This window comes from Arthrobacter antibioticus (genome assembly GCF_030063205.1).
Lineage (GTDB): Bacteria > Actinomycetota > Actinomycetes > Actinomycetales > Micrococcaceae > Specibacter.
Genome location: NZ_JASISQ010000010.1, coordinates 1 through 51,465, shown reverse-complemented (window position 1 = coordinate 51,465; position 51,465 = coordinate 1). Strand labels below are relative to the sequence as shown.

The following is a 51,465-nucleotide window of genomic DNA, read 5'->3' as shown; positions in this document are numbered from 1 at the left end:
GGGAGCGGCTGGGTGGGCCCACAGACGCGAGGGACCCGCTGCGAGCTTGCGAGTAGTGGGAGCGGCTGGGTGGGCCCACAGACGCGAGGGACCCGCTGCGAGCTTGCGAGTAGTGGGAGCGGCTGGGTGGGCCCACAGACGCGAGGGACCCGCTGCGAGCTTGCGAGTAGTGGGAGCGGCTGGGTGGGCCCACAGACGCGAGGGACCCGCTGCGAGCTTGCGAGTAGTGGGAGCGGCTGGGTGGGCCCACAGACGCGAGGGACCCGCTGCGAGCTTGCGAGTAGTGGGAGCGGCTGGGTGGGCCCACAGACGCGAGGGACCCGCTGCGAGCTTGCGAGTAGTGGGAGCGGCTGGGGACTACTGCCGGGAGAACTCGGAGGCTTCTCGAACCTGTTCCGCGCTTGGACGAACACCCGTGTACAGCACAAATTGTTCCTCAGCCTGGATAGCAATGACCTCGGCTCCCGTGATGACCTGCTTCCCGGCGGCCCGGGCAGCCGCAATTAGCGGGGTCTCGGCAGGAAGTGCGACGACGTCGAACACCACCTGCGCCTGCTGCACCAGTGCATCGGAGAACGACTGGACCGTCTCCTCTCCTCCAGCCATGCCCAAAGGGGTCACGTTGATGAGCATGCCTGCTCCAGGAACACGATTGGCATCCGCAACAGCACAGCCAGCGTCCCCATCCACCTCCGGAAGCCAGGAAAAATCGTAAAGCGCGGCAAGCGCTTGGCCACGTTCTTCGTTGCGGGCCACAATGCTCACGTGAATGAATCCGGCGTCGTGCAAGGCAGCAGCAACAGCCTTGGCCATGCCGCCGGAACCACGCAGAAAAACCGTCATGGCGGGATCAATAGCGTTCACTGTCAGCAGCCTGGCGATGGCAAGATAATCGGTGTTGTACGCGGTGAGCACGCCCGAGTCATTGACAATTGTGTTAACCGAATCAATGGCCAAGGCGGAGGCGTCCATCGCGTCAACAAGAGCAATGACATCCTCTTTGTACGGCATCGAGACTGCGGCGCCGCGAATACCCAGCCCCCGGATACCTGCAACAGCCTGGGCCAGATCACGTGGCGCAAACGCCTTGTACACGTAGTTCAGGCCCAAGGCCTCATAGAGGTAGTTATGGAAGCGGGTACCGATGTTGCTAGGTCTCGCGGCGAGCGAAATGCACAATGTCATGTCTTTGTTTAGGATAGGCACCTCTCCATTGTGCCTGAGATCCTGAACTACAATCAGAAGGCAGAACGCACATTTGTCGTATTGCACCCACCACTCCATCATGCCTAGGGGGCGTCGCAGTGAAGATTGATTTCGCGAAATCTAAGCAATCTACACTGGGTTTGGAGTGGGAGATTGCGCTGGTTGACAAGGATTCCGGAGAATTGGCTGCGCGAGCCGACGACGTCTTCGAGAATATCTTCGCAGCTCAGCCAGAGGTCATAAAGGACGAGGAGCACCCGCACATTAAGGGTGAAATGCTCCAAAACACAGTGGAGTTGGTCACAGGGGTTGCTCAAACCGTCTCTGATGGTATCGAGGATCTGCGTCGCAACTTAAACCTGCTGCGCCAAGCTTCCGAGCCCCTGGGCCTTGATCTCCTCAGCGCCGGCACGCACCCTTTCAGCAACCCGCGCACGCAGGCCGTTACCGATAAGGAACGCTACTCCAAACTCGTGGATCGGACTCAGTGGTGGGGCAGCCAAATGCTCATCTACGGCGTGCATGTCCATGTAGGCCTTGACCATGTGTCAAAGGCCATGCCAGTGCTTGATGGGCTGGTCAACCACTTCCCGCACTTCCAGGCCCTCTCTGCCTCTTCTCCTTACTGGAATGGCGAGGACACCGGCTACGCGTCCCAGCGGGCTTTGATGTTCCAGCAGCTGCCTACAGCCGGCTTGCCCTTCCAGTTTCCCGACTGGAACGCGTATGAGTCCTACGTGCAGGATATGTTCACCACCGGGGTCATTGACGCGCCAAATGAAATCCGCTGGGATATTCGTCCCGTGGCAAATCTTGGCACTATTGAAATGCGTATCTGCGACGGGATGTCCACGCTGGAAGAGATTGGCGCTGTCGCCGCGCTGACCCAGTGCTTGGTTGAGGATTTCTCAAATACCCTGGACGACGGCGGCACCATCCCCACGATGCCACCGTGGCACATTCAGGAAAACAAGTGGCGCGCAGCCAGGTATGGCTTGGACGCCATCATCATCTTGGATGCTGCCGGCAAGGAGCAACTTGTCACGGAGCACACAATGGAGCTGCTGAACAAACTTGAACCCGTGGCAGCCAGGTTGGGCTGCTCAGATGAGCTATCCAATGTGGAGAGAATCATCACGCGCGGGGCAAGTTACCAGCGCCAACGCCGCGTTGCTGCCGCCCACAATGGCGACCTGCGCGCCGTCGTGCGTGAACTTGTGCAGGAAATGGCCGGCAACTAGCTCAGCGGCGGGCACTTCTTAGAAAATTCTTAGCTATCGTGCGAGACAGTGAAGGAAAGTCTTATTGCACGCAGCGAATCAGAGAGTTGGCTAATGTCGTCACCGACCAAACAAGGGAAAACTCACGCCGCGCCTGAATCCGGCGCACACGCTTCGCAGATGCGCCGTCTCTTCACGCGGCCTGGCAACCTCTGGCGCACACGGTTAGCTGTCCTCCCCCAGCCCGCTTTCTGGGGCCTCTGGGTGATAGTCCTGTCCGGAATGGTTTTGGTTCTAGGATTCTTCGTGGTTGGCACTCCTGACTTCACCGCCAACGAGTTCACCGTGGATCAGGAAATGAGTAGGAGCCACGTTGGTGCACTGACTGTTGTGGCGCTGGCACTGGACAAAGTATTTTCACCGATCGGCGGGTGCGTCATGATCGCTTTGATGGTCATCTTTCTGCTCATCATTCGCCGATCGCCGCTCAACGCTGTTGCCTTTGGCGGTGTGACAATTGCTGGCTGGTTTGCAAGCCAGTTCTTCAAACTTGTGGTGGAGCGTCAACGCCCCAACCCCGCACTGCTTTTAAACCCGCTGGCTCCTGAAACTGGTTCGAACAGCTTTCCCAGCGGCCACGTGGCACTGGCTGTTGGGCTCGCGTGGGCGTTCTGGTTCTTGTTACGCAAGGGGACGTGGGCCAAACTGGCGGCGCTTCTTGCCATTGTGGTGCCGCTGGTAGTGGCTTGGTCCCGACTCTATATTGGTGTGCACTACCCCAGCGATGTTGCCGCGTCATTCCTGGCTGCGAGCGCGGCCGTGGTCTTGTTTGCAGGGGTGTGGAACCGCTATCAAGGCCATATAATTCCCCGAATTCCAGGTCTTGACCGCTTCGGCCCCACTAGTGCAACACCCGTTGGGGTAAGCCAATTCACGGGACAGCTCAGAGCCGACGGGTCTACTCTTAAAACTGGCCCGTCTGCTGCCCCCACCCCTTCGAACCCCTGATCGAGGCCCGTTTTGTTGCATCTCATCGTTCCTGTAGTCCACGGATTTCTCCTCCCTAGCGGATCCCAGACCGTTGGAATAACGTCACTTTTCGATCCTGCTGCGCTCTTAAACGGGCTAGGGCCAGCCGCTCTTGCCATTGTGGCTGTGATTGTTTTCATTGAGTCAGGGCTCCTGTTTCCTTTCCTGCCCGGTGACTCGCTCCTATTCACTGCCGGACTTCTGCATCAACAGCTTCAGCTCTCACTGCCCGTACTGATCGGCGTGGTGGTGCTGGCTGCCGTTGCAGGGGATCAGGTTGGGTACATGCTGGGTCGCAAGTTTGGCCGACGCTGGTTCAAAGATGACGCTCGAATCCTGAAAACCAAGTACCTCAAGGAAACCGAGGAGTTCTTCGCCAAGCGAGGAGGCGCCGCTATTGTCTTGGCGCGTTTTGTGCCGGTGGTGCGTACCTATGCCCCTTTGGTGGCGGGCACCGCCAACTACAATTACAGGAAGTTTACGCTGTGGAACATTGCCGGCGCAGTCGGCTGGGCTGGCTCCATCACCCTCCTTGGAACATGGCTGGGGCACTATGAAATCATTGCCAACAACATCGACATCATCGCAATAGTGCTGGTCTTTCTCTCGGTGGTGCCGGGCTTGATCAGCATCCTGCGTAAACGGCGGTCCGGTAAAGCGGAAACTACCGCTGAAGCCAGCATTTTGGAGGAGGATAAGGAGCGTGCACATCCCTGAACGCTCGCGGCTGCTCCTGGTTGAAGATGATCCCGTCCTAGGGCCACTCATTGCAGAGCTTCTGGCCAGCGAATACGAGGTGCATTTGGTCTCAGATGGGCAGAAAGGCCTCCATCTGGGCCTCACTGCTCAATGGGACGCCATGGTGATTGACCGCGGCCTCCCGGTCATGGACGGGCTGGCATTGGTGCGGGCACTGCGCCGCAAAGGCGTCACAACTCCTGCCATTATTCTCACGGCTTTGGGTACCACACCGGAGAAAATTGAGGGGCTCGACGCCGGAGCTAACGACTACATGACCAAACCTTTTGATGCCGGTGAGCTCCGGGCGCGGCTGCGTGCCATGACCCGCCGTTTCGCGCTCTCCCCAACAACGCTGAGCATAGGCGATTGGCTTTTTGATCCGGCCAACCGTTCACTGCGCTCAAACTACGGCGAACTTGTGCAGCTCACAGCCAAGGAACGAGATCTACTGGCACTTCTCGCTGGTGAACCTGACCGCGTGTTCACCAGGAATGAGTTGCTGCAGAGCCTGTTCCACCCCGGTGATTCCCCAAGTGTCATCGATACCTATGTGCATTATCTGCGCAAAAAGGTGTCCAAAACAGTGATCCGTACCGTGCATGGTTTGGGCTATCAGATGGGCGATGACGCATGAAGGTTTTGTTCAACAAAATCCCGTTGGGACTGGCTAAGCATTCCAGTACCGATTCGCCACAGTTACGCCGAGCAGCCATCACTGTGGGCCTGCGCATAGCCGTGGCCATCGCGGTGATGGTGGCGGCAGTCATCGTCACAGCCGCTCTGTACATGCTGTACCTTTCACACCACCCGGATCTGTTTTCCGCCGATACTTCTACCCGTGTTTATATCGAATCAAATGACATGCTCAAGGCAATGCTTTTGGCTGGATTCGCCGGGATTCTGGCGGCCGGTGCTATTGGGTGGCTCAGTGCCCGCAGTGCCATCCGTCCGCTGGGGCGGGCCCTTGAATTACAGCGCCGTTTTGTGCAAGACGCCAGCCACGAACTCCGAACTCCCCTGACAATTCTTGACGCACGGGTTCAGTTGGCCGAATTGAAGGTTAATGACAACCCCGATGCCGCCAAACTATTGGGACAGATTCGCCAGGATACTGCAGCCCTCTCCGCAACCGTTCAGGAGTTACTTCTGGCCGCCACGGGTGAACACGGCACGGCTACGGAGCTCCTGAACGTCCCTTCTGTTATCGATGAGGTCACCGCCAACCTTGTGGATCTGGCCGCATCTCGCGGCATCAGGCTGCTCACAACTCACGACGGCGTTGCCCATGTTCGTATTGCGCCCAACAGTTTTCGCCGGGCTGTCTTGGGTTTGATTGATAACGGCATCAACCACACCCTAGAAGGTGGAACCGTAGAGATCTGCACAGCTCACTCCCGAGGGAAAGCGATTATTACTGTCAGTGACAACGGTGGTGGGATTGTTGGTATTGACCCCGCTCGAGTGTTTGAACGGTTCGCTCATGGCAGCACTGCCGCGCGAGGCGGACCACGCAGCTACGGCCTGGGCCTTGCCTTGGTTCGTGAGATTGCCGTGGCTGCCGGTGGCAGCATCCAGGTCGCCGAGACAGGTCCCAGCGGCACCACCATGGAATTAGTTCTGCCGATCTCCCGCTAGTCCCACCCCGACAATCGCTCACTTAACGTCGGCTTTTTACCGACGCTCGCTCACTCCGCGTCCATCATTCCCAGACGCTCGCTCACTACCTGCAGGAGCGTCGCCAAAAACGCGACGCTAAGTGAGCGAGCGTCTGGCCGGAGTGGGGCACACCCAACCTTGTTCATCCACAGTTCACTTGCTTCGGCTACGCTCAGGCGGGTAGATCGGCCATACGAAAGGTAGCTTGCAGATGAGCATCGCCCCGGCGTTGACCCGGCGACTAGGCACGTTCGACGCCGTTGTCATTGGTCTTGGTTCCATGATCGGCGCCGGCGTTTTCGCAGCCTTCACCCCGGCCGCCCAAGCCGCTGGCTCCGGCCTGCTCATAGGACTGGCGATCGCTGCCTGTGTTGCCTACGCCAACGCCACCTCATCCGCCCAACTGGCCGCGGCATACCCCACCTCCGGAGGCACGTACATCTATGGCCGAGAGCGGCTGGGACCGTGGCCAGGATTCCTGGCAGGCTGGGGATTCGTGGTGGGCAAAGTGGCCAGCAGTGCCGCCATGGCCATGACGTTCGCCGCTTACGCCGCGCCCGCGGGGTGGGAGCGGCCGGTGGCGATTGCCGCCGTCGCACTTCTCGTGGCGGTGAACTACAGAGGTGTGAGCCGCACGGCTGCCCTGGCCCGGATCATTGTTGGCGCCGTTCTTGCCGCACTGACCATTGCAATTGCCGCGGTATGGGCTGGTAGCGGCGGCCATCCTGGAGGCAGCAGCAACAGTAGCTTTTTGGGTTCCGGGCTGTTCTCGCACGGTTGGTACGGTATTTTGCAGTCCGCTGGACTTTTGTTCTTTGCCTTCGCCGGTTATGCCCGGATTGCCACGTTGGGTGAGGAAGTCAAAAACCCTCGGCGCACCATCCCGCGCGCCATCCTGTTGGCGCTGGCTCTTGCGGGCGCCATCTACGCTGTTGTGGGTGTGAGCCTGCTTGTGGCATTGGGGCCCGACGGCGTTGCCTCCACAGCGGCGCCCCTGACCACCGCGGCGGCGGCCGGCGGTTGGAGCTGGGCTGGACCGGTGGTCAAAGTAGGCGCCGCATTGGCTTCCTTGGGTGCTCTGCTGGCACTGGTGGCGGGGCTGGGCAGGACGTCGCTGGCCATGGCGCGAGAAGGAGATTTTCCGCGTTATTTTGCGGCTATTCACCCAAAATTTGCTGTGCCTCACAGGGCCGAGTTGGCGTTGGGCGCCGCAATCATTGTGATCATTATGTTCGCTGATCTGCGCGGCGCTATTGGCTTCTCTTCCTTTGGCGTCCTAGTTTATTATCTGGTGGCCAACATTTCTGCCTTCACCCAAAGCGGTGCAGATCGCCGCTACCCCAAGGTTTTGCAACTGCTGGGTGCGGCGGCGTGCGTGCTGCTCGTGGCCACCTTGCCGATGGAGGCGGTGCTGGCCGGACTGGTGATGTTCGCGGTGGGGATTCTTTACCGCACAGTCAGGCTGCGCCGTCGTGCCTCCCGCAGCTGATGCACAGCTGAGAACATCTAGAGGCTGATACACGTCACTGGCAGAGAGGAATCGGGTGCGAAGGAGAGCTCGCTGGGGCCCACACCACTCATGACTAGCTGCGCGCCCAAGGCCGCCACCATGGCGCCATTGTCGGTGCACAGCGATAGCTTTGGGACCAGAAGCGTGATTCCCGCCGCCAAGCACCGCTGCCCGGCCAACTCCCGTAACCGGGTATTTGCCGCCACACCACCACCAAGTAACAAGGTGGTGATGCCCTGTTCCTTGCATGCCAGCACAGCCTTGGCCGTGATGACATCCAGCACAGCTTCCTGGAACGACGCCGCAATGTCAGCTACCGGGACGTCCTCACCACGAGCTTCGTAGCCTTCCACACAGCGTGCCACCGCGGTTTTCAGCCCTGAGAAGGAGAAGTCGTAGCGGTGTGGACCGGGAACCTCCGCAGTGCCCATGTACTTGGGCATCGTCAGCCCGCGCGGGAACCGCACAGCCTTGGCGTTGCCCTCTTTGGCCAGTCTGTCGATGGCCGGGCCGCCAGGGTAATTAAGCCCCAGCAGCCGGGCTACCTTGTCAAAGGCTTCACCGGCAGCATCATCAATCGTGGCACCAAGAAGTTCAACATCTGAGGCAATATTGCGTACCCGCAGGATCTCTGTGTGGCCGCCAGAGACCAGGAGGGCTCCCAAGTTTTCCGGTAGTTGAGAGTTTTCACAGCCGGCAGTTTCAGAGCCAGTTCCAAGGGGCTCAGCCAGCAAGCCCACACCAACGTGCGCCACCAAATGGTTGATTGCGTAGATCGGCTTGCCGGTGGCCAGCGCCAGTGCTTTGGCAGCGCTAACACCCACCATGAGCGCACCCGCTAGGCCCGGCCCGCTGGTGACGGCAATGGCGTCAACGTCCGCCATTGTGACCCCGGCACTCTCCAGTGCCTGCGTCAGGGTGGGCACAAACGCATCGAGGTGCGCCCGGGAGGCGATCTCGGGGATGACACCACCAAAGCGGACGTGCTCCGCCATGGATGAGGACACTGTGTTGGTCAACAGCTGGGTGCCGCGGACCAGCCCCACACCGGTTTCATCGCAGGAGGATTCAATGCCCAGGATCAATGGGTTGCTTTGATTCATGATGGATCCTTTGGGTCTGTTGCTGCCCAGTTATTGGTGGCAGCTTCTGCGCTCTCAACGGGCACGGTCAAGCGCATGATTAGCCCGTCTGAGCCGTCGCGGTAATATCTGCGCCGCGTATGAATATGTTCAAAACCGTAGCGCAGATACAGTCGCTGCGCCCGCGGATTGGTTGAGCTAACCTCCAGCATGACGTCGGCCGCGCCGCGCCGTCGCGCCTCATCGACGAGCTCATCCAACATTGCCCGGGCAATGCCCCGGCCCTCAAATTCGGGCAGCACGCCAATAGTTTGGATGTCCCCTATGGGCGGCACACACATGAGACCGGCATAGCCAGCTATCTGGGCATTCCGCCCCTGATGTTCGACGCCGGAGGGTACCTCCGCGATGATGTAACGCCGTGTTTCGGGTTGCCTGAGCTCACCAACAAACATGGATCGTGGCCACGAATCAACCCCAAAGAGGGTCTTATCCAAGGCGGTGATGAAGTCAACATCGTTGGCAACCATGTTACGCAGAACAGCCGGGACGTGCGCTCCCGAGTTACTCACGGCTGAGTCGAACTCATCCAGATCACTCACTGCAGGATCGTTAACGGCAGGATCACTCACGGCAGGGCCCGCTTCCGGGGTCCGGGCACCTTCGCATCAGATTCACGCAGATACAGCGGTGTTGAATCCAGCAGCCCTGCCGCCTCAAGCGAACCGGCAGCAGTAATTTTGCGGGCAGCGGCACGTCCCAGCTCCAATGCCGTTGGCTGGGCCTGCGCAAACAGCTCGAACACGGTGCAACGGTTGCCGGTGAGTACCTCTGCATAGAGACCAGCGCCGGCACCGAATACGTCAGCGGCAAAAATTTCGTTGGCCGGACCAACGTGGGGGCCATCCAGCAAGTGAGCTCCCGGACTGTACTTTGCCCAGTAGATTTCCTTGCGCCGGGCGTCCGTAGCCACCACAAAATCCCTGGTTGCCAGTGGCCCCACAGCTCGACCAGATCGGTAGGCAGGGGCATCAAAAACTTGGTGGGCCAGTGCATCCAGGCTCATCATGCCGTAGAGCGGAATCCCCCATGTGAAGCTGAGCGTGCGTGCCATGGCAATACCTGAACGCAGACCGGTGAAGGGCCCCGGCCCGGTACCCACCACAATGGCGTCAAGTGCCGGGCCTTCTGTGACAGGGTCAGTAAAAAGAGACTTAACCCCCGGCGCCAACACCTCAGCGTGGCTGCGTGTTTCAGTCGTGGCAAAATTTGCCACCACCTCGGCAGTCCGCACGGAGTCCCGTGGATCAAAGTCGAGAATGGTGGCACTGGCAGCAGCCGATGTATCAATGGTCAATATTCGCACGTAGTTGAGTCTATTCTGTTGTGTTCACAAGCTGGCCGAGCATGGAAAAATCGGTGCCTTCCCAGCGCGGCCCGATGGCGGTCAAGCGTAGGGTGCGGGGTTCCTCGTCATCCTCATCAGCATCAAAACTGTCCAAAAAATCAGCGGCTTCATCCGTGTTTTGGTGCACTGCGTGCGATGTGTGAAAAGTGGTGGGCACGCCACCGCCAACCGCCCTGATGAGTTCAATCTCTAACCGGCTACTGGCCAAATGCTCCACCCTGTCAGCGCCCCACTCCACCACTGTGACCGAGGTGTCCATGGTGTTTTCCAAGTCGATGTCATCAATTTCACCGGGTGTGCCCAGCCGGTAGGCGTCAACGTGGACCAAATCAGGACCGCCAGGGTTAGCGCCCTCGGGCAGGTTTGGGTGGATGCGTACCAACACGAAGGTCGGTGAAATAACTCCCTCGCGCACACCGAGACTGCGGCCAAGGCCCTGCGTGAAAGTGGTCTTACCTGCACCGAGTTCCCCGGTCAAAACAATCAAGTCACCTGCGGCCAACAGCCCGGCCAGCTTCCCGGCCAGCTGCTGGGTTTGCTTCGCGGTGTCAGTAGCAAATTCCCACATTCTTAGTTGCCCCCATCGGTAGAAATGACAGCGCCCTCCACCGGGACCCCGCCCACATAGGTGCGCGGGACTCGCTGACTGACCCGGGTCACGATCTCATAGTTGATTGTTCCGGCAGCCGCCGCCCACTGCTCAACTAAAGGTCCGCCGTCGTTCCCGTTGCCAAACAGTACTGCCGTGGCACCCAACGCAGAACCGTCAATAGCAGCACCGCCAAACCCTTCGCGAGCTGTGGACCCTAGGTCAATGACCATCTGGTCCATGGCGATACGCCCCACCACCGGGTACGTGATTCCATTGACGCGAACAGGCCCGCCCGTGGCGATGCGCGGCACACCATCGGCATAACCAAGGGGTACCAAGCCCAACGTGGTGGCCTCCGTTGTTTTATAGTTCAAACCGTAGGAGACACCTTGGTTGGCGCAAACATCCTTGCACAAGGCAATCTGAGACTGCAAGGTCATGGCCGGCACCAAGCCCAGCTGTGCGGAGGTTTGGTCTGCGAACGGGGAAAGACCGTAAATGCCAAGCCCCACCCGGACCATGTCAAAGTGTGTGTCTGGCCGGGAAAGAGTGGCGGGGGTGTTCGCGATATGGCGCACCGTCAACTGCGCACCGGCCTGTTCCGCAATGGCTACCGCCTCACGGAAACGTTCTAGCTGCTCGTCAGTTTCAGGGCGCTGGGGTTCATCGGCCACGGCCAAGTGGCTGAACACGCCAACCACCTTCAACAATCCCTGGTTTTGGTACTCCACAGCAGTGGCAAGAAGTGCCGGCCAGTCGTTGCGGGAACAACCATTGCGGCCCAAACCCGTATCAATCTTCAGATGCACCCTGGCCGGATGTTCCAGGGCGCGGGCCGCGGCAGCAATGTGCTCAATTTCCCATCCGGAACAACCCAAATCGATATCATGCGCTACCGCAGCCGTGAAATCGGTTGCTGGTGTGTGTAACCAGGCAAGCACCGGCACCTCAACGCCTGCTGTGCGCAGGGCCAAAGCCTCGGAGACGTGGGCCGTGCCCAACCACTGCGCCCCGGCAGCCACTGCCGTGCGGGCCACTTGGACCATCCCGTGCCCGTAGGCGTCCGCTTTGACAACGGCCATCAGTTTGGCTGGGGCGGCGATGGAACGCAGGTGACGGATATTATTGGCGATCGCGGACAGGTCAATGATGGCTTGCCGTTCAAGACCGTAATTGGGTGCAGGAACCGGCGTAACGAGGGAGCTCACATACCCATTTTAGGCCTCTTTTGTCTTCTTTTCTTTTCGTTGCCTTTCTGTGCTGCCACGCTGGGTTGCTTTGCATCGTTTCGCCTCGCTGAGGACTTTCTCCACGTGCCGGCCGCAATGTCGGAATAGGACGTTGCGCAGGGCTCGTTTAAAGCTGATTCAAGGCGGACCGTCCGGGCCCGGTGCAGGAAGACGAGTATAGTATTTTCAGTCGCTGCACGAGCGGGCGTCTGCGTGCAACTGCTGTAATTTGCAATTGACAATTACTGTTAAACCGAACCAACCACGGGACGTCAGGAGGACTTTGTGCATCAGATCCGACGCGTGGCCATGCTTTCACTGCATACCTCCCCGCTTGAGCAACCAGGCGGCGGCGATGCGGGGGGCATGAACGTTTATGTTCGTCATTTGGCGCTGGAACTAGCCGCTACCGGCGTGGCCGTGGATATCTACACTCGACGTACAGCCGCCACGCAGCCAGACACCGTTGAGCTGGCTCCCCAAGTTTACGTTCACCACATCACAGCTGGCCCCTTTACAAAGGTGGCCAAAGAAGCTCTCCCAGAGCTCATCACGGAGATGGCCGACGCCGTTGCTGACCATGTGACTTCCCTCAGCGGGGAAGCCGTGCGTGTTATCCACTCACACTATTGGGTTTCAGGGATGGCCGGGATTCTGGTGGCCAAGCGGCTGGATCTGCCACTCGTGCACACCATGCACACCATGGCCCGTGTGAAAAATGATCACCTTCAGCCCGGCCAGAGCGCTGAACCGGGAATCCGCGAAGATGGTGAGCAGCAGATCGTCGCAGCGGCTACACGTTTGATCGCGAATACCACAGCCGAGGCAGCCGAACTTGAAAGTCACTACGACGGCTGCGAGCAGCGGATCGATGTGGTTTCCCCTGGGGTCGATCTAAAGATTTTTAAGCCCGCCTTCCGGGACCGCTCCCGAATGAAGCTGCGCATTGCCCCCGAGCGCTTCCACATAGTATTTGCCGGACGCCTACAGCGACTCAAGGGCCCGCACGTCCTTGTCAAAGCGGCAACTATTTTGCGAACCGAACGTCCCGACATTGATCTTGAGCTTACTTTCCTTGGGGCCAGCAGCGGCAATGACAAATACGATCTCACCGCGATGATTGCCGACGCCGGTTTATCTGCCTTCGCAACCGTGCACCCGCCAGTCGAGGCCGCCATCCTTGCCGATTGGTACCGCAGTGCCGATGTTGTCACAGTGCCTTCCTCCAGCGAGTCCTTTGGACTGGTTGCGTTGGAGGCCCAGGCTTGTGGCACACCTGTCATAGCCACCAGCGTTGGCGGCCTACCGCGAGCTGTCAGCGACGGGCGCACAGGACTATTGGTTGCCAATCGTTCAGCAAAATTGTGGGCCGAAGCCATCGCCTCTCTTCATGATTTCGGTGAGACACGGGCGGATATGGGCCGGGCGGCGTCGGTGTTTGCTGAAGCCTACGGCTGGGAAAAAACGGCAGCCCAAACAATCCTCAGCTATGACCTGGCCTTGAAATACCAGCACATTCCCGTACCCGGCTGCTGATTTCCCGACTCTTGTGCACTGGGCGCGGCTCTGGGGGTCCTGCTGCACTGGGCGCCGCTCTGACGAGTCCTGCTGCCCACTCCTGCTCTGCTCAGCCGCAGGTTGGGCCGCATTTCCGGCGATATCGCTACCCTTTTGACTAGTCTTTACCTTTTCTTGTGGTCTGGGCCACACTTTTTCTCCGCTAGTGGCTAACGTGTTTCTGGTGGTCGCACCGGCTGATCATGCACCCATTGTGAACTCGGGTCCCCTGCCGGATGACCATGTTGCAACCGGCGGGCAACGACGCCCGGCGGAGATCCTGTTGAAAGGTTCACAGCCACATGAAACGAACGGGAAGAACTCTCTTTCGAAGCCCTGGACTACGGAAAGCCGTTGCCGTCTGTGCGGGCTTACCACTGCTTCTGGTCACAGTGGGCGCATTGCCAGCCTCGGCCAACCCGAGCGGGCAGAGCATAACCAGCCTTACCCAAGCAAACGTTGATCCACTGCTCTACCAAGCTGGCCGCTACATTGTGGTCCTTGCCGAGCAGCCCATCGCCATGTATGAAGGCGGTACGGCAGGATTGGCGCCCACCAAACCACAGGCTGGGCAAAAGCTCGATGCCACACGGCCAGAGGTGCAGCAATATCAAGCCCACCTAGAGAACAAACAGGCCACGGTGGCCAAGACCGAAAACGTTAAAGTAAAGCGCACGTTTACTGCAGCGCTCAATGGTTTCTCCGCGGACCTTTCAGCGGAACAGGCTTTGGCACTTGCTAAGGATCCGGCCGTTCTGACTGTGGCTCCGGATACTGAGAATGCCCCCGACTACTCCAGCACTGACTTCCTGGGCCTTAGTGGCCCAGATGGAAGTTGGAACACCTCCTTTGGCGGCGTAGACAAAGCTGGCGAAGGCGTGGTTGTCGGTGTCATCGATACCGGTTACACACCCTCAAGCCCGTTCTTCGCAGGTGATGAGGTCAAGCCGTTGACAGGCGAGCCGCAAGTCGGTGTGCCCTACCGCACTGATGATGGCCAGATCGCCATGCTCAAGGCCAATGGCGATACGTTCACCGGCGAATGCCAGGTGGGCCAAGAAACGGGAGCCGATTTTGATGGCTCCGCGTGCAACTCCAAAGTACTCAGCGCGCACTACTTTGCCGATGATTTCATCAAATATGTGACACCTGAAAATCGCGCACCCCAAGAAGTGCTCTCCCCCGTTGACGTCGCCAGCCACGGTACGCACACGGCCAGCACCGCTGCAGGTAACGCCGACATCCGCGCCACCATTGGTGACCGCGACATGGGCATCACCGGCGGGGTGGCTCCGGGCGCCAAGCTGTCGGTGTACAAGATCTGCTGGGAGGACAATGATCCTGCCACTGGAGGCTGCTATTCATCCTCCGCTGTTGCGGCCATCAACCAGGCCATCCTGGACGGTGTTGACGTACTTAACTATTCCATTTCAGGAAGTACCACAACAACTACAGACCCCGTCTCACTGGCTTTTCTTTCTGCCACCTCAGCGGGGATCTTCGTTGCCGCCTCAGCCGGTAACTCGGGACCCACAGCAGGGACAGTCAACCATGGTGCCCCGTGGGTAACCACTGTTGCGGCATCCTCCTTCTCCTCCGAGCTCCAAGGCACGGCGGAGTTCTCTGACGGCACCAAATTCCGTGGTGCCAGCATGATGGCGCAGAGCTTGCCGGAGAGTCCAGTGACTCTAGCCGTTACGGCTGCCGCTGCTGGTGCAGCCAACCCTGAACTGTGCGGGCCCGACTCCTTGGACAGCGCCAAAGTTGCCGGCAAAGTTGTGGTCTGTGACCGTGGAGTGATTGACCGCACAGCTAAGAGTGCCGAAGTTAAGCGTGCCGGTGGCGTGGGAATGATCCTGGCCAACGTCACTGCTTCTTCTGAGGATGTGGATCTGCACGCAGTACCCACAGTCCATGTGAACCCACCTGCAACCCAGATCATCAAGGATAAGGTCATCGCAAACCCAGATATTCTGGTTGCTTTGGTGGACAAGGACACAACGGGTCTACCTGTTGAGCCGCAGCCTCAAATTGCTGGTTTCTCTTCCCGCGGGCCGTTGGGTGCCACGGGTTCAGATCTGCTCAAACCAGACGTTGCCGCCCCTGGCGTGGCCGTATTGGCCGGGGTTTCACCCATTGCTACCGGTGGCGCCCAGTTTGGCATGATGTCCGGAACCTCTATGGCCTCTCCTCATGTTGCCGGTTTCGCCGCATTGTTGATGGCCGTGAACCCGAGCTGGTCTCCTGCAACAGTGAAGTCCGCCATGATGACAACGGCCACTGACGTGGTCAATGCAGACGGCAGCAAGAACACTGACGTGTTTGCCACAGGCGCGGGCCAGACAGCCGTAGTCAAGGCGCTCACACCCGGACTGGCGTACGACGCCGGTGACACCGAATACTTGAAGTTCATTCAGGGAACCGGAATGGATCTGGGTATACCGGGGCTGGGCAGTACCGCGCCGCGCGACATGAACGTGGCATCCTTTGCCGTGGGTGCGCTGGCCGGAAAAGTTACTCTCACGCGCACAGTCACAGCCCTGAAACCGGGCCTGTACCGTGCCACGGCCAACGTGCCAGGCGTCAATGTCAAGGTCACACCCTCGATACTGAATTTCGCCGCAGCTGGCGATCAGCGCACTTTCAAGGTCACCTTTGAAAACGCCTCAGCAGCAATGGGCGCCTTTGCCATGGGCAGCGTATCCTGGCAGGGTGCCGGCGCTACCGTCACCTCGCCTGTTGCTGTACGCCCCATGCCCGTCCTTGTAGCTCCGGAGGTTGCTTTTACCTCCAAAAAGGGCAAAGGCAGTGGTGATATCCCGGTAATTTCAGGCACCAACTCACCGGTAAATATGACGTTGGATGGGCTGTCAAAGGCCGATTCAAGCGCCATTAAACTGGTTCCGGGTCCGCTCGTCGTGGGCACTGACAAGTCCAACTTCATGAAGGAAGTGACCGTTCCGGAGGGGACAAAGCTGGCGAAATTCCAAGTGATTTCTTCAGACCCCAACGCCGATTTTGACATGATCGTGTTCAACCCGGAAGGTGTCTTTAGCGACGTGCGGACTGGTTCCTCCAGTGAAACGCTCTCACTGACGAACCCCGCACCGGGAACTTACACCGTCCTGGCCAACCTGTATTCCAGCACCGGAGACGGCGCCGTTGCAGCAACAGTTGACGCAGCCGTGCTTGGCGCCAACTTCGGCAACGCCTCGGTGTCACCGAACCCGCTGGTACTGGCCAACGGCAAGTCCGGCAATGTGAAGTTGAGCTGGAAGGGACTGAAGCCTGGCTCTTACTTGGGCCGTGTTTCTTTCGGTGACACAGGCACCGAGACCTTTGTTTCCGTCATTGTTTCCCCCAAGGGCGCCGCAGTAGCCCCGAATAAGGAGGGCCCCCACAAGGGCAAGCCGATCAAGGACAAGAAGGCGCTGTCGTTGTTCCCTGACACCGCGCCCGTAACGGATCTAAAGCAGTAGGTTCCTTCCGCACACCCGGATCCACCGCACGACGGCGGCCATCCAGCAAGTCTGGATGGCCGCCGTCGTGCGGTGCCCACCTGCCGGGCCAATACAAACGCGAGCCCTTAGATGGCTCCCGTGCCACCCGCTAGCGCACCGAACAGGGGAGCCAGTGCCGCCCAACTGGCGATCTCACAGCCGTCGGTGCGCTTGAAGGTGGCATTCACTTTCTTACCGTGAAACCAGCCGGTCACTACAGCAATTTCCGGGCCACCGTACTGCTGTGTGCAGGCGCGTGTTGGGTCCGGGACAGGGAAAAACAATTTCTCACCTTGTGCTTCCACTGCGGCGAGCGCGGCCGTGGAGTCCGGCAAGGTGGAATCGGCAGCAGGGGTGGGACCGTTGGCCACGAGGCGGAAATGGCGCGGGGCCGCCCCGGGAGCTTCAGTGAGAGCAATGGACAGATCAACGTCACCCGCCGCTATGGAACTACCCGTGGCACTGGAACTACCCGGCGCGGACGGCTCAGCGCTCGTAGCAGGCGTGCCCGTGGCCGGCGCAGTGCCAGTGGGGGCTTTGCCGGGCTGCCCCTGCGGGGCCTGTTGGGCGCACCCCGCTATCATTGCTAGGGCTGTGATGAGTAGGGCCACAACGGCAAGCCGTGAATAACCGGGTACCTTAGGGGTCTTACACTTCCGCGTCTCGATCTTCCGCGTCAGATGCTGCTGTTTGGACATGACGACCGCTTCCATGAGTTTCTGCCATGCTAACGCACGCACCTGTTGATCTACTGGCAACCAGCCAGTTCATACTGATGTCACAACCGGCTTTGCTTCACGCCTCTGGGCTATGGCACCGTTACTCTTGATCTACCTGTTCGCCCAGCGCTGGGAAATATCCGGCGGCATGAGAGGATCCAACAAATTATGTCTCGCATTTCCTCAGATCCCACGTGGTGGCGCCAAGCCGCCGTCTACCAGATCTACCCGCGCAGCTTTGCCGACTCCGACGGCGACGGAATCGGTGATCTGCCCGGTGTCACCTCGCGTATGGCTTACCTCTCGGCACTGGGTATCGATGCCATATGGCTCAGCCCGTTCTACCCCTCGGCACTTGCCGACGGCGGGTACGACGTCGATGACTACCGAAACGTTGACCCGCGTCTGGGGACTTTGGCGGATTTCGATGACATGGTGACAGCGGCGCACACTGCCGGTATCAAGATCATTGTTGACGTGGTGCCTAACCACTCCTCCAACCGGCACGAATGGTTCCAAGCTGCTTTAGCTTCCGCCCCGGGTTCCCCCGAGCGCACCCGGTACCACTTCTTCGACGGTTTGGGTGAGAATGGCGAGCTTCCACCGTCCGATTGGCCCTCCCACTTTGGCGGTCCGGCATGGACTCGCATAGTGGAAACTGCCGGTCCCAATGCCGGGTCACTGGGCCAGTGGTACCTGCACTTGTTCGCCACCGAACAACCCGATTTTAATTGGGATCATCCCGAAGTACGCGAGGATTTCCACACCACGCTGCGCTTCTGGTCGGACCGCGGCGTTGACGGTTTCCGCATCGATGTGGCGCACGCACTGGTCAAGGACATGTCCCTTCCGCTACGTTCCAAGCCGCTGTTGGAGATCTTGGTTGATGACGGTACCGATCCCATCTTTGACCGTGATGAGGTGCATGAGGTCTTCGCGGGTTGGCGTTCGGTGCTCAACGAATACGATCCGCCCAAGGCTGCCGTTGCTGAAGCGTGGGTACCGTTTACCGAGCGGCGTCTGAAGTACGCCCAACCCTCCGGTCTGGGACAGGCTTTCAACTTTGATTTGCTGCAGGCGCCTTTTGCTGCCGTGAAATTCCGTACCATAGCGCAGAGATGTCTGCTGGAGGCTGAAGCTTCCGGAGCATCCTCGACCTGGGTTTTTTCAAACCACGATGTGGTTCGTCACCCTTCACGCTACGCACTGCCCGACGGGAGCACTCATGCCGATCTTGAGGCGTGGCTGCTGGCCGACGGCGCGTCCCCAGAATTGGATTCTGCGCGGGGTTTGCGCCGGGCCAGGGCTGCAACGTTGTTCATGCTGGGCCTGCCGGGCTCGGCCTACCTGTACCAGGGTGAGGAGCTGGGCCTCTTTGAAGTGGCTGATCTGCCGGCTTCTTCGTTGCAGGACCCCACGTGGTTCCGCACCTTAAACACTGTCAAGGGTCGCGACGGCTGCCGGGTACCACTGCCATGGTCCGATTCGGAAGACAACTTTGGTTTTGGTGGCCGCCCGTGGCTTCCGCAACCGGACTGGTTCGCTGACTTTGCTGCCTCGGTGCAGGACGGTACCGCAGGTTCCACCCTTGAGATGTATCGCAGTGCCCTGAAAATACGCCGCGAATTGCAATCTGAAGAGTCCCTGGAATGGCTCAGTGAACCGGCAGCCGCGGTGGTGCACTACCGCCGCCCGAATGGTTGGGAGGTTATAACCAACTTTGGTGACGCACCCGCGGAGCTGCCTTTCGGTGTTGACCATTCCCAGGTGGTCCTGAGCTCCGGTGAACTACATGTGGGCAGCATAGGAGCAGAAACAACGCTGTGGGTCGCCCCCTAGTACCGACGCTCGCTCACTCCACGTCGGGTTTCAGCGGACGCTCGCTCACTCCACGTCGGGTTTCAGCGGACGCTCGCTCACTCGCCGTCGCTCCATAAGCGACGGCGAGTAGGTGGTCCCCCTGCTGTGGATAACTTCAGGCGCCCGCGCCGTATGTGAGCCACACTTGTTCCATGAACTCCAACGATGCGTTCAGTGTCCCATCGGTTCCGTTCACCCGCGCTGAAGCCATGACGCAAGGACTTTCGGCGGGTCAGCTCAGGAATACGCACATCACAAACGTGGGCCGTGGCCTGTACCGGCCGAAGGACTGGGATTTTGAGCTCAGCAGCGCAGCTCGTGCCCTGTGCGTGGTGACTCCGGAGGCCTGGATCTCGCACACCACAGCTGCAAGGTTGCATGAAATGGTTCTTCCACCGTGGTGTTCGGGCTCTGATCAGCTGCATTTGAGTAAGCCTAGAAAACTGCCCGGAGCGCGTCGCAAAGGAATCATCGGTCATACCGTGGTTGCTTTTCCCGGTGAAGTGGAGACTCATGGAGATCTGCGAATCAGCGGTAGGGCCCGTACGTGGCTTGATCTTGCGCACATCCTAAACCTTGACGATCTGGTGTGCACCGGGGATCAGCTGATTCGCATTCCGCGGCCGGAGTTTGAGGATCGGGAGACTCCCTACTCCACTCTTGTGGCGCTTCGGGAGTTAGTGGGCCGGCACAGGAATTTACAGGGCGTAGTTCGTGCGCGGGCAGCCCTTGAACTGATGCGTGTGGGAGCTGATTCGGCTCCCGAAACACTCCTTCGTTTGGCCATGCTCGACGCCGGACTGCCGGAGCCTGATCTGCAAGTCACCCTCTGGCCACGGCCAGGGGCACCTTGTGCAGACGCTGGCTACCGAAGTCGGCGCATAGCCCTCCAATACGATGGAGTTCATCACCTGGATGAGCTACAGCGGCAAAGTGATAGACGCCGGGATAAAGCATTCGAAGCCGCTGGCTGGACGGTCTTAGTATTCACTCAGGCAGATTTGGCAGATAGCTTTCAAGATGCCGTCCGCGTGATCAAGAACGTGTTGCGGCATGCCAAGGTAGATCCCAGGGTTTCCTCCGGGTTCGCTACAGGTAGCTAAAATCGTCCCAAACCACACAGCCTAAAGCAGAACCCTCCCTCAGCAATTAACTGCTCCCCGAAAGTTGGATTGAATATTTCAGTCCAACTTTCGGGGAGCAGTTCAGTGAAGGAGCGTTCTGCTTTTTACGACGTGGAGTGAGCGAGCGTCACAATAAACACGACGTGGAGTGAGCGAGCGTCGGGGTTAGAGGTCGCCCCGGATAAATGCTTCAACCTTCTCGTGGGCGATGTCGTCCGCGTACTGCTCCGGCGGGGACTTCATGAAATAGCTCGAGGCTGAGAGGATGGGGCCACCAATGCCGCGGTCAAGGGCGATTTTTGCCGCACGGATGGCGTCAATGATCACTCCAGCTGAGTTGGGTGAATCCCATACTTCAAGCTTGTATTCCAGCGACACGGGAGCGTCGCCAAAGTTGCGGCCTTCCAGACGGACAAAAGCCCATTTCCTGTCATCAAGCCAGGCAACGTAGTCAGATGGCCCGATGTGGACGTCGTCCTCGCTCAGCACTGCTGAGGTGTTGGAGGTGACGGCTTGAGTTTTGGAGATCTTCTTGGATTCAAGCCGCTCACGCTCAAGCATGTTCTTGAAGTCCATGTTTCCACCAACGTTAAGCTGGTAGGTGCGGTCAAGAACCACACCGCGGTCTTCAAAAAGTTTGGCCATGACACGGTGCGTGATGGTGGCACCGATCTGGCTCTTAATGTCATCTCCCACAATCGGAACGCCGGCGGCAGTGAACTTATCAGCCCACTCTTTGGTGCCTGCGATGAAAACGGGCAGGGCGTTGACGAAGCCTACACCGGCGTCGATGGCGCACTGTGCATAGAATTTCGCTGCGGCATCTGAGCCAACCGGTAGGTAGCAAACCATGACGTCAACATTGGCTGCCTTCAGTGTTGCCACAACGTCAACCGGATCGGCGTCAGATTCAACAATGGTCTCGCGGTAGTACTTGCCAAGACCGTCAAGGGTGGTGCCGCGAAGCACCGGAACGCCCAAGTTGGGGACGTCGGCCAGCTTGATGGTGTTGTTCTCGCTGGCGCCAATGGCATCCGAGAGATCCAGCCCAACCTTCTTGCTATCAACATCGAATGCTGCAACAAACTGCACATCATTGACGTGGTATTGGCCAAAATTAACATGCATCAGGCCAGGAACCTTGACGCTGGGATCAGCATCTTGGTAGTACTGGACTCCCTGCACCAAAGATGAGGCACAGTTTCCCACGCCTACGACGGCAACCCGAATAGGATGATTGGACACGGAACTCCTTCATAAAAACTCACACGGGTCCGGCTCTCACTTTGCGGTGATGGGTCGACGCACGCCTTTACGTTTTACGTAGAGACACGACGCACGGCTGTTCGACCGGACCTGGCGCCCCAACGGCGCCCTTAACCATTCTTGTAAACTGACCCTGTTCCGAATTTATTCCTCCGGCGCAGGAAAATCTCTTGCTTTTATCAAAGACCGTTGTTACTCATGTGGGCCCCCAACTACTTCTGTGCCCACTTGTTTATCCCAGATTCGACGGCGTACTCATCGATGGAGCGCAGCTCGGCTTCACTAAATTCCAGGTTTCTGATAGCGGCAACGTTGTTTTCCAGCTGCGCAACGCTCGAGGCGCCCACCAAAGCTGAGGCGACGGGGCTCGCATTGCTTTGTTCCCGAAGTATCCATGCAATGGCCATCTGCGCCAAGGACTGTCCACGGGTGGATGCCAGCTCGTTGAGAGCTCGCACACGCCCCATCTTTTCCTCGGTGAGGTCATTTTCGTGCAGGAAGCGTTCCTTCGCCGCCCGCGAATCTGCCGGCACACCATTGAGGTAGCGGTCGGTCAACATGCCCTGCGCCAACGGGGAGAACGCTATGGAACCTGCCCCAACGGCGTCGAGCGTCTGGAAAAGGTTTGGTTCCCCTTCCTCAGTCCAGCGGTTCAGCATGGAGTATGAGGGCTGGTGAATGAGCAGCGGCGTACCCATTTCTTTGAGAATCCGGGCGGCTTCAAGCGTCTGAGCTGGCGTGTATGAGGAGATGCCCGCATACAAGGCCTTACCGGAGCGCACTGCGTGGTCCAGAGCACCCATGGTTTCCTCCATGGGCGTCTCCGGATCGGGCCGGTGGCTGTAAAAAATGTCAACATAGTCAAGACCCATGCGGGTGAGCGAATCGTCAAGACTGTTCAGGAGGTTCTTGCGTGAGCCCCACTCACCATAGGGACCGGGCCACATGTAGTAACCGGCCTTGGTGGAAATGACGAGTTCGTTGCGGTGTGAACGGAAGTCGTCCTTGTAATGGCGGCCAAAGTTAGTTTCCGCTGAGCCGTCAGGCGGGCCGTAGTTGTTGGCCAAGTCAAAGTGCGTAACGCCCAAATCAAAGGCTCGACGAAGGATGGCCCGCTGCACTTCGAACGGCTTGTCATCACCAAAGTTGTGCCACAGTCCTAGCGAAATGGCTGGCAATTTCAGCCCGCTGCGGCCAACTCTGCGGTAAGGCATGGTTTCATAACGGTTTTCTGCGGCGTGAAAGGTCATAGCTACTATCTTGCCACTGATTTGTTGTGACCTGCGTCCCGCTCCTGTCATACCGCCGCAGCTAAGATGCGCCAACTCCGGACGCAGGCTCGGCATCGCGTTGATTACTGCACAGTTGATTACTGCACAGGCGAGCAGAGGCGTCCCCACACCGCTGGAATCTTCGTTGCAAGCATCCCTGCATTCAGGGGCTGTAGTTGTTGCCCTCGCGCAGACGCTTCGGCAGCCAAACCAGTTCCTACGCAAGCAAGGTCTGCGGGGGCCACCTCCAAGGAGGCCAGCTCACCGTGCAGCGCGGTGGCCAGCGCAGCAGTCCGGGCCAATTCACCTATTCCGGCGCCCATGGCTAGCAGGGCAACAAGTATCCCTGCCAGCGTATCGCCGCTTCCAGCCGTTGCTAGCCGCGGTGTGCCGTTGGACTGCGTAAAAACTTTCCCGTCAGGTTGGGCCACAACCGTGGTTGGCCCTTTCAATAGCACAACAGCGCCAAACATCACCGCCGCCCTACGTGCCGCGGCCAAGGGTGCCGCCTCAATGGCACTTCGTTTCAGAGCAACACCGTGTCGAGCAAGGAGGGTTGCAAGTTCACCCGCGTGCGGGGTCAGCACTAGATGGGAGTTTTCATCACCATGGGCAGGCTTCACAAGCTCCAACGCCGCAGCATCAACCACCACGGGGATACCGCTCTCACCGCCGGCCAGTATGGCCTCAGATGCCCGCTCAAGCTGCGCCGGATCCCCATCAATACCTGATCCGGCAAGCCATGCCTGCACACGCACGTTCCGTGGGGACTCCTGCGAACATACGGCTTCAGGATTGCGTACATGCAGTGCCGCTGCCACGTGTTCAGGCCCAAGGTAGCTCACCATTCCGGGCCCGCACGCTGACGCGGCGGCCACAGCCAACAGAGCCGCCCCTGGGTACTGCACGGATCCGGCCACTATGCCTGCAACCCCTCGGGTATATTTTTGATCAGCTCCCGCTGGGCGCGGTAGCAATGCAGCCAAGTCGCTAAGCACAAGTCTGAACAAGTCAGCTTCGTAGAGGTGCTCCTGGAGGCCCAAATCAATCAGGACGAGTGTTCCGCAGGCTTGCTCCCCGGGGGAGGCCAGCAGCCCTGTCTTGTGGGCACCAAAGGTGATGGTGCGATCCGCCCGCAGCACTGGGGCGAATACTTCCCCCGTGGTTGCGTCCACTCCACTGGGCAGATCGCATGCCACAACTAAGGGCCTGTTTTGGGCCGCAAGTTTGTTTAACTCCGCAACCACCCCTGCCGCCGGCTCCCGGAGCCCGCCCCGTCCACCTGTGCCGAGCAGGCCGTCAATAATGACGTCGGAAGCTTTAGCTTCAGGGAGGAAGTCCGCCACCACGCGAACACAGAAACCGCCAGCCTGCTCAAAAGCAGCCAACGCTTCAGGGTGGGTGTGAGCATCGGTTAGCAACGCCGTCGTCCGCGCTCCACGGGCCGCTAAATAAGCGCCAGCGTAAAGAGCATCCCCGCCATTGTTACCGGAACCAATCAAGAGCGCCGCCTTGGCTCCGTACACACCTTGGCCGCGGTCACGCAGACTCGCAACTACTCCCATGGCGAGCCCATGCGCCGCCTTTCGCATAAGTTCGGGGCCACTCCCGGCAGCCAAAAGCGGCTGTTCGGCGGCACGAACAGCCGCAGCTGTGTAGGCGCTGAGCATGTCAGCTCTCGGCGATGACCATGGCGGTGGCAATACCGCCGTCGTGGCTCATGGACAAATGCCAACTTTTGATGCCTTTGGCCTTGGCAACGGCAGCCACTGTGCCCTTGACATTGATGGTGGGACCGTGTTCGTCAAGGCCGATCCAGCAGTCCTGCCAGTTCATCCCGGCAGGGGCACCCAAAGCTTTCGCTACGGACTCCTTTGCAGCGAATCTTGCCGCCAGCGACTGTGTGTTTAGGCCACGTTCTGCAGGAACAAACAATCGTTCGAGCAGCCCAGGAGTCCGCTCCATCTGACGACCAAACCGCTCAATGTCAACTACGTCCACGCCAATGCCAATAATCATGACCCCAGCCTATCCCTACCCGCTCCTACGGCTCATCTTGAACAAACCAGCAATTCACAGCCGGTTATTCAACGGTGACCGACTTGGCTAGGTTGCGGGGCTGGTCCACGTCGTAGCCCTTCGCCGTTGCCAGTGCCAACGCAAAGATCTGTAAGGGAACAGTGGTCAGCAAAGGAGCAAGGAGGGGGCTCGTTTCCGGAATGTAGAACACGTGCTCGGCATGTTCGCGTACGGATTCGTCGCCTTCCTCCGCAATCACGATGGTTTTGGCTCCGCGGGCACGAACCTCTTGAATATTGGAAACAACCTTCGCGTGAAGGGAATCCCGGCCACGGGGTGAAGGGACAACAACAATGACGGCTTGCCCTTCTTCAATCAAGGCGATGGGGCCGTGCTTAAGTTCCCCAGCCGCAAATCCTTCGGCATGAATGTAAGCCAGTTCCTTCAGCTTCAAGGCACCTTCCATGGCGACGGGGTACCCAACGTGACGGCCAAGAAATAGCACCGTGCGGGTATCCGCCATGCTGCGGGCAAGTTCCTTGATTTGCTCAGCGTTGGCCAACACCGTGGCGATTTTGGCCGGCGTCTTGGCCAGCTCAGCCAAAATATCCTTGATTTGCCCCTGGAAGAGGTTCCCACGCAGTTGTGCCAAATAAAGTCCCAGCAGATACGCTGCGGCCAGCTGCGCCAAGAACGCCTTGGTGGAAGCCACGGCGATTTCGGGTCCGGCATGCGTGTACAGAACGGCATCCGACTCTCGCGGAATGGTCGATCCATTGGTATTGCAGATGGCAATCGTCTTGGCGCCCTGCTCGCGGGCGTAGCGCACAGCCATCAGGGTATCCATCGTCTCCCCGGACTGCGAGAGCGAAACAATCAGCGTACGTTCATCCACAATGGGGTCCCGGTACCTAAACTCGTGCGAGAGTTCCACTTCCGTTGGGATCCTGCACCAGTGCTCAATGGCGTACCGCGCCACCTGTCCAGCGTAGGCAGAGGTGCCGCAAGCCAGCACAATAATACGATTAATTGTTTTTAGCACAGCCGGGTCAATGCGCAGCTCGTCAAGTGTCAGATTACCCGCCAAGTCTGAGCGGCCCAGGAGAGTTTGCGCAACAGCGGCTGGCTGGTCGTTAATTTCCTTTTCCATAAAGGAGGGGTAGCCATCCTTTTCGGCGGCGGCAGCATCCCAGTCAACCAGGTATTCATGGCCCTCCGCGGGGGCACCGTAAAAATCGGTGATCACAACATCCTCGGCCGTGATGGTGACAACCTGGTCCTGCCCCAGCTCTACAGCTCTTCGGGTGTAGTCAATGAATCCTGATACATCCGATCCCAGGAAGTTCTCTCCCTCACCCAGTCCAACAACAAGGGGGGAATTGCGCCGCGCTGCTACAACTACTCCCGGTACTTCTGCGTGGGTGGCCACCAACGTGAATGCACCTTCAAGCTGCTGGGCTGCCATTTGCATGGCCTTGGAAAGGCGTGCAGCCCCGTGTCCGTCGGCTTTTACGCTCTCACTACCCTCTAGGCTCCTGTAGGCCTCCGCCAGTACCGTGGCAGCAACTTCAGAATCGGTTTGAGATGCAAAGCTGTGTCCGCGCCTGAGCAAATCAGCCTTGAGGATCGAGTAGTTTTCAATAATTCCATTGTGGACCACCGCTAGGGCGCCACCGTCAACTACGTGCGGGTGGGCGTTGGCATCAGTGGGGGCACCATGCGTGGCCCAACGGGTGTGACCTATCCCCGTGGTTGCCGCGGGAAGCGGGTTTCGCTCAAGCTCGTCGAGGAGGTTCACTAGCTTGCCGCTCTTCTTGCGCATCTCTATGCCGGCGGCACCTGCCACGGCAACACCTGCGGAATCGTAACCCCTGTATTCCAAACGACGCAGTCCCTCAACCAAAACCTCAAGGGCGCGGTGATTGACTGACAAACCTGTTCCTTGAGCCGGGGCGGTACCGGCGTATCCCACAATTCCACACATGAAAATCAATCATAAACCCCAATCCACTTGCAGGACGTTCTACATCCAATTGCGCAGTAGCGTTGAAAAAGAGCCAGCACTTCTCCCGCATCGCACCACTAGCGTTTCCCTCCCCGCCCCAAACAAGGCAGAATTGAAATTGTGACAGCGCATAGAACCGAGCCCGGCAACAGCGTCAGCGCCTCTCCTTTTGTTGAATTGGACCGCCAGACGTGGTCCCGTCTTGCCAACAAGATTGAACAACCCTTGGATGAAGATGACGTCTATCGCCTGCGAGGACTGGGCGATCAGCTGAATATGCGCGAAATCTACGATGTTTATTTGCCACTCTCACGCCTTCTGAATCTTTACGTTGGTGCTGCCGCCCACCTCCACAATGCAACCACCACCTTCTTGGGTGAACACGGTTCCCGCACCCCTTTTGTCATTGGAGTGGCGGGTTCAGTAGCTGTGGGGAAATCCACAACCGCACGTGTGTTGCGTGAAATGCTCTGCCGCTGGCCTGATACCCCCAATGTGGAACTCGTCACAACCGACGGCTTCCTGTATCCAAATGCAGATCTTGAACGCCGCGGGCTCATGGGCCGGAAGGGCTTCCCGGAATCCTATGACCGCCGCGGGCTGCTGCGCTTCGTCAGTGCAGTCAAGAGCGGCGCCGAAGAAGTACGCGCCCCCATGTACTCACACCTCACTTATGACATCCTGCCTGACAAAGAGGTTGTGGTCCGGCGCCCTGACGTCCTCATCGTGGAGGGCCTGAACGTGTTGGCTGCCGCCCGCCCTCGCAGCGACGGACGGTCAGGTCTGGCGGTCAGTGACTTTTTCGACTTTTCCATCTACGTCGATGCCAAAACCAGCCACATCGAACAGTGGTACGTTGAGCGCTTCCGTTCGCTGCGCACTGGGGCATTCGCCGATCCAGAATCCTATTTTCGCCGTTACGCGGATTTATCCGATGCCGAAGCTACTGCCACGGCTTCCCAGATTTGGAAAAATATCAACGAGCCCAACCTGCTACAAAATGTGCTTCCCACCCGGGGCCGGGCTCAACTGGTGCTCACCAAGGATGCTGACCACTCCATTCGCCGCATGCTGCTAAGGAAGGTCTAGTGCCAGTTGTTGGCTTTCACCAAGCCCGGCGGCCCAGGCAAACCCCGGCAGCCAAACTCCGACGAGAGTTCTCGTGGCCACGCCCTGGCGGTATCGCCGTCTCCATAGCCGGAGCGTCCCTGATATTCTCAGGCGCCCTTGTTTTGGCACCTGTGGTTGAGTCCGCTCCCGTCCCTGTTGCCGCAGTATCGCAGCCAGGCACGACGCCGGGCACCTCCCTCGCGGCCACCGAGCCTTCGCCTGTTGGCCAGGAACCGGCCAGCACGCCCACACCTGGTGAGAAGGGAACGTTCTCGGCGTCAGGTAACTCCGCGGCCCCCATCCCGGCCCCCACGGCTCCCCCAGTGGCGGGAGCCGGAGCAGACGGACCCATCCAGGGCCTCTTTGCCGCTGGCAATGGATCCCCCAGCGACGCCACGCTTTGGGACATCCAGAATCCCAACAGCCCTCTAGTTTTGGTCAACAAACAGCATCTTTTGGCGCCCGTGGATTATGCACCAACGGATTTGGTAACTCCTGCGGTCCGCTCTGGTTCAGGGGAACCCATCCTTGTTCGTGCCGAAGCAGCAAGCGCAATTGAACGGATGTTTACAGCGGCGGCGGCGGAAGGAATCAATATCACTGTTAAGAGCAGCTACCGCTCGTTCCAGACACAAGTCGCTGTCTACAGCGGCTATGTGGCAAGCAAAGGCGAAAGCGCGGCGGACTCCACCTCTGCACGGCCCGGCTATTCTGAACACCAAACAGGCCTTGCCATTGACATCGGTGATGCCGATGCCGGCACCACTTGTGACTTTAACCCTTGTTTCGCAACTACCCCTGCAGGGCAGTGGGTAGCAGCTAACGCAAGTGAATACGGTTTCACAGTTCGCTATGTTGCCGGGCACGAAACTACAACGGGTTACTTAGCCGAACCGTGGCACCTGCGTTACCTGGGCAGGTCCGTGACAACAGATATGAACAAGCACAATATTCATAGCTATGAGGACTACTTGGGCCTTCCCGGAGCACCAGGGTATAAATAAGGCGACCAATTTGGTTCGTTGTTTGTTCTTCCTGAAATCCCACGAGTGCGGTACTTTAAAGACATGTTAAAGGGATTCAGAGATTTCATTATGAAAGGCAACGTCGTTGACCTTGCCGTGGCCGTTGTTATTGGTGCTGCTTTTGGAGCAGTTGTTAATTCTCTCGTGGAAAACATTTTGATGCCGCTCATTGCCGCATTGTTTGGTGCTGCCGATTTCGATAGCTTCGGACTAGTTTCTCTCAATGGCGTGGACATCAAATTCGGTGTTTTCCTGACCGTCTTGGTCAATTTCCTCATTGTTGCCGCGGCCATTTACTTCATGGTTGTCCTGCCAATGAATCACATGATTGCCCGTCGTAATGCGAAGCTCGGCATCAAGGACGAAGAGCCAACGGTTGAACCGCAGATTGAGCTGCTCACCGAAATCCGTGACGCACTCAAGGCCCAGCCCTCTGGTGGACAGCATTCCCCCTACGTCTAAAAACTTCTAAATAAAGGAGGCGGCAACCCTGTTGGGTTGCCGCCTCCTTTATTTGTAGAACGCTTAGAGTGAAAGCTCTGCTTTTACAACCAGCACAAGGTCATTGCAAATTCTTTCAGCGGTGGCAACGTCTCCGGCTTCAACCATGACGCGCACAAGTGCTTCCGTTCCTGAAGGACGCAGGAGCACTCGTCCGGTATCCCCCAACTCGGCTTCGGCCCTAGCCACTGCGGCGTTGATGGCCGGCACTGATGAGGCACGGTTCTTATCCACATTCTTAACGTTGATCATGATCTGCGGCAGCTTTGTCATGGCGGCGGCCAATTCTTTTAGAGTCCTACCGGTCTTCGCCACTTGTGCAGCCAGTTGGAGGCCGGTCAGCAGGCCATCACCTGTGGTGGCGTATTTGGAGAAGATCACATGACCGGATTGTTCTCCGCCGAGCGTGTAATCTCCTCTACGCATCTCTTCAAGCACGTAGCGGTCCCCAACACCTGTTTCACGTACGGTGATACCGGCATCGCGCAAGGCTATCTTCAACCCAAGATTGCTCATCACTGTGGCAACCAGCACGTCATCTTTGAGTTCTCCTGCGGCCTTCTGCGCTAAAGCAAGGACAGCCATGATCTGGTCACCATCAATGACGTTACCCTCATGATCAACGGCCAGGCAGCGGTCAGCGTCGCCGTCGTGGGCAATGCCCAGGTCGGCACCGATGCTCAGCACAGTTTCCTGCAGCAATTCCAGGTGCGTGGAACCTACCCCGTCGTTTATGTTCAACCCGTCCGGGTCAGCCCCTATGACAGTGACCTGCGCACCGGCATCGGTAAATACCTGTGGGGAACATCCACTCGCTGCGCCGTGGGCGCAGTCAAGAACTATTTTCAAACCATCTAGACGGTGTGGCAAGGTGCCCAACAGGTGCAGGACGTACCGATCCTCAGCATCGGAGAAACGCTGGATGCGCCCAACGCCAACACCAATGGGCCTGAAGGCGTCCCGTTGGAGTTGAGCTTCAATAGCATCCTCAACGTAATCCGGCAGTTTAGTGCCGCCACGTGCAAAGAACTTGATGCCATTATCCGGGGCCGGGTTGTGCGAGGCGGAGATCATCACGCCAAAGTCAGCACCCAGATCTGCAATGAGGAACGCGGCGGCGGGTGTGGGCAGCACTCCTGCATCATAAACATCCACGCCGGCACTTGCCAGGCCCGCTTCCACGGCAGCACCGATGAACTCACCGCTCGCTCTGGGGTCGCGGGCAATGACAGCCCGGGGACGCTTGCCCTCACTCATTTGTTCGTGACCAAGGACCACCGCAGCAGCTTGGGCAAGGGACAAAGCCAATTCAGCCGTCAGCAGGCCATTGGCCAAACCGCGGACACCGTCTGTTCCAAATAATCTTGACATCCACTTCAGTCTAAATCATGGAAGCTACAAATCCGTCACCATGGCCCGGCGCTTAGCCCATGGCGCGAAAAATTCCCCACCCAGGTACGCGCATGCTAGAACAAAAAAGCCCCCACTCGAAACGAGCGGGGGCTTTTTTGGCAAGCGCGGATTTAGCGCTTGGAGTACTGCGAAGCCTTACGAGCCTTCTTAAGACCGGCCTTCTTACGCTCGATGACGCGTGCGTCACGAGTCAAGAAGCCTGCCTTCTTCAGGGTTGCACGGTTGTTCTCAACATCGATCTCGTTCAAGGAACGAGCAACGCCCAGACGCAACGCGCCGGCCTGGCCTGAGGGGCCACCGCCGTGGATACGGGCCCACACATCGTAGGATCCGTCCAGATCAAGAATACGGAACGGGTCGTTAACTTCCTGCTGGTGCAGTTTGTTCGGGAAGTAGTCGGACAGTTCGCGGCCGTTGACGATCCACTTGCCTGTGCCAGGAACCACGCGTACGCGGGCAATTGCCTGCTTGCGACGGCCAACAGCGGCACCGGATACTGTCAGTGCCGGGCGTTCCTTCTTGGGTGCTGCATCTGCTGCAGCTGAGCTTTCGCTCGTGTAGCTAGTCAAAACTTCTTCCTCAGCCACAACGGCCTCGGTGTTCAGCTCTTCAGTGTTCTGAGCCACGATTCTCCTTGATTAATGATTTAGGTGTGGTGGCCAGGACTACTGGGCGACCTGGGTGATTTCGAACGTCTGGGGCTGCTGGGCACCATGGGGGTGCTCTGAGCCGCGGTAGACCTTCAGCTTGCTGATTTGTGAATTACCAAGCTTGGTCTTCGGGAGCATGCCAGCGATGGCCTTCTCCACTGCACGAACCGGGTTCTTCTCCAACAGTTCTGCATAGTTCATGCTGGACAGACCGCCCGGGAAACCCGAGTGGCGGTATGCACGCTTCTGTTCGAGCTTGGCGCCTGTCAGGGCAACCTTCTCGGCGTTGATGATGATGACGAAATCGCCCATATCCATATGGGGAGCGAAGGTCGGCTTGTGCTTTCCACGCAGCAGTGTTGCGGTCTGGCTGGCAAGACGGCCCAAGACAACGTCGTTGGCATCGATGATGTGCCACTGACGGTTGATATCGCCGGGCTTCGGGGTATACGTACGCACGGTTTTTGCCTTCGTTTCTTGTTCTTAGGTGGTGTCACAGATGGTTGACACCTGCTATCTATGCGTTTACCGGAACAGAGGTGAGGGCTCCAACACCAGTCATCCTTACACTTCCCGATGACGCCCGCTCAGTGGTAGTCCTGCAACCGGACCTGTAGCGGGCGCGTGGTATCGAGATAGGACACGCACAACGACTACCAACGATAACGTTAATATAGCCCTCAGGTCAAAGCGAGGTTCCGCCTACTGTGCTCAGGGACCTTCGCGCCCTTGTCAGTACGGCCCGTTCGGCAAGTTCTTCCATGTCGGGATAGCTGACTTCTTCCAGGATTAGCGGATGTGCGTCCGCTAGAACGGACTTTGCATCCCTTATCCCCGCCAATTGGCGTTCCCGTATCCAATGCGGACCTTCCACCCCACGGCCCACCCGCAGTGCCGCACCGGTTAAAGCCCGGACCATATTGTGGCAGAAAGCATCAGCCTGGATGTTGATTTTAATCACACCATCATCCCCCCGGAAAAAATCGAAACGCTGCAATGTCCTGGCAGTAGTGGCACCCTCCCGAGGCTTGGCAAAGGCTTTAAAGTCTCCAAAACCCAGGAGTTCCTGCGCGCCGGCGTGCATAAGGTCCACGTCCAAAGCATCGTTGAACCACAGAGTCTGTGCGCGGTGCAAAGGATCGCGTCTGGTTACCCCGTCCGCTATCCGATAACTATAGCGACGCCACAGCGCCGAAAAGCGGGCATCAAACCCCTTCCCCGCCGGGGACACCCGCTGGATGGCAACGGAGCCTCCCACTTCCCCCAAAACCCAACCGATAGCGCCGTTGAAGCGTCTGAGCATAGCTAGAGAAGGATCATTGGCGTCCTGACGGGCAAAACCGTCCCACTCCTGCACTGTGATGTCACAGTGGGCTACCTGTCCGCGGGCGTGGACTCCTGTGTCGGTACGCCCGGCCACGGTAAGGCGCACGGGTCGTCGCAGAACTAGTGCTAGCGCCTCTTCGATGCACCCCTGAACCGTCCGCAAGCCAGGCTGGATAGCCCACCCGCTGAAGGGCCCGCCGTCGTAAGCCAGGTCTAAACGAACACGCACCAGGCCTTGTTCTTCGGGTGAGAGTCTGGGGTTGTACATAAGTCAATTCTATCGCTGGTGTGTGCGCCTCCCGCTGAGGGATGCCTTGGTGAAAAACAAAGGACCCGCCACCCTTACGGGCAGCGGGTCCTTCGTGCTAAAACTTTAGCTTTCGCGCAAGTTCTACTTGGTCTCTTCAGCAGTTGCTTCGTCAGCTTCAGGTGCAACTTCGTCAGCTACAACTTGCGTCTCTACAACTTCTTCGACCGGAGCTTCTTTAGCCGGGGCGGCCTTGGCGGCGGCTGCGGTAGCTTCCTTCACAACGGCCTGCTTGGCGCTGACCGGCTCCAGAACGAGCTCGATGACAGCCATGGGGGCGTTGTCGCCCTTGCGGTTACCAATTTTGGTGATGCGGGTGTAGCCGCCGTCGCGGTTCTCCACAGCCTTGGCGATGTCGGTGAACAGCTCGTGGACAATGCCCTTGTCGCTGATCAGGCCGAGAACGCGGCGGCGTGAAGAGAGGTCTCCACGCTTTGCGAATGTAACCAATCGCTCTGCGTAGGGGCTCAGGCGCTTAGCCTTGGTCAGGGTGGTGGTGATCCGCTTGTGCTCGAAAAGCGAGGCGGACAGGTTCGCGAGCATCAAGCGCTCATGAGCCGCTCCGCCTCCGAGGCGGGGACCCTTGGCGGGTGTTGGCATGGTGTTTCTCCTCAAGTGTCAGCCGAACCATGAGCGGACACATCAATTGTGTCCGCCCGGTCGGCTAAAAATTTGTTGTTCGAACTTAGAGCTCGTCGTCGCCAAATGCGTCGTCGTTCTCATCAAGTGCTGCGGCACGGGCGGCCAGATCAAACCCTGGAGGAGAATCCTTCAAGGACAGACCAAGCTCAACCAGCTTTGCCTTTACCTCATCAATGGACTTCGCACCAAAGTTGCGAATGTCCATCAGGTCAGCCTCTGAGCGAGCAACGAGTTCACCCACGGAGTGGATGCCCTCACGCTTGAGGCAGTTGTAGGAACGAACCGTCAGGTCCAGATCCTCGATCGGCAGGGCCATGTCTGCGGCAAGAGCAGCATCCGTCGGTGACGGACCAATCTCAATGCCTTCAGCGGCGGTGTTCAGCTCACGAGCCAAACCGAAGAGCTCAACCAGGGTGGTGCCAGCAGATGCAATAGCATCCCTTGGCGAAATAGCCTGCTTGGTCTCTACATCAACAATGAGCTTGTCAAAGTCGGTGCGCTGTTCAACACGGGTAGCCTCCACGCGGAAGGTCACCTTCAAAACTGGTGAGTAGATGGAGTCAACCGGGATACGGCCAATCTCTGCATCTACGTTCTTGTTCTGAGCTGCTGAAACATAGCCGCGACCGCGCTCAATGGTCAGTTCTAGTTCGAACTTGCCCTTCGAGTTCAGCGTGGCAATGTGCATGTCAGGGTTGTGGAATTCCACACCGGCCGGGGGAGCAATGTCGGCAGCCGTAACAACGCCAGGACCCTGCTTGCGCAGGTAGGCGACGACTGGCTCGTCATGCTCCGAGGACACGGATAGTCCCTTGATGTTCAGGATGATCTCAGTGACATCTTCCTTAACACCGGGGACCGTTGTGAACTCATGCAGAACACCATCGAGGCGGATGCTGGTGACAGCAGCGCCAGGAATGGAGGACAGCAAGGTCCGACGCAGGGAATTTCCCAGGGTGTAACCAAAGCCTGGCTCCAGCGGTTCGATAACAAACCGTGAGCGATTCTCGGAAACTACTTCTTCGGATAGGGTGGGGCGCTGTGCAATGAGCACTGGGTTTTCCTTTCAGCGAGCATCCGCTATATGACGCAACACAGGTAGTGGAAATGGCGGCTGACGAGAGTTAACGGCGTCGGAGTTGGCCCCCACCAAGGGTGAAGGCCAACTCTGATACTTTAATTCTCGTTATACGCGACGGCGCTTGGGCGGACGGCAGCCGTTATGGGCGCTGGGGGTGACATCCGAGATGGAGCCAACCTCAAGACCAGCAGCCTGCAGTGAACGGATAGCCGTTTCGCGGCCCGAGCCCGGACCCTTTACGAAAACGTCAACCTTGCGAAGGCCATGCTCCTGTGCGCGCTTGGCAGCTGCTTCAGCAGCCATCTGTGCAGCGTACGGAGTTGACTTACGCGAGCCCTTGAAGCCAACTTCACCGGCGGAAGCCCATGAAATGACTGCACCGTTAGGATCCGTGATGGAAACGATGGTGTTGTTAAAGGTGCTCTTGATGTGCGCCTGGCCTAGCGCAATATTCTTTTTATCCTTGCGACGCGGTTTACGAACCGCTCCACGAGTCTTTGGGGGCATTTTATTCTCCTACGAAAGTTTATTGAGGGGTCGGCATGGGTTGAACCACACTTGCCAGCATCTGAAAAACGGCTTCAGCAGTTTTTCTATACCGGTTAGCGGGATCTACTTGCCGGCCTTCTTCTTGCCTGCGACGGTACGCTTCGGACCCTTGCGGGTGCGTGCGTTGGTCTTCGTGCGCTGGCCATGCACGGGCATTCCGCGACGGTGGCGGATACCCTGGTAGCTACCGATTTCAACCTTGCGGCGAATATCAGCTGCGACCTCGCGGCGAAGGTCACCCTCAATCTTGTAGTTACCCTCGATGTTGTCACGCAACTGAACGAGTTCAGCGTCAGAAAGGTCCTTGACACGAACATCCGGGGAGATCCCGGTTTCGGTCAGAACATTCTTCGCACGGGTCTTGCCCACGCCGTAGATGTAAGTAAGCGCTACTTCCAACCGCTTTTCGCGGGGAAGGTCTACGCCAGCGAGACGTGCCATATTTGGCTGCTCCTTGGTGTTTACCGGAGGTCGTAGACAGTACACCCGCATTTTTGAAAGATGCGGCCCTGGCCTCCGACCAGGGGTCCGTTGATACGGTTGCGGATTGCTCCGCCTTCGTCCAACTTGTGCTGCCTTATTATTTTACTTGCGTGAGCATTTGCTCAGGGATTCCTCGAAAACGAGGAGATTAGCCCTGGCGCTGCTTGTGGCGCGGGTTCTCGCAGATCACCATGACTCGACCATTACGGCGAATCACCTTGCACTTATCGCAGATCTGCTTGACGCTCGGCTTGACCTTCATGGCATTCCTTTGCGTGATTACAGTTGTGGTTATTTGTAGCGGTAGACGATACGACCACGTGTCAGGTCGTACGGGCTCAGCTCCACCACAACTCGGTCCTCAGGAAGGATACGAATGTAGTGCTGGCGCATTTTTCCTGAGATATGGGCAAGAACGATGTGCTTGTTCGTCAGCTCAACACGAAACATCGCATTGGGCAGCGCTTCAGTCACAACGCCCTCGATCTCAATGACCCCGTCTTTCTTGGCCATATCCTCCGCTAACTTTGTTGCGCCGACATAGACGGTCCCGAAAGGAACCGGTTTCAGATCGGCGTTCGATTTGCTACTAATTATTGTTTATCCGCATGTACTCAACTTCAATGGCTTGACGCCATGACAAGCTGGGCACCCCACAGGCTAGCAGGCACAGACAACCAACAACCTACTCTAGTGCAATTGTGCAAATATGTTAAATTGGCCTCCTCAGTCTTGCTGGAGGGTAAGGCTGCAGGGAACCTGCCGGAGTTGTTACTGGTTTGGCCGAAGCAACGCCATCGAGGATAGCCAAGCGCACAGCCTCTGCGGCAGCACTTTGAAGTTCAATCATTGATGCGACCGGAATTGATGGATGTTGCACTAACTTTTCGGCGCACGTAGACAGCGCAAAGATGGTGTCGCCGTCGGCCAGGGTATGGACGGGGTTTAGCGCTCTCGCCATCCCGGCGTGAGCGGCAGTGGCCGTGCGTTTAGCGTCCGCAACACTCATGAGCGCGTTGCAGGCAACCACTACCAGGGTGGTATTCAACCCCTCCCCCGAAACCACAGAAGTTTCGCCTTCCCGCCAAGGGACGCCGGCAGCATTCACTACGGCCAGGGCCCCTACTATGATGTGCGCGTTGCGGCCCGTTAGACGCACCGATGCTGTTCCCAACCCGCCCTTGTAACCTCCGGCACCGATGACTGCCCCTGTTCCGGCACCAACATTTCCGCGGACGACGGCGGCACCCTCGGCCGTGCCTGCAGCGTCCAGGGCCGCTTCGTACCCCATCTCTGCCGTGGGTCGCGCGGAAAAGTCACCGCCTCGGCCAAGATCGAAGATGGCTGCGGCCGGAACTATGGGAACCACTCCCCCTGGGACCGCAAAGCCTCGCCCGTTTTCTTCACACCAACGCTGTACGCCGCCGGCAGCGGCCAGCCCGTAAGCACTGCCGCCTGTCAACGCCAAGGCATCCACGGTAGAGACCATGGTTGTTGGATCTAGCGCATCTGTTTCATGTGTTCCGGGTCCGCCGCCACGAACATCTACGGAGCCGATAGTGCCCGGTGGAGGTAAAACAACGCTTACCCCGGTAAGCCAACCATCGCAACTGCGTTGGGCCTGACCAACACGGATGCCCGGGACGTCAGTGATAGCCCCCGTTTCGGTTTTTGCCTGTGACATCAGCTGAACTCCTTGGTTGTGCCAGTGCGTATCCCCGCAATTATCTCTTGCTTTGCACTGCAACACCATCCCGCCCACTGGTGCGCGCGCACTTCACGCTTCTGCTGTTCGCCTACCTCGCACCACGAAAGAGCGCCTGCCCTCGCGCACCACCTGCTGATTGGCAGTTGGTTCGCGAGGGCAGGCGCTTGCTTACGTTTGAGGAATATCCTCCAGCCGCCGCTGCACGCTTAGCTCTACAAGTACGGCTTGACGTTGCTCTCGTAGGACTTTGCGATCGATGCTGAAGCTGTAGCAAATGCCTCGGCAGGATCACCCTTCTGCAACATGATCTTTTCCAATGCTGTGGTCAGGTCCTTGTCACCGTTGGGAACAAACACACGGCCCCAATCTTGCACACGCGTTCCGGCGAGCTGATCCACGGCTGTGCGGAACTGCGGGGTTTTAGCATAGACGGCCTTCATGGTTGCCCCCTCCAGTGCTGAGGTACGCACAGGCATGTACCCGGTGTTCGAGGAGAAATACGCCGTATTTTCTGCATTGGTCAGGAACTTCAAGAACATTGCCGCCGCCAACTGCTGCTCGGGCGACTTGCCCGCCGGGATGGCCAAGCCGGTGCCACCTGTGGGGCAAGCCGGTCCCTTCTTGCCTTCTGGGAGAAAACCCGTGCCGACCTCAAATGTAGATGAAGCAAGGATGCCCGTGAGCGAGCCTGTGGAAGCAATGGTGCACCCGGTGAGTCCTGCGCCAAAGTCCGCCACTTGATCCTTTGCAGTGACCGCTGCCGATTTGTCTTCGTAAACAATTTTCTGCAGGTACTTGGCTGCCTCGATCGCTTCTGGCGTATCCAAGGTCATGTTCCAGTCCTTGGAATACGCACCGCCTGCTCCCCACAGCATGTTGCAGAACCACCAAGCGGTCCAAGAGGTGCCCTTGCCCAGGCCCAGAGGAGTAACCTCTGTGGCAGCCTGAATCTTGGGTGCCCACTGATCAAACTCGTCCCACGTCTTTGGGGCGCGATCGGGCAGGCCGGCCTTCTCCCATACAGACTTATTGAAATAAAACAGTGGTGTGGAACGGGCGTACGGGACTGCCCAGTGCGAATCCGAGAATTCGTAGTCGTCATACAACGTGGTGTTAAAGTCCGCGCTATCGAATTCCAGATGTTTGCTTAGCTCATCCAAGGGCAGAATCTGGCCATTGATCATGTACCGGAACCACCATACGTCACTGGCAATGACGAGGTCCGGGACGTTACTGGAGCCCGATGCCGCTTGGAACTTTTGTGCAACCTCATCATAATTGGCCCCGGCAGTGACGAGGTTGACCTTGATCCCGCTCTCGGCCATGAAGCGCTTAATAATTTCAGATTCAATCTCTTTGGAAGTGCCGGGGTGGTTGGACCACCAAGTGATCTCCTTCGCAGGAGTGACAGAGGTCCAATCGATGGCCTTGGCTGTGGCCGCGCCGCCGGCCTCACCAACGGCAGGTCCGCCACAGGCAGCCAAGGCGGCCGAGCCACCCATGAGAGCAGCAAGCTGGAGCAGCTGGCGGCGGTTTAGGTTTGCAAAGGGTGAAGCTGACATGGTTTTCTCCTTGAATTGGGTACTGCCCGCTCAGAGGGCAGGGAATTGCTTAGCACGGTTGAACTGGGTGAAAAGTACTGCCAGAAGGGCGGCGTTGGGAGGTTCCTTATCCGGTGACGGCGCCGGAGGTGAGCCCAGTGACGATCCTGCGCTGAAGCATAAAGAACGCAATCAGCACGGGCGCAGTTATGAGCACTGTTCCTGCCATGAGGACGCCCCAGTTGGTGACGCCGTCATTGTTCTGCAACAGCGTCAAGCCCACGGGCAACGTCATCATTTCGGCCTTGTCGACCACCAACAGTGGCCAAAGGTATTCGTTCCATTCGGAAACTATCGAGACCAGCGCAACAGCGGCGATCGTGGGAGCCGAGATCGGCACCACAAAACGCCATAACCGAGTCCAGTGGCTCGCACCGTCAAGGGCTGCCGCCTCCAAAATGGGAAGAGGCAATGATAGGAAGTGCTGGCGGAATAGGAAGGTGCCAAAGGCGCTGGCTAGTCCGGGCAGGATCAGGCCCTGGTAGGTATTGATCCAGCCCAAGTCCGAGATAAGGGTGTAGTTGGGGATAATGACGATTTGTTGGGGCACCAGGAGAGCGAACACCACAAGTCCGAACACGAATTTCTTGAACGGAAACTCTAAAAATACAACGGCGTATGCGGTGGTCAAGCCCAGAGAGATCTTCAAGGTGGCGCCAATAATAGTTGTAATCAGCGAGTTGATGAAGAAATTACCGAAAGGTACTGCGGCCAATGCGCCGAAGTAGTTGGAGAGCTTGAAAGACTCCGGCACCCACTGAATTGGCACAGTATAGATTTCTTCGGGCTGCTTGAAGCTGGCAAGCAGCATCCACACAAGTGGCAGAATCATGACAGCCATTGCCAGGATCATCATGAGGTAACCGCCGATCCGGGGTTTGGCCCGCCCTGTTTTCGTCGTTGCCCGTACCTTTGATGGCCCAGTCATTCCGGGATCCTTGAGCGTGGGCAGGGGCGGCGTATTCTCCAGCTTCACGGTATTTTTCTTTCGAACATCCAAGCTCATCAGTAGTGGACCTTCTTCTGGATAACCAGCATCTGTACGGCTGTGACCACTAACAGGACAAAGAACAAGATGGTCGCGATCGCCGAGGAATATCCGGCACGGCCGGTGGCGAAGCCTTCTTGGTAAATCTGGTACATCATGGTGGTGGTGCCTTCCAGTGGCCCTCCTTTAGTCATTGCCTGGATAATGTCAAAGGATTGTAAAGAGCTCAGTAAGGTGGTCACTGAGAGGAAAAATGTGGTGGGCCCAAGCAGCGGTAAAACCACATTGTAAAATGACGCGAAGGCTCCAGCGCCATCGAGCCGAGCGGCTTCGAGAAGGTCCTTTGGCACGGCTTGCAGCGCGGCCAGATAGATGAGTGCCACGTATCCGACATTTTTCCAAAGGTAGACAATGATGATCATGGGCAGCGCCCACTGAGGATCGTTGTACCAATCAGGGGACCCCATCCCGAGGGCCTTTAAAACCCCGCCAAGAACGCCAAAGTTCGGGTCGAAAACAAAGAGCCAAAGCAGTCCTACAGCGACTCCTGACAACACATAAGGTGCAACGACTACCGTGCGCACCATGCCGGTACCGCGGAGTTTACGGTTTAGCAACAGGGCCAGTGCCAGGCCCAAGACCATGCCTCCGGCCACAGTGGTCAGTGTGAAGATTACTGTCACTCGCACCACGTTTGCGGTGGCCGGATCGCCAAACCAATTGACGTAGTTCTCCAGACCGATGAAACGGGCGGTCGCCGAGCCAATGTTCCATTGCAGCAGCGAGTATTGCAGCGACTGCACAAGGGGCTTGTAGGTAAAAATGATGAGCAAAGCCACGTTCGGACCTGCGAATGCCAGAAACAGAAGCCACGATTTCCAGGGTGTGCGCCTTTTGCGCAGGACCAAGGTACCGTCATCGTGGTTCCGCCCGGAGGAAGATGACTCCAAATGGAGCGTTCGGGATGGTGACGTAGCTGAAACGACTTGCGCCATGAACCTAGTTTCCCGCTACTGAAGTGGAATCTGTGCTCCGGACGGTGCCAGGAACTTTAGCAGTTTGGATCAGCGCCGGGTCGTCGGTGCAGAGTGCATCAATACCCATTTTCTCCAGGTCCAGGGCCCGTCCGGTGTCGTTGACTGTCCAGACCCAGGCCTGAAGCCCCGCGCTGTGAATAGTTTCAATATCATCTTCCTCCAGTCCCCGTTCACAGACGGAGACACCTTCACCGCCGTTGTTGAGGGCAAAGGCTATGGCCTCAGCGAGGCCTCGACCAGCAAACTGTTCCAGAATGGCACTCTGGGGTAAGTGCGCACGTACTTTTTCAAGTTTGCCAATACATAAGGGGTACACCTTTGCATTAGGAATCCTGGCTGCTAAATCTGCTAAGGAGTTCCAGTTAGCTGACGAGGCAAACCAGTCCAATCCGGCTACTTGGGCAACAGCTTCGCAAACAGGCCCCGCTGAAGTGGGGTCCTTGAGCTCAATGTTGACGCATACCTTGCCAGCTGCCAGCTTGAGGACTTGAGCCAGCGTAGGAACAAATTCTCCACGGCCTGCATCGAGCAGACCCAACTGCCGAGCGGTGAACTCTCTAATGCTTCCAGTTCCGTTGGTCGTGCGGTCGGCTGTGTCGTCATGAATCACCACGGGGATTCCGTCCGACGAGAGCTGTACGTCCAGCTCAATACCGTCGACACCTAGCTCAATGGCACTGGCGAAGGCGGCAAGTGTGTTCTCCGGCAGATGCGCTGAAACTCCGCGGTGGGCATAGATGCGCATGTGTTGACACTCCTCATAGTTTTGGTCACAAGGGCGGGCCGCGTTGTTGCAGCGGGCTCCCCTTTGGCTTCAGTGACCAAGCTACGGAAGGCAATGTATTTTCTGGTATCGACCAGGTGGACGGCAGGCAAACACAATCTAAATAGTTATGCCCACTTTTGCGCAGTTGCTAGAGGAAGGCGTACCAACAAGCAGATCATGAGACTTTCGCTTGAAATCAGCGGCCGTGCAGGCAGCCCGGAGACTTGGGGCCACTCACGAATATAAGAGTAAGGGCGTGGTTTGAAGTGCTTAATGACTGTTCATAATTTTGTGAATACAGAAATTTGTGTAGTCTTTTTGTATGGAAACTGTTGCTCACTGGTCGGTACTTGGCAGATTTGGTCATGCTCTCTCTGACCCCAAGCGGGCCCGAATACTTTTGACCCTGCGCAACGCTCCGGCATATCCGTCCGATTTGGCGCAGACCCTGAACATCAGCCGGCAAAGCCTTTCCAACAATTTGGCATGTCTTAGGGGCTGCGGTCTGGTGGTGGCAGTTCCGGAAGGGCGGCGAACTCGTTACGAGTTGGCGGATGCGAAGATCGGCCATGCCCTGACGGACCTGCTAGCCGTTGTGCTCACAGTGGACCCGGAGTACTGTGCAGCCGCAGCTACCGAAGACTGCTGCTGATGACCGCCACGAATCCGCTGTACACCAGAGCGCCCACAGGTGAGCGCCGCCGTATCCTAAACCGCAGGATCAGGCTCTTCATCGCAGCTACTATCAGCTACAACATCGTCGAGGCCGTCATTGCTCTCTCAGCAGGAACGGGCGCATCCTCCAGCGCACTCATCGGCTTCGGTTTGGATTCCATAGTGGAAGTATCCTCTGCGGCCGCTCTGGCATGGCAGTTCAGCGCCCACGATCCCCAGACTCGTGAAAGAACGGCCCTGCGCATCATTGCACTGTCTTTCTTTGCCCTCGCAGCTTTCGTCGCCACCGATGCTCTCACTTCATTGTCTATGGGTACAGTAGCGGAACACTCCAGTGTGGGTATTGTCCTCGCCGCGCTCAGCCTGGCGATCATGCCCTTGCTGTCTTGGGCGCAGCGTCGGGCTGGACGTGAACTTGGTTCGCGATCCGCAGTCGCCGATTCAAAACAAACTCTCCTTTGCACGTACCTATCGGCGGTGCTTCTGGTTGGTCTGCTTCTCAACAGCGCGCTGGGATGGGCGTGGGCCGATCCCATCGCCGCCCTCGTAATTGCTGGTGTTGCAATCAAGGAGGGTCGCGATGCGTGGCGAGGTGATACCTGCTGCCCACCGATGCACCACGACGACAACGCGGACACAGAGCCCGCCGATGAATGCTGCGCATCAGATCCCGAAAACAAGGTCTCAGGCGTTGAGAATGACGAATGCTCTTGCTAAGCAGTTAGGTCCCCACGCCCATGGGACGCTCGTTTCTACTCGCTCTGCGAGCATGGGGAGGAGCTGGGTGGGCCCACGGCTCCGAGGGACCCGATGTGAGCTTGCGAGCATGGGGAGGAGCTGGGGACTAGTCCAGCGGAACCGGAGTGACTCCCAACGGCGAAAGCCGCGCCGCACCGCCGTCGGCCGCGGTAAGTACCCAGATACCTTTGGCGTGAACAGCCACCGAATGTTCCCAGTGCGCAGCGCGGGCCTTATCCGCTGTCACGACGGTCCAGTCATCGGAAAGCGTGATCGTTTCCAGTCCTCCGCGAACCAGCATCGGCTCGAGCGCCAGGCACATGCCGGGTTTGAGCTTGGGTCCACGGTGCTTGGATGAATAGTTCAGCACGTCCGGAGGCATATGCATAGCCGATCCGATGCCGTGACCGACGTAATCCTCGAGAATCCCAAGTTCCTGACCCGGCTGTGAAGTGACGTACTCGTCGATGGCGTCACCAATGTCTCCCACGTATTTGGCCGTGGCCATGGCTGCAATACCGCGCCACATGCTTTCTTCGGTGATATCGGAAAGACGGCGATCTGCCGGATCCTCAGCGTCCGGACCTCCAACAATAGTGCTGCGGGCGGAATCTGAGTGCCACCCTTCAACAATCGCACCCCCATCGATGGAGATCAGGTCCCCTGCCTTCAAGACTCGGGAGCCGGGGATCCCATGGACCACTTCCTCATTGACAGAGGTGCAGATGGAGGCGGGGAAGTCGTAGTAGCCCAAGAAATTGGAGGTGGCTCCAGCCTTCTTCAGCTCTGCGGCAAAGATCGCATCCAGCTTACCCGTGGTGACACCTGGTGCGGCTGCCGCAATCGTCTTGTTCAAGGCAGCGTCAAGAATGAGCCCGCTGCGGTGCATGATCCGCATTTGATCGATGGTCTTGTATTCAATTTTTTGCTGGCCAAACGCCATGAAAGATCCTTTCGCTAAAATGGTTGAGGGCTCCTCCCCGTAATGCGGGAAGGAGCCCTCCTTCACAACCCGGCACCTCTGCGGCACCGTTGATAAAGCAACAAACTTACTGAGACTGACTAAACGCTTTTAATGGCTTCCATGATCCGTGCTGTCACGTCATCCATCTCGCCTAGTCCGTCAACCTTGGCCAGAATGCCGCGCTCCGCATAGCGGGACACTACAACCTCAGTTTGTTCGCGGTAGAGATCCAGACGGTGACGAATGACGGCTTCGGTGTCATCGCTCCGGCCGGTTTCACGGGCACGGCCCAACAAGCGCTTGACGAGTTCTTCATCGTCAGCAGTTAGCTGGATAACAACATCCAAGTTGGCCGAAGCCGCACCTAAAATATCGTCAAGTTCATCTACCTGAGGGGACGTACGCGGGTAGCCATCCAGCAGGAAACCCTCCGCAACATCATCTTGGGCAAGCCGATCCCGAACCATCCGGTTGGTCACGCTGTCAGGTACAAAGTCACCGTTGTCCATGTAGGTCTTCGCTTCAAGTCCCAAAGGTGTTTCACCCTTGACGTTGGCGCGGAAGATGTCACCGGTGGAGATGGCTACAATGCCAAGCTCCGCACAGATTCGTTCTGCCTGTGTGCCTTTACCTGACCCGGGAGGTCCAATAATCAGCATTCTTGTCATCGCAATAACCCTTCGTAGTGGCGCTGCTGGAGCTGTGCATCAATCTGCTTCACCGTCTCCAAACCAACACCCACAACGATCAGGATCGAGGTGCCACCGAACGGGAAGTTCTGGTTGGCGCCCACCATGACCAAAGCGATGAGAGGAATCAAAGCGACAATACCCAGGTAAAGCGAACCTGGCAGTGTGATGCGTGAAATAACGTACTGGAGATAATCCTGTGTGGGCTTCCCTGCACGGATGCCGGGGATGAACCCACCGTACTTCTTCATGTTGTCTGATACTTCTTCAGGATTGAAGGTGATCGCAACGTAGAAATAAGTGAAACCAATGGTCAACAAGAAGTACATCAACATGTAGAACGGGTGATCGCCACGGGTGAGGTAGTTGTTGATCCATTCGATCCACACAGGAACTTCAGTGGCGTTGGCAGGAGTAGCGAACTGTGCCACCAGTGCTGGCAGATACAACATCGAAGAAGCAAAAATTACCGGGATCACACCGGCCATGTTCACCTTGATGGGAATGTACGTGCTGGTGCCGCCCATAGTACGGCGGCCAATCATCCGCTTTGCGTATTGCACAGGTACACGTCGCTGTGACTGCTCAACAAAGACAACCAAAGCCACTACGAGGAGCCCAATGACCATAACGGTGAGGAAGGTACCCCAACCCTGGGTCTTCAGGATGGCACCCAAGGAGGTGGGGAACTGTGCTGCAATAGCAACAAAGATCAGCAAGGACATGCCGTTGCCGACACCCTTTTCAGTGACGAGCTCCCCCATCCACATGATCAACCCGGATCCGGCAGTCAGTGTGATGATCAGCAGCAGGATCGTGATCAGGTTATCGTTCGGGATCAACGCACCAGGAGAGCCTGCGGCACCACAACCGGCAAAGAGTTGTCCAGATCGCGCCAACGTCACCAAAGTGGTTGCATTGAGCAACCCCAAGGCGATGGTGAGGTAACGGGTGTACTGCGTCAGCATCCCCTGACCCTGGGCACCTTCAAGGTGCAGCTCCTGGAAGCGGGGGATCACTACGCGCAGCAGCTGAACAATGATGCTGGCCGTGATGTACGGCATGATTCCCAAAGCAAAAATGGAAACCTGGAGCAAGGCGCCGCCACTGAACAAGTTAACCAGCTGGTAGATACCCTGGCTTGTGTCAGCAGCATTCACGCACTGTTGGACATTTCGATAATCAATTCCAGGCGATGGGATAAAAGCACCCAAGCGGAAGATGGCAAGAATTCCCAGCGTGAACAACAACTTGCGTCGCAGATCAGGCGTGCGAAAGGCGCGGCCAAATGCGGTAAGCAAGCGTCCTCCTGATGTCTAGTAATGGCGTTGGCATCTCAAATGAGGTCCAAGGAAAGAGTCTAATACGTGATCTGATCCGCTTCGGAACTGTGACGGCGTGCCACGTCCAAGGCGTAAAGCGCATGGCACAAGGCTAACAACACGAAAGACCCCTGGCGGACGGAACTTCAGCTCCGCCCACCAAGAGTCTAGTCGTTAGATGTGACCATTTTTGAACTTATTACAGTTCGGTAGTGGTGCCACCTGCAGCAGTGATCTTTGTAACCGCGCTGGAGGAGAATGCGTCAGCAGCAATATCAACCTTGACGGTGATTTCGCCGGTGCCAAGCACCTTCACGAGCTGGTTCTTACGAACCGCTCCCTTTTCAACCAGAGCTTCGACGGTGACAACGCCACCTTCAGGGAAGAGCTCGTTCAGCTTGTCCAGGTTTACAACCTGGAACTCAACGCGGAACGGGTTCTTGAAGCCACGCAGCTTGGGCAAGCGCATGTGCAACGGCAACTGGCCGCCAGCAAAGCCAGCCTTTACCTGGTAGCGAGCCTTGGTACCCTTGGTACCGCGACCTGCGGTCTTACCCTTGGATCCTTCACCACGGCCAACACGGGTTTTAGCCGTCTTGGCACCGGGTGCCGGTCGCAGGTGGTGAACCTTCAGTGCGTTCTGCTTTTCAACAGTCTCAGCAGTGTTTTTTTCAGCCACTTTACTTCGCCTCCTCAACCTTGATCAGGTGCGGAATCGTGTTGACCATGCCAACAGTCACTGAGTCTGCAACGCGAACGACGGTGTCGTCAATGCGCTTCAAACCCAATGAACGCAGCGTGGCCTTCTGGTTCGCCTTGGCGCCAATGACGCCCCTGATCTGAGTGATTGTCAGCTTCTTCTCAGAAACCTGGATGTTCTTCGGTGTAGTCATTACAGACCTGCCTTTTGCATATTGCGCAACAGCACAGCCGGAGCAACTTCATCCAAAGGCAGGCCGCGGCGAGCCGCAACAGCCTTGGGGTCTTCCAGACCCTTCAATGCAGCAACAGTTGCGTGAACAATGTTGATTGCATTTGAGGAACCCAGTGACTTGGACAGCACGTCATGGATGCCAACGCATTCCAAGATGGCGCGAACCGGACCACCGGCAATAACACCGGTACCAGCTGCAGCCGGACGCAACAGTACGACGCCGGCAGCGGCTTCACCCTGTACGCGGTGCGGAATGGTCTTGCCCACCAAGGGAACGCGGAAGAAGGTCTTCTTGGCCTCTTCTACACCCTTGGCGATAGCGGCCGGAACTTCCTTGGCCTTGCCATAGCCGACGCCAACCAAACCATTGCCGTCACCGACGATGACAAGTGCAGTGAAGCTAAAGCGACGACCACCCTTGACAACCTTGGCGACACGGTTGATGTTGACTACGCGCTCGATGAACTGGCTTTTTTCAGCCTCGCGTCCACCGTCACGACCACGGCCGCGGCCACCGTCGCGACCGCCTTCGCGGCCTCCACGAGCACCGTCGCGACCGCCACGGCCACGGGCGCTGTCGGCGCCTGGTGCTGTCTCGGTCTTCGCGGCTGCACCGTCAGCTGCAGTTGCTTCTGACACAGTGTTCTCCTTGTTAATGTTTTCGGTCACAGTGCCAGACCGCCTTCACGTGCGCCATCAGCAATGGCTGCGACACGGCCGTGGTAACGGTTTCCGCCACGGTCGAAGACAACAGCTTCAATGCCGGCAGCCTTGGCGCGCTCGGCAACGAGCTCACCAACGCGCTTGGCCTTGGCAGTCTTGTCACCTTCGAAAGTGCGAAGATCTGCTTCCAGGGTTGATGCAGACACTAGGGTCAGACCCTGTGTGTCATCGATGACCTGCACGAATACGTGGCGGGCTGAACGGTTTACCACAAGACGCGGACGTACTGTGGTGCCGCTGACGCGCTTACGTACACGCAGGTGACGACGGCCGCGTGCTGCGGCCTTGGACTTTCCTCTTACGGATAGTGCCATGTTACTTACCAGCCTTTCCGACCTTGCGGCGGATGATTTCGCCGGCGTAGCGTACGCCCTTACCCTTGTACGGGTCGGGCCTGCGCAGCTTGCGGATGTTGGCAGCAACTTCGCCCACCTGCTGCTTGTCAATGCCTGACACGGAGAGCTTAGTGGGGCTCTCAACAGTCAGTGTGATGCCCTCGGGAGCCTCAATGGCAACCGGGTGGCTGAAGCCCAGAGCGAACTCCAGGTTCGCGCCCTTGGCGACTACGCGGTAACCGGTACCAACAATTTCCAGCTTCTTCTCGTAGCCCTTTGTGACACCTGTGATCAGGTTGTCAATGAGGGTGCGAGTCAAACCGTGGAGTGAACGCGAGTTGCGCTCATCGTTGGGTCGAGCAACCGTGACGGTGTTCTCTTCGAGTGCAACCGTGATGGGGCTGGCAACTGTAAGCTGCAGCGTTCCCTTCGGGCCCTTGACGGAAACCAGGTTGTTATCAACCTTGACCTCGACGCCGGCAGGCACGGAGATGGGGAGACGTCCAATACGTGACATGAGTTCTTTCCCTTCTCTCTCTACTACCAGACGTAGGCGAGGACTTCCCCACCCACGCCCTTCTTGGCAGCCTGGCGGTCGGTCAGCAGACCGGAAGACGTCGACAAGATGGCGACACCCAACCCACCCAATACGTTGGGGAGGTTAGTGGACTTCGCGTATACACGCAGTCCGGGCTTGGAGATACGGCGCAGCCCAGCGATTGAACGCTCGCGTGCGGGACCGTACTTCAAGTCAATGGTCATCTTCTTGCCAACTTCGGCGTCTTCAACCTTCCACGCAGTAATGTAACCCTGCGCCTTCAGGATGTCGGCGATATGGCCTTTAAGCTTGCTAAACGGCATGGTCACGGTGTCGTGGTGAGCCGAGTTTGCGTTGCGCAGACGCGTAAGCATGTCTGCGACAGGATCTGTCATTGTCATTTGGGCGCTTGCCCTTCCTCGTAACGGTTTCCTTCGCGCAATGCACTTTCACCAGCATTAAATACTGGGGAGCTGCATCCGCAGAACGGACCTTTTACGTAGATTATTTATCTTCGGATTTAAACGGGAAGCCGAGCGCCTTGAGCAGCGCGCGGCCTTCGTTATCGGTCTTGGCTGTGGTAACGACCGTGATGTCCATGCCGCGTGTGCGGTCAATGGAATCCTGATCGATCTCGTGGAACATAACCTGCTCGGTCAAACCGAAGGTGTAGTTACCGTTGCCGTCAAACTGCTTGCCACTGAGGCCGCGGAAGTCGCGGATACGGGGCAGAGCAAGAGTGACCAAGCGGTCCAGGAATTCCCACATGCGGTCTCCACGCAGCGTGGCGTGGCAACCGATCGGCATGCCTTCGCGCAGTTTGAACTGTGCGATCGACTTGCGAGCCTTGGAAACCTGAGGCTTCTGGCCGGTGATAGCTGTGAGGTCGCGAACGGCGCCGTCGATGAGCTTGGAGTCCTTAGCGGCATCTCCAACACCCATGTTGACAACAACCTTGACCAGGCGCGGAACCTGGTTAACGTTCCCGTAGCTGAATTCCTCAACCAGGCTCGACTTGATCTCCGCTGCGTAGCGGGCCTTCAGGCGAGGAGTGATCTTTGGCGTGTTCTCTGCAACTGCGGCGCTCATGCCAGGTCCTTCCCCGAGGTCTTGGCAACGCGGATACGTACTTGACGCTCGCGGCCATCGCGCTCAACGGTGTCGATGCGGTAGCCAACGCGAGTTGGCTTCTTCGTGGACGGGTCCACTACAGCAACGTTGGAGATGTGAATGGGTGCCTCGACGCTCTCGATGCCACCAGTGTTGGTGCCACGTTCGGTCTGACCGGCTTTGGTGTGCTTGGTGACACGATTAATTCCTTCAACCAACACGCGGTTGGTTTCGGTGTTAACCATCAGGACCTTGCCCTGCTTGCCACGGTCGCCGCCACGTTCAGCCTTGGCGCCTGTGATGACCTGAACCAGGTCACCCTTCTTGATCTTTGCCATAAGTTACAGCACCTCCGGAGCCAACGAGATGATCTTCATGAATTTCTTGTCACGAAGTTCACGGCCAACCGGGCCGAAGATACGGGTACCACGAGGGTCACCGTCAGTTTTGAGAATGACAGCTGCATTCTCGTCAAACTTGATGTAGGAACCATCCGCACGGCGGCGTTCCTTCTTTGTGCGAACGATGACAGCTTTTACGATGTCACCCTTCTTTACGTTACCGCCGGGAATTGCGTCCTTGACGGTTGCGACAATGGTGTCGCCAATGCCTGCGTAGCGGCGCCCAGATCCACCGAGAACGCGGATTGTCAAGATTTCCTTGGCACCCGTGTTGTCGGCGACCTTAAGCCGCGACTCCTGCTGAATCACTAGTATCTCCTGTTCGTCGCGCCGGTTCTTGGCCATAAATCATCTATGGATAAGCCTCGCGGAACGTATTGATCGGGATGTCTCTGAACGTGCCTGGATTTTGCCAAAACACGCCTAAACTCTTCATGCCAACTGCACTTTCCGCTCCGGGCTATTGCGTGAAAAATCCACGCGCCAGACGGCAGTTTGTAGTGGCACGAACGTTTACGAGGTAATCGCGCGCCTAACTTTCGCGACCGTAAACGGTCACACGGAAAAAGCGCAGCAATAAATAATCCTAGCACGACGCCGGTACCCGGGGGTACGCTGCCAGCCACCCAGTGCGTTACCTCCCCCACACCGCGCGCCTTCGCGCAGGTATCGGCATTCGCTGGGCGTCACCCGAGACTTGAACGGCGTCGGGCATTGGATGTTAAACGAGGGTTAGCGGCCATAATGTGTGTATGCAAAGTGGCTTTTGACCAGTAATCATATGGGATGCAGGGCCTTGTACATGCTTTGAAAGCATGTATGGTGACAGTTCCCAAGAACCACCCCCGTTGTGGT

54 protein-coding genes are annotated in these 51,465 nt (G+C 57.8%); 15 read left to right on the top strand and 39 right to left on the bottom strand.

The features are described from left to right. Positions 1–357: 357 nt before the first annotated feature. Positions 358–1,206 (bottom strand): shikimate 5-dehydrogenase, encoded by an 849-nt coding sequence (locus tag QMG40_RS16440; protein WP_283532204.1) that lies wholly within the window; start codon positions 1,204–1,206, stop codon positions 358–360. A 98-nt stretch (positions 1,207–1,304) separates the two neighbouring features. Between QMG40_RS16440 and QMG40_RS16435 the strand changes: the two genes are divergently transcribed. The 6 genes from QMG40_RS16435 (at position 1,305) to QMG40_RS16410 (ending at position 7,341) form a co-directional block, all read left to right on the top strand. Then, positions 1,305–2,447, top strand: coding sequence for a glutamate--cysteine ligase (locus tag QMG40_RS16435; RefSeq protein ID WP_283532202.1), 1,143 nt, complete (start codon positions 1,305–1,307; stop codon positions 2,445–2,447). Between the two features lie 93 nt (positions 2,448–2,540). After that, positions 2,541–3,434: a phosphatase PAP2 family protein gene (locus QMG40_RS16430; protein ID WP_283532201.1), complete on the top strand. Its 894-nt coding sequence runs from the start codon at positions 2,541–2,543 to the stop codon at positions 3,432–3,434. Between the two features lie 141 nt (positions 3,435–3,575). Then, positions 3,576–4,172 (top strand): DedA family protein, encoded by a 597-nt coding sequence (locus QMG40_RS16425; RefSeq protein WP_349361628.1) that lies wholly within the window; start codon positions 3,576–3,578, stop codon positions 4,170–4,172. Then, a complete protein-coding gene (locus QMG40_RS16420; protein WP_283532200.1) occupies positions 4,159–4,830 on the top strand; it encodes a response regulator transcription factor in 672 nt (223 codons plus the stop codon). The genes QMG40_RS16425 and QMG40_RS16420 overlap by 14 nt, the downstream gene beginning before the upstream one ends. After that, complete coding sequence (locus tag QMG40_RS16415; RefSeq protein ID WP_283532199.1) at positions 4,827–5,831, top strand: sensor histidine kinase; 1,005 nt, start codon at positions 4,827–4,829, stop codon at positions 5,829–5,831. The genes QMG40_RS16420 and QMG40_RS16415 overlap by 4 nt, the downstream gene beginning before the upstream one ends. A gap of 232 nt (positions 5,832–6,063) precedes the next feature. After that, entirely contained in the window at positions 6,064–7,341 is a 1,278-nt protein-coding gene (locus QMG40_RS16410) for an APC family permease (RefSeq protein ID WP_283532197.1), read from the top strand. A 17-nt stretch (positions 7,342–7,358) separates the two neighbouring features. On the opposite strand, the gene tsaD is transcribed toward QMG40_RS16410, so the two are convergent. From tsaD to alr, 5 genes are all read right to left on the bottom strand, one after another. Then, on the bottom strand, positions 7,359–8,465 hold the full coding sequence (tsaD, locus tag QMG40_RS16405) for a tRNA (adenosine(37)-N6)-threonylcarbamoyltransferase complex transferase subunit TsaD (RefSeq protein ID WP_283532196.1): 1,107 nt from the start codon (positions 8,463–8,465) through the stop codon (positions 7,359–7,361). Then, entirely contained in the window at positions 8,462–8,974 is a 513-nt protein-coding gene (locus tag QMG40_RS16400) for a GNAT family N-acetyltransferase (protein WP_283532258.1), read from the bottom strand. The genes tsaD and QMG40_RS16400 overlap by 4 nt, the downstream gene beginning before the upstream one ends. A 98-nt stretch (positions 8,975–9,072) precedes the next feature. After that, the gene (gene tsaB / locus QMG40_RS16395) at positions 9,073–9,810 is read right to left on the bottom strand and encodes a tRNA (adenosine(37)-N6)-threonylcarbamoyltransferase complex dimerization subunit type 1 TsaB (RefSeq protein ID WP_283532195.1); all 738 of its coding nucleotides are present in this window, start codon (positions 9,808–9,810) and stop codon (positions 9,073–9,075) included. A gap of 10 nt (positions 9,811–9,820) precedes the next feature. Next, positions 9,821–10,420: a tRNA (adenosine(37)-N6)-threonylcarbamoyltransferase complex ATPase subunit type 1 TsaE gene (tsaE, locus tag QMG40_RS16390; RefSeq protein ID WP_283532194.1), complete on the bottom strand. Its 600-nt coding sequence runs from the start codon at positions 10,418–10,420 to the stop codon at positions 9,821–9,823. 2 nt (positions 10,421–10,422) lie between these two features. Next, entirely contained in the window at positions 10,423–11,652 is a 1,230-nt protein-coding gene (gene alr, locus QMG40_RS16385) for an alanine racemase (protein WP_283532192.1), read from the bottom strand. Between the two features lie 306 nt (positions 11,653–11,958). On the opposite strand from alr, the gene QMG40_RS16380 reads away from it, so the two are divergent. Together QMG40_RS16380 and QMG40_RS16375 are read left to right on the top strand one after the other, a co-directional pair. Continuing rightward, positions 11,959–13,209 carry a glycosyltransferase gene (locus QMG40_RS16380; RefSeq protein WP_283532190.1) on the top strand — a complete coding sequence of 417 codons (1,251 nt, stop codon included), beginning with the start codon at positions 11,959–11,961 and terminating at the stop codon, positions 13,207–13,209. 323 nt (positions 13,210–13,532) lie between these two features. Then, the gene (locus QMG40_RS16375) at positions 13,533–16,709 is read left to right on the top strand and encodes a S8 family peptidase (protein WP_283532189.1); all 3,177 of its coding nucleotides are present in this window, start codon (positions 13,533–13,535) and stop codon (positions 16,707–16,709) included. Positions 16,710–16,816: 107 nt separating this feature from the next. Here the strand turns inward: QMG40_RS16375 and QMG40_RS17320 are convergent, their stop codons facing one another. Continuing rightward, positions 16,817–17,428, bottom strand: coding sequence for a serine protease inhibitor (locus QMG40_RS17320; RefSeq protein WP_343318395.1), 612 nt, complete (start codon positions 17,426–17,428; stop codon positions 16,817–16,819). A 189-nt stretch (positions 17,429–17,617) separates the two neighbouring features. On the opposite strand from QMG40_RS17320, the gene QMG40_RS16365 reads away from it, so the two are divergent. Beyond that, entirely contained in the window at positions 17,618–19,288 is a 1,671-nt protein-coding gene (locus tag QMG40_RS16365; protein ID WP_283532188.1) for a glycoside hydrolase family 13 protein, read from the top strand. Positions 19,289–19,461: 173 nt separating this feature from the next. Further along, on the top strand, positions 19,462–20,412 hold the full coding sequence (locus QMG40_RS16360; protein WP_283532186.1) for a DUF559 domain-containing protein: 951 nt from the start codon (positions 19,462–19,464) through the stop codon (positions 20,410–20,412). A gap of 186 nt (positions 20,413–20,598) precedes the next feature. Here the strand turns inward: QMG40_RS16360 and QMG40_RS16355 are convergent, their stop codons facing one another. The 5 genes from QMG40_RS16355 to glmS all read right to left on the bottom strand — a co-directional run bounded on the left by QMG40_RS16355 (position 20,599) and on the right by glmS (position 26,973). Beyond that, positions 20,599–21,678 (bottom strand): inositol-3-phosphate synthase, encoded by a 1,080-nt coding sequence (locus tag QMG40_RS16355; RefSeq protein WP_283532185.1) that lies wholly within the window; start codon positions 21,676–21,678, stop codon positions 20,599–20,601. Positions 21,679–21,911: 233 nt separating this feature from the next. Continuing rightward, positions 21,912–22,949: an L-glyceraldehyde 3-phosphate reductase gene (gene mgrA / locus QMG40_RS16350; protein ID WP_283532184.1), complete on the bottom strand. Its 1,038-nt coding sequence runs from the start codon at positions 22,947–22,949 to the stop codon at positions 21,912–21,914. Between the two features lie 119 nt (positions 22,950–23,068). After that, complete coding sequence (locus QMG40_RS16345; RefSeq protein ID WP_283532183.1) at positions 23,069–24,640, bottom strand: NAD(P)H-hydrate epimerase; 1,572 nt, start codon at positions 24,638–24,640, stop codon at positions 23,069–23,071. Between the two features lies 1 nt (position 24,641). Then, positions 24,642–24,989, bottom strand: a complete 348-nt coding sequence (locus tag QMG40_RS16340; protein WP_283532182.1) for a holo-ACP synthase — start codon at positions 24,987–24,989, stop codon at positions 24,642–24,644. Positions 24,990–25,053: 64 nt separating this feature from the next. Next, positions 25,054–26,973, bottom strand: coding sequence for a glutamine--fructose-6-phosphate transaminase (isomerizing) (glmS, locus tag QMG40_RS16335; protein WP_283532181.1), 1,920 nt, complete (start codon positions 26,971–26,973; stop codon positions 25,054–25,056). 138 nt (positions 26,974–27,111) lie between these two features. Between glmS and coaA the strand changes: the two genes are divergently transcribed. The 3 genes from coaA (at position 27,112) to mscL (ending at position 29,591) form a co-directional block, all read left to right on the top strand. After that, on the top strand, positions 27,112–28,083 hold the full coding sequence (coaA, locus tag QMG40_RS16330; RefSeq protein ID WP_459253032.1) for a type I pantothenate kinase: 972 nt from the start codon (positions 27,112–27,114) through the stop codon (positions 28,081–28,083). Further along, positions 28,083–29,108, top strand: coding sequence for a M15 family metallopeptidase (locus QMG40_RS16325; RefSeq protein ID WP_283532178.1), 1,026 nt, complete (start codon positions 28,083–28,085; stop codon positions 29,106–29,108). The genes coaA and QMG40_RS16325 overlap by 1 nt, the downstream gene beginning before the upstream one ends. Positions 29,109–29,171: 63 nt before the next feature. Continuing rightward, a complete protein-coding gene (gene mscL, locus QMG40_RS16320; protein ID WP_283532177.1) occupies positions 29,172–29,591 on the top strand; it encodes a large conductance mechanosensitive channel protein MscL in 420 nt (139 codons plus the stop codon). A 63-nt stretch (positions 29,592–29,654) separates the two neighbouring features. Here mscL and glmM read toward each other — a convergent pair whose 3' ends face one another. The 15 genes from glmM to QMG40_RS16245 all read right to left on the bottom strand — a co-directional run bounded on the left by glmM (position 29,655) and on the right by QMG40_RS16245 (position 42,160). Further along, on the bottom strand, positions 29,655–31,001 hold the full coding sequence (gene glmM / locus QMG40_RS16315) for a phosphoglucosamine mutase (protein WP_283532176.1): 1,347 nt from the start codon (positions 30,999–31,001) through the stop codon (positions 29,655–29,657). 152 nt (positions 31,002–31,153) lie between these two features. Continuing rightward, complete coding sequence (gene rpsI / locus QMG40_RS16310) at positions 31,154–31,669, bottom strand: 30S ribosomal protein S9 (protein WP_283532175.1); 516 nt, start codon at positions 31,667–31,669, stop codon at positions 31,154–31,156. Between the two features lie 39 nt (positions 31,670–31,708). Beyond that, complete coding sequence (gene rplM / locus QMG40_RS16305; protein WP_283532174.1) at positions 31,709–32,152, bottom strand: 50S ribosomal protein L13; 444 nt, start codon at positions 32,150–32,152, stop codon at positions 31,709–31,711. 226 nt (positions 32,153–32,378) lie between these two features. Next, complete coding sequence (locus QMG40_RS16300; RefSeq protein WP_283532173.1) at positions 32,379–33,287, bottom strand: tRNA pseudouridine synthase A; 909 nt, start codon at positions 33,285–33,287, stop codon at positions 32,379–32,381. Positions 33,288–33,410: 123 nt separating this feature from the next. Beyond that, the gene (rplQ, locus tag QMG40_RS16295; RefSeq protein WP_283532172.1) at positions 33,411–33,926 is read right to left on the bottom strand and encodes a 50S ribosomal protein L17; all 516 of its coding nucleotides are present in this window, start codon (positions 33,924–33,926) and stop codon (positions 33,411–33,413) included. 85 nt (positions 33,927–34,011) lie between these two features. Then, positions 34,012–35,022: a DNA-directed RNA polymerase subunit alpha gene (locus tag QMG40_RS16290; RefSeq protein WP_283532171.1), complete on the bottom strand. Its 1,011-nt coding sequence runs from the start codon at positions 35,020–35,022 to the stop codon at positions 34,012–34,014. Positions 35,023–35,154: 132 nt separating this feature from the next. Further along, on the bottom strand, positions 35,155–35,556 hold the full coding sequence (gene rpsK, locus QMG40_RS16285; RefSeq protein ID WP_038464649.1) for a 30S ribosomal protein S11: 402 nt from the start codon (positions 35,554–35,556) through the stop codon (positions 35,155–35,157). 105 nt (positions 35,557–35,661) lie between these two features. Next, positions 35,662–36,039 carry a 30S ribosomal protein S13 gene (gene rpsM / locus QMG40_RS16280; RefSeq protein ID WP_283532169.1) on the bottom strand — a complete coding sequence of 126 codons (378 nt, stop codon included), beginning with the start codon at positions 36,037–36,039 and terminating at the stop codon, positions 35,662–35,664. Positions 36,040–36,229: 190 nt separating this feature from the next. Then, positions 36,230–36,343 carry a 50S ribosomal protein L36 gene (gene rpmJ / locus QMG40_RS16275; protein WP_011775570.1) on the bottom strand — a complete coding sequence of 38 codons (114 nt, stop codon included), beginning with the start codon at positions 36,341–36,343 and terminating at the stop codon, positions 36,230–36,232. Positions 36,344–36,372: 29 nt separating this feature from the next. After that, the gene (gene infA, locus QMG40_RS16270; RefSeq protein WP_009358723.1) at positions 36,373–36,594 is read right to left on the bottom strand and encodes a translation initiation factor IF-1; all 222 of its coding nucleotides are present in this window, start codon (positions 36,592–36,594) and stop codon (positions 36,373–36,375) included. A gap of 199 nt (positions 36,595–36,793) precedes the next feature. Then, positions 36,794–37,765 (bottom strand): P1 family peptidase, encoded by a 972-nt coding sequence (locus tag QMG40_RS16265; RefSeq protein WP_283532168.1) that lies wholly within the window; start codon positions 37,763–37,765, stop codon positions 36,794–36,796. Between the two features lie 236 nt (positions 37,766–38,001). Next, positions 38,002–39,351, bottom strand: a complete 1,350-nt coding sequence (locus QMG40_RS16260) for an ABC transporter substrate-binding protein (protein ID WP_283532167.1) — start codon at positions 39,349–39,351, stop codon at positions 38,002–38,004. A gap of 106 nt (positions 39,352–39,457) precedes the next feature. After that, positions 39,458–40,318: a carbohydrate ABC transporter permease gene (locus QMG40_RS16255; protein ID WP_283532166.1), complete on the bottom strand. Its 861-nt coding sequence runs from the start codon at positions 40,316–40,318 to the stop codon at positions 39,458–39,460. Positions 40,319–40,395: 77 nt separating this feature from the next. Then, on the bottom strand, positions 40,396–41,373 hold the full coding sequence (locus QMG40_RS16250; RefSeq protein ID WP_283532165.1) for a carbohydrate ABC transporter permease: 978 nt from the start codon (positions 41,371–41,373) through the stop codon (positions 40,396–40,398). Between the two features lie 4 nt (positions 41,374–41,377). Beyond that, the gene (locus tag QMG40_RS16245; protein WP_283532164.1) at positions 41,378–42,160 is read right to left on the bottom strand and encodes a glycerophosphodiester phosphodiesterase; all 783 of its coding nucleotides are present in this window, start codon (positions 42,158–42,160) and stop codon (positions 41,378–41,380) included. 343 nt (positions 42,161–42,503) lie between these two features. On the opposite strand from QMG40_RS16245, the gene QMG40_RS16240 reads away from it, so the two are divergent. Together QMG40_RS16240 and QMG40_RS16235 are read left to right on the top strand one after the other, a co-directional pair. Then, positions 42,504–42,833, top strand: a complete 330-nt coding sequence (locus QMG40_RS16240; protein ID WP_283532163.1) for an ArsR/SmtB family transcription factor — start codon at positions 42,504–42,506, stop codon at positions 42,831–42,833. Continuing rightward, positions 42,833–43,573 (top strand): cation diffusion facilitator family transporter, encoded by a 741-nt coding sequence (locus QMG40_RS16235; protein ID WP_283532162.1) that lies wholly within the window; start codon positions 42,833–42,835, stop codon positions 43,571–43,573. Before QMG40_RS16240 ends, QMG40_RS16235 begins: the two co-directional genes overlap by 1 nt. A gap of 127 nt (positions 43,574–43,700) precedes the next feature. On the opposite strand, the gene map is transcribed toward QMG40_RS16235, so the two are convergent. From map to rplN, 12 genes are all read right to left on the bottom strand, one after another. Next, on the bottom strand, positions 43,701–44,537 hold the full coding sequence (gene map, locus QMG40_RS16230; protein ID WP_283532255.1) for a type I methionyl aminopeptidase: 837 nt from the start codon (positions 44,535–44,537) through the stop codon (positions 43,701–43,703). 119 nt (positions 44,538–44,656) lie between these two features. Beyond that, positions 44,657–45,217: an adenylate kinase gene (locus QMG40_RS16225; protein WP_283532254.1), complete on the bottom strand. Its 561-nt coding sequence runs from the start codon at positions 45,215–45,217 to the stop codon at positions 44,657–44,659. A gap of 5 nt (positions 45,218–45,222) precedes the next feature. Next, a complete protein-coding gene (gene secY, locus QMG40_RS16220) occupies positions 45,223–46,548 on the bottom strand; it encodes a preprotein translocase subunit SecY (protein ID WP_283532160.1) in 1,326 nt (441 codons plus the stop codon). A gap of 220 nt (positions 46,549–46,768) precedes the next feature. Continuing rightward, the gene (rplO, locus tag QMG40_RS16215) at positions 46,769–47,248 is read right to left on the bottom strand and encodes a 50S ribosomal protein L15 (protein ID WP_283532159.1); all 480 of its coding nucleotides are present in this window, start codon (positions 47,246–47,248) and stop codon (positions 46,769–46,771) included. 1 nt (position 47,249) lies between these two features. Then, positions 47,250–47,462, bottom strand: a complete 213-nt coding sequence (gene rpmD, locus QMG40_RS16210; RefSeq protein ID WP_283532158.1) for a 50S ribosomal protein L30 — start codon at positions 47,460–47,462, stop codon at positions 47,250–47,252. Then, the gene (gene rpsE / locus QMG40_RS16205) at positions 47,462–48,142 is read right to left on the bottom strand and encodes a 30S ribosomal protein S5 (protein WP_283532157.1); all 681 of its coding nucleotides are present in this window, start codon (positions 48,140–48,142) and stop codon (positions 47,462–47,464) included. The genes rpmD and rpsE overlap by 1 nt, the downstream gene beginning before the upstream one ends. A gap of 26 nt (positions 48,143–48,168) precedes the next feature. Continuing rightward, positions 48,169–48,540 (bottom strand): 50S ribosomal protein L18, encoded by a 372-nt coding sequence (gene rplR / locus QMG40_RS16200; RefSeq protein WP_283532156.1) that lies wholly within the window; start codon positions 48,538–48,540, stop codon positions 48,169–48,171. Between the two features lies 1 nt (position 48,541). Continuing rightward, positions 48,542–49,078, bottom strand: coding sequence for a 50S ribosomal protein L6 (gene rplF, locus QMG40_RS16195; RefSeq protein ID WP_283532155.1), 537 nt, complete (start codon positions 49,076–49,078; stop codon positions 48,542–48,544). A 23-nt stretch (positions 49,079–49,101) separates the two neighbouring features. After that, complete coding sequence (gene rpsH, locus QMG40_RS16190) at positions 49,102–49,500, bottom strand: 30S ribosomal protein S8 (protein ID WP_283532154.1); 399 nt, start codon at positions 49,498–49,500, stop codon at positions 49,102–49,104. Positions 49,501–49,603: 103 nt separating this feature from the next. Further along, positions 49,604–50,188, bottom strand: a complete 585-nt coding sequence (gene rplE, locus QMG40_RS16185; protein WP_283532153.1) for a 50S ribosomal protein L5 — start codon at positions 50,186–50,188, stop codon at positions 49,604–49,606. Beyond that, positions 50,185–50,547, bottom strand: a complete 363-nt coding sequence (gene rplX, locus QMG40_RS16180; protein WP_283532152.1) for a 50S ribosomal protein L24 — start codon at positions 50,545–50,547, stop codon at positions 50,185–50,187. Before rplX ends, rplE begins: the two co-directional genes overlap by 4 nt. Before the next feature lie 3 nt (positions 50,548–50,550). Beyond that, positions 50,551–50,919 carry a 50S ribosomal protein L14 gene (gene rplN, locus QMG40_RS16175; RefSeq protein WP_283532252.1) on the bottom strand — a complete coding sequence of 123 codons (369 nt, stop codon included), beginning with the start codon at positions 50,917–50,919 and terminating at the stop codon, positions 50,551–50,553. Between the last annotated feature and the right edge of the window lie 546 nt (positions 50,920–51,465).

Bases quoted from the DNA above. Each gene is read 5' to 3' on its own strand.
- QMG40_RS16240 (WP_283532163.1), top strand. From the start codon at position 42,504: ATGGAAACTGTTGCTCACTGGTCGGTACTTGGCAGATTTGGTCATGCT.
- QMG40_RS16235 (WP_283532162.1), top strand. From the start codon at position 42,833: ATGACCGCCACGAATCCGCTGTACACCAGAGCGCCCACAGGTGAGCGC.
- QMG40_RS16365 (WP_283532188.1), top strand. From the start codon at position 17,618: ATGTCTCGCATTTCCTCAGATCCCACGTGGTGGCGCCAAGCCGCCGTC.
- QMG40_RS16375 (WP_283532189.1), top strand. From the start codon at position 13,533: ATGAAACGAACGGGAAGAACTCTCTTTCGAAGCCCTGGACTACGGAAA.
- QMG40_RS16250 (WP_283532165.1), bottom strand. From the start codon at position 41,373: ATGGCGCAAGTCGTTTCAGCTACGTCACCATCCCGAACGCTCCATTTG.
- rplE (WP_283532153.1), bottom strand. From the start codon at position 50,188: ATGAGCGCCGCAGTTGCAGAGAACACGCCAAAGATCACTCCTCGCCTG.
- map (WP_283532255.1), bottom strand. From the start codon at position 44,537: ATGGCGTTTGGCCAGCAAAAAATTGAATACAAGACCATCGATCAAATG.
- QMG40_RS16340 (WP_283532182.1), bottom strand. From the start codon at position 24,989: ATGATTATTGGCATTGGCGTGGACGTAGTTGACATTGAGCGGTTTGGT.
- rpmJ (WP_011775570.1), bottom strand. From the start codon at position 36,343: ATGAAGGTCAAGCCGAGCGTCAAGCAGATCTGCGATAAGTGCAAGGTG.
- rplR (WP_283532156.1), bottom strand. From the start codon at position 48,540: ATGGCACTATCCGTAAGAGGAAAGTCCAAGGCCGCAGCACGCGGCCGT.
- rplX (WP_283532152.1), bottom strand. From the start codon at position 50,547: ATGGCAAAGATCAAGAAGGGTGACCTGGTTCAGGTCATCACAGGCGCC.
- QMG40_RS16225 (WP_283532254.1), bottom strand. From the start codon at position 45,217: ATGCTGATTATTGGACCTCCCGGGTCAGGTAAAGGCACACAGGCAGAA.
- glmS (WP_283532181.1), bottom strand. From the start codon at position 26,973: ATGTGTGGAATTGTGGGATACGCCGGTACCGCCCCGGCTCAAGGAACA.
- QMG40_RS16400 (WP_283532258.1), bottom strand. From the start codon at position 8,974: ATGGTTGCCAACGATGTTGACTTCATCACCGCCTTGGATAAGACCCTC.
- glmM (WP_283532176.1), bottom strand. From the start codon at position 31,001: ATGTCAAGATTATTTGGAACAGACGGTGTCCGCGGTTTGGCCAATGGC.
- QMG40_RS16410 (WP_283532197.1), top strand. From the start codon at position 6,064: ATGAGCATCGCCCCGGCGTTGACCCGGCGACTAGGCACGTTCGACGCC.
- rplQ (WP_283532172.1), bottom strand. From the start codon at position 33,926: ATGCCAACACCCGCCAAGGGTCCCCGCCTCGGAGGCGGAGCGGCTCAT.
- rpsK (WP_038464649.1), bottom strand. From the start codon at position 35,556: ATGCCCCCAAAGACTCGTGGAGCGGTTCGTAAACCGCGTCGCAAGGAT.
- QMG40_RS16300 (WP_283532173.1), bottom strand. From the start codon at position 33,287: ATGTACAACCCCAGACTCTCACCCGAAGAACAAGGCCTGGTGCGTGTT.
- QMG40_RS16345 (WP_283532183.1), bottom strand. From the start codon at position 24,640: ATGCTCAGCGCCTACACAGCTGCGGCTGTTCGTGCCGCCGAACAGCCG.
- rpsH (WP_283532154.1), bottom strand. From the start codon at position 49,500: ATGACAATGACAGATCCTGTCGCAGACATGCTTACGCGTCTGCGCAAC.
- QMG40_RS16260 (WP_283532167.1), bottom strand. From the start codon at position 39,351: ATGTCAGCTTCACCCTTTGCAAACCTAAACCGCCGCCAGCTGCTCCAG.
- rpsM (WP_283532169.1), bottom strand. From the start codon at position 36,039: ATGGCACGTCTCGCTGGCGTAGACCTTCCCCGCGAAAAGCGGTTGGAA.
- QMG40_RS17320 (WP_343318395.1), bottom strand. From the start codon at position 17,428: ATGTCCAAACAGCAGCATCTGACGCGGAAGATCGAGACGCGGAAGTGT.
- rplF (WP_283532155.1), bottom strand. From the start codon at position 49,078: ATGTCACGTATTGGACGTCTCCCCATCTCCGTGCCTGCCGGCGTCGAG.
- rpmD (WP_283532158.1), bottom strand. From the start codon at position 47,462: ATGACTACACCGAAGAACATCCAGGTTTCTGAGAAGAAGCTGACAATC.
- infA (WP_009358723.1), bottom strand. From the start codon at position 36,594: ATGGCCAAGAAAGACGGGGTCATTGAGATCGAGGGCGTTGTGACTGAA.
- QMG40_RS16360 (WP_283532186.1), top strand. From the start codon at position 19,462: ATGAACTCCAACGATGCGTTCAGTGTCCCATCGGTTCCGTTCACCCGC.
- QMG40_RS16430 (WP_283532201.1), top strand. From the start codon at position 2,541: ATGTCGTCACCGACCAAACAAGGGAAAACTCACGCCGCGCCTGAATCC.
- tsaE (WP_283532194.1), bottom strand. From the start codon at position 10,420: ATGTGGGAATTTGCTACTGACACCGCGAAGCAAACCCAGCAGCTGGCC.
- tsaD (WP_283532196.1), bottom strand. From the start codon at position 8,465: ATGAATCAAAGCAACCCATTGATCCTGGGCATTGAATCCTCCTGCGAT.
- QMG40_RS16255 (WP_283532166.1), bottom strand. From the start codon at position 40,318: ATGACTGGGCCATCAAAGGTACGGGCAACGACGAAAACAGGGCGGGCC.
- QMG40_RS16245 (WP_283532164.1), bottom strand. From the start codon at position 42,160: ATGCGCATCTATGCCCACCGCGGAGTTTCAGCGCATCTGCCGGAGAAC.
- QMG40_RS16415 (WP_283532199.1), top strand. From the start codon at position 4,827: ATGAAGGTTTTGTTCAACAAAATCCCGTTGGGACTGGCTAAGCATTCC.
- mscL (WP_283532177.1), top strand. From the start codon at position 29,172: ATGTTAAAGGGATTCAGAGATTTCATTATGAAAGGCAACGTCGTTGAC.
- QMG40_RS16265 (WP_283532168.1), bottom strand. From the start codon at position 37,765: ATGTCACAGGCAAAAACCGAAACGGGGGCTATCACTGACGTCCCGGGC.
- mgrA (WP_283532184.1), bottom strand. From the start codon at position 22,949: ATGACCTTTCACGCCGCAGAAAACCGTTATGAAACCATGCCTTACCGC.